General features: G+C 45.2%; 61 protein-coding genes and 2 riboswitches (1 of these 63 running past the window's edge). Of the genes, 33 read left to right on the forward strand and 28 right to left on the reverse strand.

Going from position 1 to position 56,576, the window contains the following annotated elements; translation table 11 throughout:
- From SP90_RS00005 to SP90_RS00035, 7 genes are all read left to right on the forward strand, one after another.
- Positions 1-1,814, forward strand: a 1,814-nt coding sequence (locus SP90_RS00005) for a HEAT repeat domain-containing protein (RefSeq protein WP_066851301.1), incomplete at its 5' end; no start/stop codon positions are given.
- A gap of 13 nt (positions 1,815-1,827) precedes the next feature.
- Positions 1,828-2,706: a CheR family methyltransferase gene (locus tag SP90_RS00010; RefSeq protein ID WP_066851303.1), complete on the forward strand. Its 879-nt coding sequence runs from the start codon at positions 1,828-1,830 to the stop codon at positions 2,704-2,706.
- A gap of 36 nt (positions 2,707-2,742) precedes the next feature.
- Entirely contained in the window at positions 2,743-3,519 is a 777-nt protein-coding gene (locus SP90_RS00015; RefSeq protein WP_066851307.1) for a ParA family protein, read from the forward strand.
- Positions 3,513-4,472, forward strand: coding sequence for a chemotaxis protein CheW (locus tag SP90_RS16740; protein ID WP_066851309.1), 960 nt, complete (start codon positions 3,513-3,515; stop codon positions 4,470-4,472). Before SP90_RS00015 ends, SP90_RS16740 begins: the two co-directional genes overlap by 7 nt.
- A gap of 12 nt (positions 4,473-4,484) precedes the next feature.
- On the forward strand, positions 4,485-4,856 hold the full coding sequence (locus tag SP90_RS00025) for a response regulator (protein WP_066851311.1): 372 nt from the start codon (positions 4,485-4,487) through the stop codon (positions 4,854-4,856).
- A gap of 205 nt (positions 4,857-5,061) precedes the next feature.
- Complete coding sequence (locus SP90_RS00030; protein WP_066851313.1) at positions 5,062-8,106, forward strand: chemotaxis protein CheA; 3,045 nt, start codon at positions 5,062-5,064, stop codon at positions 8,104-8,106.
- Positions 8,107-8,208: 102 nt separating this feature from the next.
- A complete protein-coding gene (locus tag SP90_RS00035) occupies positions 8,209-8,832 on the forward strand; it encodes a YigZ family protein (protein ID WP_066851314.1) in 624 nt (207 codons plus the stop codon).
- Positions 8,833-9,031: 199 nt separating this feature from the next.
- Here the strand turns inward: SP90_RS00035 and pgl are convergent, their stop codons facing one another.
- Together pgl and SP90_RS00045 are read right to left on the reverse strand one after the other, a co-directional pair.
- Positions 9,032-9,763, reverse strand: a complete 732-nt coding sequence (gene pgl / locus SP90_RS00040; RefSeq protein WP_066851315.1) for a 6-phosphogluconolactonase — start codon at positions 9,761-9,763, stop codon at positions 9,032-9,034.
- A 106-nt stretch (positions 9,764-9,869) separates the two neighbouring features.
- Entirely contained in the window at positions 9,870-10,367 is a 498-nt protein-coding gene (locus SP90_RS00045) for a hypothetical protein (protein WP_066851316.1), read from the reverse strand.
- A gap of 221 nt (positions 10,368-10,588) precedes the next feature.
- Between SP90_RS00045 and SP90_RS00050 the strand changes: the two genes are divergently transcribed.
- The 3 genes from SP90_RS00050 (at position 10,589) to yjgA (ending at position 11,909) form a co-directional block, all read left to right on the forward strand.
- Positions 10,589-10,915 (forward strand): hypothetical protein, encoded by a 327-nt coding sequence (locus tag SP90_RS00050; protein ID WP_066851318.1) that lies wholly within the window; start codon positions 10,589-10,591, stop codon positions 10,913-10,915.
- Between the two features lie 77 nt (positions 10,916-10,992).
- On the forward strand, positions 10,993-11,298 hold the full coding sequence (locus SP90_RS00055; RefSeq protein WP_066851327.1) for a hypothetical protein: 306 nt from the start codon (positions 10,993-10,995) through the stop codon (positions 11,296-11,298).
- Positions 11,299-11,378: 80 nt separating this feature from the next.
- Positions 11,379-11,909, forward strand: a complete 531-nt coding sequence (gene yjgA, locus SP90_RS00060) for a ribosome biogenesis factor YjgA (RefSeq protein ID WP_066851329.1) — start codon at positions 11,379-11,381, stop codon at positions 11,907-11,909.
- Between the two features lie 130 nt (positions 11,910-12,039).
- On the opposite strand, the gene SP90_RS00065 is transcribed toward yjgA, so the two are convergent.
- The 4 genes from SP90_RS00065 to SP90_RS00080 form a co-directional block, all read right to left on the reverse strand.
- Positions 12,040-13,149, reverse strand: coding sequence for a response regulator (locus SP90_RS00065; protein ID WP_066851330.1), 1,110 nt, complete (start codon positions 13,147-13,149; stop codon positions 12,040-12,042).
- Between the two features lie 74 nt (positions 13,150-13,223).
- Positions 13,224-13,682 carry a hypothetical protein gene (locus SP90_RS00070; RefSeq protein ID WP_066851331.1) on the reverse strand — a complete coding sequence of 153 codons (459 nt, stop codon included), beginning with the start codon at positions 13,680-13,682 and terminating at the stop codon, positions 13,224-13,226.
- 244 nt (positions 13,683-13,926) lie between these two features.
- Positions 13,927-15,429, reverse strand: a complete 1,503-nt coding sequence (locus SP90_RS00075; RefSeq protein ID WP_066851332.1) for an amidohydrolase family protein — start codon at positions 15,427-15,429, stop codon at positions 13,927-13,929.
- A gap of 35 nt (positions 15,430-15,464) precedes the next feature.
- The gene (locus tag SP90_RS00080) at positions 15,465-16,118 is read right to left on the reverse strand and encodes a histidinol phosphate phosphatase domain-containing protein (protein ID WP_066851333.1); all 654 of its coding nucleotides are present in this window, start codon (positions 16,116-16,118) and stop codon (positions 15,465-15,467) included.
- A 267-nt stretch (positions 16,119-16,385) separates the two neighbouring features.
- Here SP90_RS00080 and rbr point away from each other — a divergent pair, with 267 nt between their 5' ends.
- On the forward strand, positions 16,386-16,970 hold the full coding sequence (gene rbr, locus SP90_RS00085) for a rubrerythrin (protein WP_066851334.1): 585 nt from the start codon (positions 16,386-16,388) through the stop codon (positions 16,968-16,970).
- A gap of 63 nt (positions 16,971-17,033) precedes the next feature.
- Here rbr and SP90_RS00090 read toward each other — a convergent pair whose 3' ends face one another.
- The 6 genes from SP90_RS00090 to SP90_RS00115 all read right to left on the reverse strand — a co-directional run bounded on the left by SP90_RS00090 (position 17,034) and on the right by SP90_RS00115 (position 21,037).
- The gene (locus tag SP90_RS00090; protein WP_066851335.1) at positions 17,034-17,885 is read right to left on the reverse strand and encodes a hypothetical protein; all 852 of its coding nucleotides are present in this window, start codon (positions 17,883-17,885) and stop codon (positions 17,034-17,036) included.
- A 121-nt stretch (positions 17,886-18,006) separates the two neighbouring features.
- Positions 18,007-18,336: an SMR family transporter gene (locus SP90_RS00095; RefSeq protein WP_066851336.1), complete on the reverse strand. Its 330-nt coding sequence runs from the start codon at positions 18,334-18,336 to the stop codon at positions 18,007-18,009.
- Positions 18,329-18,667, reverse strand: coding sequence for a DMT family transporter (locus SP90_RS00100; RefSeq protein ID WP_066851337.1), 339 nt, complete (start codon positions 18,665-18,667; stop codon positions 18,329-18,331). Before SP90_RS00100 ends, SP90_RS00095 begins: the two co-directional genes overlap by 8 nt.
- 157 nt (positions 18,668-18,824) lie before the next feature.
- The gene (locus SP90_RS00105; protein ID WP_066851338.1) at positions 18,825-19,406 is read right to left on the reverse strand and encodes a bifunctional nuclease family protein; all 582 of its coding nucleotides are present in this window, start codon (positions 19,404-19,406) and stop codon (positions 18,825-18,827) included.
- Entirely contained in the window at positions 19,400-20,752 is a 1,353-nt protein-coding gene (gene miaB / locus SP90_RS00110; protein ID WP_066851339.1) for a tRNA (N6-isopentenyl adenosine(37)-C2)-methylthiotransferase MiaB, read from the reverse strand. Before miaB ends, SP90_RS00105 begins: the two co-directional genes overlap by 7 nt.
- A gap of 42 nt (positions 20,753-20,794) precedes the next feature.
- Positions 20,795-21,037 (reverse strand): hypothetical protein, encoded by a 243-nt coding sequence (locus tag SP90_RS00115; RefSeq protein ID WP_066851340.1) that lies wholly within the window; start codon positions 21,035-21,037, stop codon positions 20,795-20,797.
- 233 nt (positions 21,038-21,270) lie between these two features.
- Here SP90_RS00115 and SP90_RS00120 point away from each other — a divergent pair, with 233 nt between their 5' ends.
- Complete coding sequence (locus SP90_RS00120; RefSeq protein WP_066851341.1) at positions 21,271-21,474, forward strand: heavy-metal-associated domain-containing protein; 204 nt, start codon at positions 21,271-21,273, stop codon at positions 21,472-21,474.
- 280 nt (positions 21,475-21,754) lie between these two features.
- Here the strand turns inward: SP90_RS00120 and SP90_RS00125 are convergent, their stop codons facing one another.
- Together SP90_RS00125 and cutA are read right to left on the reverse strand one after the other, a co-directional pair.
- Positions 21,755-22,681 carry a carbohydrate kinase family protein gene (locus SP90_RS00125; protein ID WP_066851342.1) on the reverse strand — a complete coding sequence of 309 codons (927 nt, stop codon included), beginning with the start codon at positions 22,679-22,681 and terminating at the stop codon, positions 21,755-21,757.
- Between the two features lie 13 nt (positions 22,682-22,694).
- Positions 22,695-23,006 carry a divalent-cation tolerance protein CutA gene (cutA, locus tag SP90_RS00130; protein ID WP_066851343.1) on the reverse strand — a complete coding sequence of 104 codons (312 nt, stop codon included), beginning with the start codon at positions 23,004-23,006 and terminating at the stop codon, positions 22,695-22,697.
- A gap of 373 nt (positions 23,007-23,379) precedes the next feature.
- On the opposite strand from cutA, the gene nth reads away from it, so the two are divergent.
- The 3 genes from nth (at position 23,380) to SP90_RS00145 (ending at position 25,730) form a co-directional block, all read left to right on the forward strand.
- The gene (nth, locus tag SP90_RS00135) at positions 23,380-24,018 is read left to right on the forward strand and encodes an endonuclease III (protein WP_066851344.1); all 639 of its coding nucleotides are present in this window, start codon (positions 23,380-23,382) and stop codon (positions 24,016-24,018) included.
- Between the two features lie 468 nt (positions 24,019-24,486).
- Positions 24,487-24,984, forward strand: a complete 498-nt coding sequence (locus SP90_RS00140) for a hypothetical protein (protein WP_066851345.1) — start codon at positions 24,487-24,489, stop codon at positions 24,982-24,984.
- A gap of 212 nt (positions 24,985-25,196) precedes the next feature.
- Positions 25,197-25,730 carry a hypothetical protein gene (locus tag SP90_RS00145; RefSeq protein ID WP_066851346.1) on the forward strand — a complete coding sequence of 178 codons (534 nt, stop codon included), beginning with the start codon at positions 25,197-25,199 and terminating at the stop codon, positions 25,728-25,730.
- Positions 25,731-25,881: 151 nt separating this feature from the next.
- Here the strand turns inward: SP90_RS00145 and SP90_RS00150 are convergent, their stop codons facing one another.
- On the reverse strand, positions 25,882-26,646 hold the full coding sequence (locus tag SP90_RS00150; RefSeq protein ID WP_066851349.1) for a DUF4344 domain-containing metallopeptidase: 765 nt from the start codon (positions 26,644-26,646) through the stop codon (positions 25,882-25,884).
- A gap of 233 nt (positions 26,647-26,879) precedes the next feature.
- Between SP90_RS00150 and SP90_RS00155 the strand changes: the two genes are divergently transcribed.
- Both SP90_RS00155 and SP90_RS00160 read left to right on the forward strand, forming a co-directional pair.
- Positions 26,880-27,863 (forward strand): GlxA family transcriptional regulator, encoded by a 984-nt coding sequence (locus tag SP90_RS00155; RefSeq protein WP_066851350.1) that lies wholly within the window; start codon positions 26,880-26,882, stop codon positions 27,861-27,863.
- The gene (locus tag SP90_RS00160) at positions 27,860-28,453 is read left to right on the forward strand and encodes a DJ-1/PfpI family protein (protein WP_066851352.1); all 594 of its coding nucleotides are present in this window, start codon (positions 27,860-27,862) and stop codon (positions 28,451-28,453) included. Before SP90_RS00155 ends, SP90_RS00160 begins: the two co-directional genes overlap by 4 nt.
- A gap of 120 nt (positions 28,454-28,573) precedes the next feature.
- Here SP90_RS00160 and metK read toward each other — a convergent pair whose 3' ends face one another.
- From metK to panC, 3 genes are read right to left on the reverse strand one after another with little or no spacing between them, the layout of a single operon-like run.
- A complete protein-coding gene (gene metK, locus SP90_RS00165) occupies positions 28,574-29,743 on the reverse strand; it encodes a methionine adenosyltransferase (RefSeq protein WP_066851750.1) in 1,170 nt (389 codons plus the stop codon).
- 16 nt (positions 29,744-29,759) lie between these two features.
- On the reverse strand, positions 29,760-30,449 hold the full coding sequence (locus tag SP90_RS00170) for a DUF502 domain-containing protein (RefSeq protein ID WP_066851354.1): 690 nt from the start codon (positions 30,447-30,449) through the stop codon (positions 29,760-29,762).
- Between the two features lie 12 nt (positions 30,450-30,461).
- Positions 30,462-31,310, reverse strand: coding sequence for a pantoate--beta-alanine ligase (gene panC, locus SP90_RS00175; protein ID WP_066851355.1), 849 nt, complete (start codon positions 31,308-31,310; stop codon positions 30,462-30,464).
- 175 nt (positions 31,311-31,485) lie between these two features.
- Here panC and SP90_RS00180 point away from each other — a divergent pair, with 175 nt between their 5' ends.
- Together SP90_RS00180 and SP90_RS00185 are read left to right on the forward strand one after the other, a co-directional pair.
- Positions 31,486-32,085 (forward strand): hypothetical protein, encoded by a 600-nt coding sequence (locus SP90_RS00180; protein ID WP_066851356.1) that lies wholly within the window; start codon positions 31,486-31,488, stop codon positions 32,083-32,085.
- Positions 32,086-32,423: 338 nt separating this feature from the next.
- Positions 32,424-32,687 carry an RNA recognition motif domain-containing protein gene (locus SP90_RS00185; RefSeq protein ID WP_066851358.1) on the forward strand — a complete coding sequence of 88 codons (264 nt, stop codon included), beginning with the start codon at positions 32,424-32,426 and terminating at the stop codon, positions 32,685-32,687.
- Between the two features lie 60 nt (positions 32,688-32,747).
- On the opposite strand, the gene SP90_RS00190 is transcribed toward SP90_RS00185, so the two are convergent.
- Positions 32,748-33,518, reverse strand: coding sequence for a substrate-binding periplasmic protein (locus SP90_RS00190; protein ID WP_066851360.1), 771 nt, complete (start codon positions 33,516-33,518; stop codon positions 32,748-32,750).
- 110 nt (positions 33,519-33,628) lie between these two features.
- Here SP90_RS00190 and SP90_RS00195 point away from each other — a divergent pair, with 110 nt between their 5' ends.
- On the forward strand, positions 33,629-34,240 hold the full coding sequence (locus SP90_RS00195; RefSeq protein WP_066851362.1) for a DUF2238 domain-containing protein: 612 nt from the start codon (positions 33,629-33,631) through the stop codon (positions 34,238-34,240).
- 250 nt (positions 34,241-34,490) lie between these two features.
- Here SP90_RS00195 and SP90_RS00200 read toward each other — a convergent pair whose 3' ends face one another.
- Positions 34,491-35,444: a permease gene (locus tag SP90_RS00200; RefSeq protein WP_066851369.1), complete on the reverse strand. Its 954-nt coding sequence runs from the start codon at positions 35,442-35,444 to the stop codon at positions 34,491-34,493.
- A 289-nt stretch (positions 35,445-35,733) separates the two neighbouring features.
- Complete coding sequence (locus SP90_RS00205) at positions 35,734-36,075, reverse strand: ArsR/SmtB family transcription factor (protein WP_066851370.1); 342 nt, start codon at positions 36,073-36,075, stop codon at positions 35,734-35,736.
- Between the two features lie 193 nt (positions 36,076-36,268).
- On the opposite strand from SP90_RS00205, the gene SP90_RS00210 reads away from it, so the two are divergent.
- Positions 36,269-36,901, forward strand: a complete 633-nt coding sequence (locus SP90_RS00210) for an HD domain-containing protein (protein WP_066851371.1) — start codon at positions 36,269-36,271, stop codon at positions 36,899-36,901.
- 63 nt (positions 36,902-36,964) lie between these two features.
- Here SP90_RS00210 and SP90_RS00215 read toward each other — a convergent pair whose 3' ends face one another.
- From SP90_RS00215 to SP90_RS00225, 3 genes are all read right to left on the reverse strand, one after another.
- Positions 36,965-37,207, reverse strand: coding sequence for a hypothetical protein (locus SP90_RS00215; RefSeq protein ID WP_066851372.1), 243 nt, complete (start codon positions 37,205-37,207; stop codon positions 36,965-36,967).
- Between the two features lie 21 nt (positions 37,208-37,228).
- Positions 37,229-38,971, reverse strand: coding sequence for a YeiH family protein (locus SP90_RS00220; protein ID WP_066851374.1), 1,743 nt, complete (start codon positions 38,969-38,971; stop codon positions 37,229-37,231).
- 450 nt (positions 38,972-39,421) lie between these two features.
- A complete protein-coding gene (locus SP90_RS00225; protein ID WP_066851376.1) occupies positions 39,422-40,249 on the reverse strand; it encodes a LysR family transcriptional regulator in 828 nt (275 codons plus the stop codon).
- A gap of 164 nt (positions 40,250-40,413) precedes the next feature.
- Between SP90_RS00225 and SP90_RS00230 the strand changes: the two genes are divergently transcribed.
- Positions 40,414-41,136 (forward strand): SDR family oxidoreductase, encoded by a 723-nt coding sequence (locus tag SP90_RS00230; protein WP_066851378.1) that lies wholly within the window; start codon positions 40,414-40,416, stop codon positions 41,134-41,136.
- A 249-nt stretch (positions 41,137-41,385) separates the two neighbouring features.
- On the opposite strand, the gene SP90_RS00235 is transcribed toward SP90_RS00230, so the two are convergent.
- Entirely contained in the window at positions 41,386-41,841 is a 456-nt protein-coding gene (locus SP90_RS00235) for a DUF3795 domain-containing protein (RefSeq protein WP_066851379.1), read from the reverse strand.
- 234 nt (positions 41,842-42,075) lie between these two features.
- A complete protein-coding gene (locus SP90_RS00240; protein WP_066851380.1) occupies positions 42,076-43,788 on the reverse strand; it encodes a YcaO-like family protein in 1,713 nt (570 codons plus the stop codon).
- A gap of 190 nt (positions 43,789-43,978) precedes the next feature.
- Here SP90_RS00240 and SP90_RS00245 point away from each other — a divergent pair, with 190 nt between their 5' ends.
- The 4 genes from SP90_RS00245 to SP90_RS00260 all read left to right on the forward strand — a co-directional run bounded on the left by SP90_RS00245 (position 43,979) and on the right by SP90_RS00260 (position 48,268).
- Complete coding sequence (locus tag SP90_RS00245; protein ID WP_066851381.1) at positions 43,979-44,836, forward strand: deoxyribonuclease IV; 858 nt, start codon at positions 43,979-43,981, stop codon at positions 44,834-44,836.
- Positions 44,837-45,370: 534 nt separating this feature from the next.
- On the forward strand, positions 45,371-45,901 hold the full coding sequence (locus SP90_RS00250) for a YgjV family protein (protein ID WP_066851382.1): 531 nt from the start codon (positions 45,371-45,373) through the stop codon (positions 45,899-45,901).
- Between the two features lie 370 nt (positions 45,902-46,271).
- Positions 46,272-46,829: a cytochrome c3 family protein gene (locus tag SP90_RS00255; protein WP_066851383.1), complete on the forward strand. Its 558-nt coding sequence runs from the start codon at positions 46,272-46,274 to the stop codon at positions 46,827-46,829.
- 44 nt (positions 46,830-46,873) lie between these two features.
- Entirely contained in the window at positions 46,874-48,268 is a 1,395-nt protein-coding gene (locus SP90_RS00260) for a multiheme c-type cytochrome (protein WP_066851385.1), read from the forward strand.
- A 73-nt stretch (positions 48,269-48,341) separates the two neighbouring features.
- On the opposite strand, the gene SP90_RS00265 is transcribed toward SP90_RS00260, so the two are convergent.
- Positions 48,342-48,791, reverse strand: a complete 450-nt coding sequence (locus tag SP90_RS00265; RefSeq protein WP_066851387.1) for a hypothetical protein — start codon at positions 48,789-48,791, stop codon at positions 48,342-48,344.
- 103 nt (positions 48,792-48,894) lie between these two features.
- Positions 48,895-49,512 (reverse strand): hypothetical protein, encoded by a 618-nt coding sequence (locus tag SP90_RS00270; RefSeq protein WP_066851392.1) that lies wholly within the window; start codon positions 49,510-49,512, stop codon positions 48,895-48,897.
- 220 nt (positions 49,513-49,732) lie between these two features.
- Positions 49,733-49,835: riboswitch (TPP riboswitch) on the forward strand.
- An 86-nt stretch (positions 49,836-49,921) separates the two neighbouring features.
- A riboswitch (TPP riboswitch) is annotated at positions 49,922-50,024 on the forward strand.
- A 64-nt stretch (positions 50,025-50,088) separates the two neighbouring features.
- Between SP90_RS00270 and thiS the strand changes: the two genes are divergently transcribed.
- The 7 genes from thiS to SP90_RS00305 form a co-directional block, all read left to right on the forward strand.
- Complete coding sequence (gene thiS, locus SP90_RS00275; protein WP_066851394.1) at positions 50,089-50,289, forward strand: sulfur carrier protein ThiS; 201 nt, start codon at positions 50,089-50,091, stop codon at positions 50,287-50,289.
- Positions 50,289-51,077, forward strand: a complete 789-nt coding sequence (locus SP90_RS00280; protein WP_066851396.1) for a thiazole synthase — start codon at positions 50,289-50,291, stop codon at positions 51,075-51,077. Before thiS ends, SP90_RS00280 begins: the two co-directional genes overlap by 1 nt.
- 1 nt (position 51,078) lies before the next feature.
- Complete coding sequence (thiH, locus tag SP90_RS00285; protein WP_066851398.1) at positions 51,079-52,185, forward strand: 2-iminoacetate synthase ThiH; 1,107 nt, start codon at positions 51,079-51,081, stop codon at positions 52,183-52,185.
- Positions 52,186-52,202: 17 nt separating this feature from the next.
- Entirely contained in the window at positions 52,203-52,814 is a 612-nt protein-coding gene (gene thiF, locus SP90_RS00290; RefSeq protein ID WP_066851400.1) for a sulfur carrier protein ThiS adenylyltransferase ThiF, read from the forward strand.
- A gap of 1 nt (position 52,815) precedes the next feature.
- The gene (gene thiE / locus SP90_RS00295) at positions 52,816-53,454 is read left to right on the forward strand and encodes a thiamine phosphate synthase (protein ID WP_066851402.1); all 639 of its coding nucleotides are present in this window, start codon (positions 52,816-52,818) and stop codon (positions 53,452-53,454) included.
- A 215-nt stretch (positions 53,455-53,669) separates the two neighbouring features.
- Positions 53,670-54,668, forward strand: coding sequence for an efflux RND transporter periplasmic adaptor subunit (locus SP90_RS00300; protein ID WP_066851404.1), 999 nt, complete (start codon positions 53,670-53,672; stop codon positions 54,666-54,668).
- 9 nt (positions 54,669-54,677) lie between these two features.
- On the forward strand, positions 54,678-56,576 hold the 5' portion of the coding sequence (locus tag SP90_RS00305; protein WP_066851406.1) for an efflux RND transporter permease subunit. The gene runs 1,254 nt beyond the window's last position; 1,899 of the gene's 3,153 nt are visible here — the first part of the coding sequence; the start codon lies at positions 54,678-54,680; the stop codon falls past the right edge of the window.

The raw sequence follows: 56,576 nt of genomic DNA on the forward strand, positions 1-56,576 counted from the left end.
AGCTGATTCGGCATATACAGGAAGGCAATCTGGGAGTGCAGGAAGCTGCTGACCGCGCACTGCGGGCAATCCGCGGTGAAAAATCTGTTCAGGCTGTAATTCCGTTACTTGCTTCAGAAGAAGCTCCGATACGTAACGCTGCCATGGATATTCTGCGTGAGATCGCAGAGGATGATCTTGAAAGCGTTATGAGTCAGCTGAAAAGCTCCGATCCGGATTTGCGAATATTTATTTCTGACATTTTAGGTTCTACTAATAGCTTATTTTCAGTAGCACCGTTATGTGAAGCTTTATTGAAAGATCAGGAAGTTAACGTTCGGTATCAGGCTGCTGTCAGCCTTGGTGAACTTGGGTTTTCTGACGCTGCGGATAGCCTTATTCAAGCTTTGGATGATGAAGAGTGGGTTCAATTTTCAGTTATTGAAGCATTGACCAAAATCGGAGCAGCACAGACAGCCGGTGCACTGGTAAAAGCACTGGGTAAAGCGACTCCGCTTGTTGCCTCTATGATTGTCGAGGCGCTTGGTGAGATGGGGGATTTGAAAATTGTTCCTCTACTTATTGAGCAAATGAAGTCTGCCCCTGCTCCACTGCAGAATAAAATTTGTAAAGCGGTTGTGCAGCTTTTGGGAGATAAAGCTCTTGAGTTGTTGCCTTCCGACAAGCGTTCACAATTCTGTAGTGCCTTGCTGGCAGCACTTGATGATGAAGATGAACAGATTCAGCTTGCTGCGTTGCGTGGGCTTTCTACTGCCAAAGGTGCAGAAGCTACACAGAAGGTGATGAGTACCGTGGCAACATTTAATGTTGATCGGGATACCGACAAACTGATTGCAGCAGTTGAGTGTCTTGCCAATATTGGGTGTAACTCTGCATTACTTGAAGTTTTTCAGGATGATAACGAGCTTGCGTTGCGTGTTGCGGCGGAGGCGGTTTCACGCATGTCAGAAGGCGAGATGCGTAAAGCTCTTCCGACAATACGGGCTGTATTCAGCGATAAGGGAGTTTTTGTCCAGCGCGATCTTATCACAGTGCTGGTTAAGTCAGCCAATGTTTCAGATGAACTGTTTTTCCAGAATGTATTGAGGGAACATTCTGATGAGATGATTCTGAAAAAAGCATTGTACTTTCTTGGGGAAAATTCTTTGCATCCAGAGAGCGCAGAGATTGTATTTGAAATGCTTTCGCATGACTCTCTTGAGGTAAAGGATGCAGCGCTTGAAGCAGCCATTGCGATGGATAATGAAATGCTCTGGATTCGTTTTGTTTCCAGAGTGGAAAGTGATGACCCGACAGAACGCATGATGGCTGTGTATGCCTTGGGTAAATCTAGAAATGATGTGCATGTTGAGCTACTTAAAGAAGCACTTTCCGATCCGGTAGTCGATGTCCGCCTTGTTGCCTTGGAAGGGCTGATTGCTTTAAGCCCTGAGTCTGCAACGCTTATCGAGCAGGTAAAAATGTTGCTCCATGATGCAAACCGTGATGTTCGCCTCTCTGTAGTTGATATGATCGGGAAAACACAGTCAGTCACCTATTTACACCATTTAATTGAAGCGCTGGATGATGAAGATGACTGGGTGGCAGTGCGTGCTATAGAGCATCTTGGTGCACTGGATAATGATGATGTCGTAGAGCCGCTTCTGAATGTTTTTGCAGAACGCAGTGCCTTGATTCAGCATAAGGTAATAAAAATGCTGGGCAGAATGGGAACAGAGCGTTGCTTCGGTGCTTTGTTAACAATGATGAGCCACGAAGATCCGGAAATTTGCGAAGCAGCAGAACAAGCGGCAAATCTGATAAGAAGCAGATAGTTAGGGGGGCCATGTGTCATCACTTTTTTCGAGAACAACCAGTTTTCAACGCGAGCTTCATGCCAGTGATGAAGAGTTCCGCCAGATTAGAGACTACATTTATGAACTGTGTGGAATTCATATCGCTGATAACAGGAAGTATCTAGTTGAGAACAGACTTGCTGCAAGACTGAAAGATTTGAATCTAAAGACATTCGGCGAGTATTATTACTATTTGCGATACGATAAAAACCGTCGCGAAGAATTGAACCGGCTGTTTGAGGTTATCACAACGAATGAGACAAGTTTTTATAGAAACCCGCCACAGCTTAAGGTTTTTCAAGAAGTAGTCCTCAAGGATATGTTGGCAGAGCTCAAGGCAAAAGGAAGCCGCAGGCTGCGTATCTGGTCTGCCGGCTGTTCTTCGGGTGAAGAACCATATACTTTGGGCATAATTTTGCATGAATTGCTCAGGGCAGAAATTGCCTCATGGGATATAAAAATTACAGCAAGCGATATCTCTACCGCAGTGCTGGATGCTGCCAAAAGTGGTGTGTATTCCGACTACGCGTTGCGCACAACGCCGCCTGAGATAATACGTAAGTATTTCAAGCAGGATGGCAAGGAGTATCACCTTGCAGAAAATGTGAAGAAGCTTGTCCGGTTTGATCAGTTGAACTTAAACGACAAGCTGCAGATGAAGCGTGTTGAGCGCTCGCAGATCATTTTCTGTAGGAACGTAATTATTTATTTTGATGATGAGATGAAGACTCGGGTTATGAGTTCGTTTTATGACAATCTGCTTCCGGGTGGCGCGTTGCTGATCGGACATTCTGAGTCGTTACACAATATATCCAGGGCATTCAGGCCCGAACATCACAAGGGTGCAATCGTCTATCGCAAAGATTCCTAATCTGATGCAGTAGGGCACCCGTAAGAGGAGTATGGTTTGAACGCCAAAGTTCTGGCTATTGCCAACCAAAAAGGCGGAGTGGGTAAAACCACCACAACTGTAACTCTTGGTGCAGCACTGGCACGCAGGAACAAGAAAGTTTTGGTGATTGATCTTGACCCGCATGCGTGTGCCTCGGTTCATATGCGTTTCTTTCCAGATCTGGTGAAGCGGTCCACATATGATTTATTTACTGCACCCAAAAAAGTCTGGCCCGTACTGTGGGAGCAGTTGATTGTCAGGAATGAAGGTCAGGAATTTGACACAGTCCCTGCTTCAATCAGACTTTCAGAATTGGAAGTTGACCTGAAGGAGAAGCAGGGAAAAGGAAATCTGCTCAAATCTGCCTTGGAAGAAGTACGCGATAAGTACGATTACATTCTGCTGGATTGTCCGCCACAGCTCGGAATGCTGCAGGTGAATGCTATTGTTGCTTGTGACTTGTTGATTATTCCGATTCAGACAGACTTTTTAGCACTGCATGGATTGAAACTACTTTTTGATACGTTACGCACTCTGAACAAGGTGCTGCCGAAGCCGGTCACGTACCGTGCCTTAGCGACAATGTACGATAAGCGGGCGGGGGCGTGCCGCAGAGTATTGGACTTGCTCGGCAGGAAGATGGGAGACTTGATGTTCTCCTCGGTTATCGGGCTGGATACCCGCTTTAAGGATGCCAGTGCACTTGGGAAGAGCGTATACGAGATAGATGCGTCTTGCCGCGGTGCGCGCGGGTACGAGCTTTTGGCAAAAGAGGTAGAAGCCTTATGGTAAAAACTCCTGAAGAGTATTTTGAAGATCATCTTTTTGATGTGGTGCAGACTGAGCCGACAAATACGTTTACGGCGGCAGAAGCTGCGTTCATGTCAAAGTATCTTGGAGTCAATGAGGCAGAGGCGCTTGAGCGTTTAGGGCTGCATAAAGCTGTTGAGCCTGAATGCGTTTTGAGCGCAGTGGGAGCTGAGTACGAAACGGTTGCTGACGCCAGACCGGTTCCTACTGTGACAGTTTCTGCCCCTGCTGGCGCAGTGACGAACGCAACAGCAAATGCTTCTGAGGAGCGTGCAGTGCTTGCTGAGGTTTCGCGCAGTACCGAACCTGAGGTTGCTGTTGCTGAACCAGTGCACGATGCTTCTTCTGTTACTGAGGTGGTTGAATCAGTAGAAGAAGAGAATGCTGTCGTTTATGAAACGGAACCGTCTGTATTGGCTCCTGATGTAGAGGAAGATAATTGGAACGGCACAACTCTTGATCGGGAACCTGACTTACTCGAGCAGCTTCGCCATGAAAGTGAATTACAAATGGTAAGTTTCTTTCTTGGTAAGCAGGAGTTTACAGTTCCCATCAATGCTGTGCAGGAAGTAATACGGTACATTGCACCGACAAAACTTCCTGTTGCACCTCCGTTTGTTACCGGGGTTATTAACCTGCGGGGTATTGTGACACCGATTATTCAGTTGCGTGGATTACTCGGTATAGCAAGTCTGGATGAGCAGGAACGCACAGATCGGTTTATTGTAGTCTGTAAACGGCACGGACTTCAGTTCGGGCTGGTTATTGATACGGTTCATACGATGTATCGTGTACCGCAAGAATCCATTGACTGGGCTGTAGAGTCACATCTCGGAGTAGCTATCCAATATATTTTTGGTTTGATGAAGTCAGAAGACATGCTGATCGGTATTATCTCTGTGGATAATATCGTTGAAGCTATTCTAGAAGGATAGAGAGCGCTGAAAATGGGAAAACACATTTTAGTGGTTGACGATTCGAAGACAGTTCGAAACCTTGTTGCTTTTATTATGAAAAATGAAGGGTTCAAGGTGACGACTGCAGAGGACGGCCTTGACGGTCTGGAAAAATTGTATTCCTGCGGTGCGGTGGATCTTATTATCACCGATATTAATATGCCGCACATGGATGGATTCACATTCATTGAAAATGTACGCAAACAAGATGCGTATCGTGACCTGCCTATTGTGGTGCTGTCTACTGAAGGACAGGAGCAGGATATCAAACTCGGTATGAGCCTGGGGGCTAATCTTTACATGGTAAAGCCTGCGCAACCTGAAAAAATGGTGCGCAATGTCCGGATGTTACTCGGCCAATAAGCTGTTTTGCATAAAAGCTGCTGCCGGTTGCTCCGGTAGTGGCTTTTATGCGTGACAAAAATGCTTTCTGCCTGTCATCCTTTTGTTTTTTCCTTGTGTTTTCTAATTATCTGCAAATTTATACCGATACTATAATATAGAGCAGGCACTTGTTTGTTGTGCCTGCAGAACGCGTTTTTCACTATATTCATTTTGGGGACAAAGTATGAGCCAGGATTTTTTAGATCCGGAAATTTTTGCTGATTTTATTATCGAAGCAAAAGAACATCTGGAGACTATCGAGCCAAACCTACTGGAACTTGAAAAAGATCCGGAAGATATCTCGTTGCTGAATGAAATCTTCAGGCCAATGCACTCGTTAAAGGGAGCATCTGGTTTTCTTGGTCTCAATAAAATGAATACGCTTGCGCACCGTGCAGAAAATATTATGGACGAGTTGCGTAAGGGGACAATGGAAACAACGCCTGCAATTATGGATGTGATTCTTGATGCTACCGACGCCCTGCGAAAGATTATTGATAATCTTGAGAACGAAGGGGAAGAAGGAAATGTAGCAACCGAGCCTCTTATTCAAACTCTTGATGCGCTTCTTGCCGGTGAAGATCCTGCTACAGGAAATTCTGTTCCTGCTGAACCTGCCATGTCCGAAGCTCCAGCTGCCTCTGCTGAGCCTGTGGAACACCCTGCTACTCCTGCCGTTGAAGATGTGCCTCTTGAAGCTGTTCAGGAAGAGCAGTTGATTGAAGTCGTGGAGACTCCGGTTGCATCTAATGGACGTTCTGCAGTTGAATTGCCGGAAGGTGAACTCTATCCGTTGACCTCTTTTGGTGAAGGACACCTGCGTGACTTCATTGAAGAAGCCAATGAGAACACAGAAGATTTAGGTAACGGGCTTCTTGAACTGGAACAGAATCCAGATGACAATGATAGCCTTGTTAATGATTTATTCCGTTTTTTCCATAACTTGAAGGGAAATAGCGGGATTATCGGCTTTCATGAATTGAACAGTTTGACTCATGAAGCAGAAACGCTGCTGAACCGTACCAGAAAAGGTGAATTACCTGTATCTCAAGGTTTGATTGATCTCTTGCTTCGCTGCGTGGATGTTATTGACGTATTAGTTAATAAAATCGATGCAGTCTCTGGAATGGTTCCACAACTTGATCTTTCAGAAATTTTAGTTGTTCTGCGTCATGCAGTAGAACATGGTGAATTTCCGGAAGTTGTTAAAGAGGCTGAAGAGCCGATAATAGAAATTATTGTTGATGAGGTAGAGGAAGAGGAAACAGATCCTGTACCTGAGTATGATAAAGAAGATATGGACATCTTTATCTCTACTCTTACTCAACAACGTGCTGCCGTTACCCTTGCGGTAAAAGAGTTGGAAAAAGACTCTTCTCAAGAAGAATTTATTAATAGCCTGTACAGAAGTCTTATTACTACACAGAATTCTTGCAGCTATATGCAGTATGACAAGCCGCGCGTTCAGGCAGAGCGAACAGCAGGGCTTGTTGATTCCGGTCGCAGCGCAGATATGGACTTTGCGTTGATGCTCGATTTGCTGCTTCAGGAAATTGAAATCCTGAACGACATGGTTGATGCAGAACTTGCTGTATTCAAACTGTGCATTGACTCGACAGCGACACTGAAAGGTGTAGGAGAGCCGGAGCCGGAGCCGGAAGAGGAAAACGATGACTTTGAGTTACCGGAAGATCTGGACATCGATATACAGCTTCCAGAATCCGGTAGCCCTGATGCACCTGTTTCCTTTGTTGCTAATGCACTTATTGAAGAGTCTGCTGAAGAAGTACCTGTACAAAAAGCTGTTAAGCCAGAGGTTGCAGAAACGAAAGCAGCCAAACCGGAACCACAGCCAGAGCCAGCTTCACAACCTGTTCCTTCACAATCAACAGAATTTGACTCAGATCCTGATATCATTTTAGCGGAAAAGCCTGAGGCTGTATCTGCTCCAGTAGTTGAAGCAGTTCAAACTCCTGCGGCTCCTACAGCAAAAACTAAAGATAAGGCTCCTGCGAAACAGCAAAAGCCAAAGTCTTCCAGTACAATTCGTGTAGACCATGAAAAGCTTGACCACTTGATGAACCTCATTGGTGAGCTCATCATTAACAGAAACCGTTACACAATGCTGGCGCGTAATCTTGAAGACGGACAGAATGTTGATATTCAGGAAGTCGCACAGTCTCTTACAGAAACTACGTATGCTATGGCGCGCATTTCTGATGATCTTCAAGACACCATCATGAAAGTGCGCATGGTTCCAGTATCCTCAGTATTTTCTCGTTTCCCTCGTCTTGTTCGTGACCTTTCAAGAAAAAGCGGCAAGCAGGTGGAACTCATCATGGAAGGTGAAGAGACTGAACTTGATAAGAGCGTTGTGGAAGTTATCGGTGATCCGCTTGTTCACCTTATCCGTAATGCAATGGATCATGGTGTCGAATCTGAAGAGGATCGCCTTAAAGCTGGAAAGCAGGGTAAAGGCACCGTTCACCTTCGTGCATACTACAGAGGTAACTCTGTAGCGATTGAAATCGAAGATGACGGTAAGGGCATTGACCCTGAAAAAATGCGCGAAGTTGCAGTCAGAAAAGGCATCATCAGCTATGATGAAGCCAAAATTCTTGATGACCGTGAAGCTATGGAGCTTATTTTTGCGCCGGGCTTCTCTTCAGCTGAGACCATTACAGATATTTCAGGTCGTGGTGTGGGTATGGACGTTGTCCGTACAAACATTAAAAACCTTAAAGGCAGCGTTGCCATTCATTCCGAACTCGGAAAAGGCACCCGCTTTACTCTGACTCTGCCGCTGACACTCGCAATCATTGATGCGCTTATGGTGAATGTGGCAGGCGAAGAATTTGCTATTCCGCTTGATGCTGTATCTGAAACAACCAAGATTGAAGCTTCCCGCCTCACGGATGTTAACGGGCGTAAAGCAGTTACACTCCGAGGTGAGGTGCTTGGGCTTGTCTACATGTCAGATCTGCTTGATCTTCCACGCACTGAAGAAGCAGACGTACTTTCTGTGGTTGTTATCCACGATAACGATAGAAGACTTGGCATCGTTGTGGATAAGCTGCATGAGCGTCAGGAAATTGTTATTAAGCCGCTTGGTGAATACCTCGGAGACCTTAAAGGTATCTCCGGTGCAACCATCATGGGTGATGGATCTGTAATTCTTATTCTTGATCCGCATGAGATTTACCTCATGGCTACCTCAAAGGCATTGTAGCAAAATCAATAAAGAATACTGAGAGCCTCTTTCTGAGGCTCTCTTTTTTTGTTGTAGTAAAAAGAATTGCAAGCAGCTCTAGAGAGGAGTATTTGCATACCCATGCTAGACAGGTACCTTATTCCAGATACAGCACAGTACCGTGTTGAAGAGATTATTAAGAAAAGCCAGTTCATCGTTACGCTGGCTCACACTCCTTCGGTGGATGAAGCAAAAGCTTTTATTGCAGCCGTGAAGGCAGAATTTCCAGATGCAACGCACAATTGCTGGGCATATCAGGCAGGCCCTCCCGGTACGACCGCAATGGTCGGTATGAGTGATGATGGAGAGCCTCATGGTACGGCTGGAAAGCCCATGTTGAATATGCTGCTTCATGCGGATGTTGGCGAAATTTCTGCGGTGGTGACTCGCTACTTTGGAGGAACCAAACTGGGAACCGGCGGATTGGTGCGTGCGTATTCAGGCATGGTTAAGCTAGGTCTGGAGACCTTACCGACTCGGGAGAAAATCACCCCAGTCCGAATCGAAGTCGTTATTGATTACAGTGCCGTGACGTTGTTTAAGCGAATGTTGCCTGACTACGAAATCAAGGTGCTTGAAGAGAACTTTGGCGCAGATGCAGCATTTGTTGTGGAAATGCCCAAAGAGCACGCAGAAGCGTTTTCTGCTGCAGTGGTGGAGTTGACCAATGGTAATGCCTTATTGGACGACATCACTGATAGATAAGTACTGCGATAGATTCAGGGGCACGAAAAGGTGAACGGTTAGTAATGTTCCCAAGGCAGTTATCTTTTTCTGTTAATAGTCAGTTGAAATTATGTTTATAAAAAAGTCAGGTACGCATGGTCACTACCATGCATCCCTGACTTTTTTTGTGGAGTAATAGAAAATAACTATCTAATTCGATTGTTTTTACTACGAGTTGCTAGCCAGCAAAGGCGCCCTGATCAACAATCCAGTAAAGCTTGCCATTAGCTGGCTGTACCCGCTGTGCTGGCAGATTGCGTTCTCCGAGGAGGTCAAGAGCCTTGGCAAGAACAGAGTGCTTTTCTTTTCCTTGAATGAGGAAGACACATGCCCGTGCGTTGTTCAGTACAGGAAGAGTCAACGTAATACGCCAGCTTTCCATCTCGCGGATGTATTGGTCTGTAACCAGTCGGTTGGTTATTTCAATACCGTCATATCCTGGGAACAAGGACGCAGTGTGTCCGTCCGGCCCCATTCCTAACAGAATAAAGTCAAATCGCGGAAGTTGCCCTGCGCCTAGTTTAAAATGTCGACGAAGAAGGCTTTCATACTCATCCGCAGCGTCCTGTGAGTTTACTTCTCCCTTCATTCTATAGAAATGTGTTGCAGCAACTTTATGCAACAACTCTTCCTTTGCAAGCCGGTAGTTTGATTGCTCATCATCCGGTCCTACACATCGTTCGTCCACCCAGTAAAAATTAACTTTTTCCCATGGAATTTCACTGCCAAAGTTGGCAGCAAGAGTCTCGAAGAAAAGCTTTGGTGTGTGTCCGCCAGAAAGGGCTACGTTGTATTCGCCACGTTTTTCAATTGCATCACGGCAGCGTTCAATAAACAGCTGGGCAGCATGGTGGGCAAGTTGTTTGGGGGAATCAGTAACAGAAAGAGATAGGTCGATTGTCTTGGTCATAGTGCCTCCGTATTGCTCAATAACGGTGCAGCTAAGATGGGCTCTGCAACCGTCATAGATGTTGTAAACAGCATGGTTGCATACTTTGTTTACGATTAAAACGGTTTTATTCCGTCAACGTATCCTTACGGGGAAGAAATGTAGTGCGTAGAAAGACAGGATTGAAAAAATGCATCGGATTTTCAACGATTGCATCTGGAATAATGTGGTACCAGCGGTATCCCATTTTTTTAAAGTAGGTGGCTGCTAAATGTTTGCAGCCTGTTTCTTTGGCGGCGAGTAGAGCGGCATCCCGTTGGCATCTGGATGTGGAGACAAGCTTGAGGATACGAGGGTTGAATCCTCTGCGCGAAAAGATAGCTTTGATTCTTTTAAACTCTCTGAAGCGGGAAAAGGCGTCAGCCTGACATAAAATAACACCCCATCCAAAAAGCGCTGAAAGAATAAAAAGAACAATTGCATAGAAAGGAATGCCGTCATTTAAGAGAAAATGGGCTTCCAGATAAAGTGTTGTAGCTACAAACAACAATGTTAATGCTGTTGCATGTGGAAACGGTGCAACTTTAATGTAGCGGATGATAGTTGTGTATAATGGGGTTCGCACTATTGTAGTACCTGTGTCATGCTTACGAGTAATTTACTGGTCTCAAAAATTGAACAGGATGTATTGCAAAATAAAACATGCACTGCATAAACAATAACTAAAGACTAAGAGAGTTTTAAAGAGCAAAGAACATTGTATACCATGCGTTACCATATACAGAATTCTTTGTGTTGCATTATAGTAAAATGAAGTTCCTGTTATTGTAGAGAAAGGAGCAGCACATGAAACAAGCTAATGCCAAGTTAGATATTATTGAAAAAATTAAAATTGAATACAACGCAACCGGCGCAATACATATTGATTCTGAGGATATTAAACTGAACAAAGACGGCAAAGATGCATTATTTAAGAGTGCTGAAACATTGGCAGAAAAATTAGGACTGCATCGTCACAGCCTGCAAAAACATTTGTACAATAATATATACTACATTGAGCCGGAAGGGCCATTGGTAGTCGCCATCTCTCTTCCGGAGCAGCAAATAGAAATGTATGCGCAGATGCCCCAGTCTATGTGGTCGTTTAAATTGAATGACCGGTTTGTAAACTGAAAAAAACAGCCTAAAGCATCATTATACTGTAGTCCGGTATAATATGTATTCATGGGCTGTTCAAGCGCGGAGATAGTATGCAATTAACCATGAGACAATACTATTTAGCAAAAAAACTGCAAACAGAGCGGTTTGGAGAAATCGCCGTTCCTGTTGATCCAGAGCAGATTCTTTTGCACCACGAGGCAACAACCGTTGTGAGGTCTGCAGCCGATCAGGTCGCAAGCGAGTCCGCAGTGACACGTGAAGAGATTATTTCCCGTTTGTTTGATAATGTGTTCAGGCTTGAGCCTTCAGACACTCTCATGTTGCTTATAGAACTTCCCCGGCATGATATTGAGTTTTATGTTGAACTTCCAAGTGCGTTGTGGAACTTCAGGTAGCCACTCCGGCAGGTTGCACTCGTCTGGGCTTTACGAACGGGACTGCCTGCGGTAGAAGCAAGACCTCTTGGAGGTCTAAGATGGTTACAGAGAATACACATGAATTGGAAACAGAACTGGTTGAAGAAGGCGAAGAGTACCTGAGCCGTTCAGAAAAAAAGCGCCGCAGCACAGCTATCCAGAAGATTGGAGAAGAGTTGGCGTCGTTCCCGATCAGTGCGATTCGTTCATTTAATCTTCCGCCTGATTTGTTGCAGGAGTACGAAGAATTACACTCCATTACCAAGCATGAAGCGAAGCGTCGTAAGATGCAGTATATCGGTAAGATGCTGCGTGATGTAGACATAGAGCCGATTAGAGCGCGCATTGAAGAAGTGAAGGAAGGAAAGGCTGCACAGAGTGCTGACTTCCATCACTTGGAGCGCTTGCGTGATCGTTTGCTTCAGGGTGATAAAGAGGCCATGAATTTTATTGTGGAGAGTTACCCTGATGTAGATATCCAGAAATTGCGTCAGCTTGTACGAAATGCCAAGAAAGAAATTGAAAAGCAAAAACCGCTTAAGTCATCAAAATTGCTTTTCCGTTTTCTACGTGAGCTGGAGCAAAGCTAGTCGTAGTGGATTGAACACAGTATTATGTGCATAAAAATGCCCCGAAGAAATTTTCTTCGGGGCATTTGGTTAGTCTATCCATCACACTGATATGTATCTGCCGCTTTTTGGCCTGCAACTCAAAAAAGTATTAGTGAGCTGCCTGATAGGCCCGATAGCTGTATTTGGCTACAGAAACAATTTCAGATAAAGCTGGATAGCTATCTAACCAGTTTACCTTCTTTTGCTTCGGGACTGGCCGCCGGGCCGGTTCACCCACTATTCTTTTATACAGCAGCTTGGCCTTTTCTTCATGGCCCTGCTCGTAAATTTTCTTACATATGCCTTTGGCAGCCTTTTGCGGGGCTCTGGTGAACATGCAATCTCTGGAAATTTTCTGGTGCAGGTTCACGCCGGGGCTAAGCTTTTCACCATGAAGATAGGCAGACGCAGCATTGGAAAAATCTCCTTCCTGCAGAAGCGTTTTTCCAGCATCATACAGAGGGTTTTCCTTATCATGGGCACCATATAATGGCTTCAATGCAGTGGCAGCCGCTTCATATTCATGCTGTGCCATGAAGATGTCGCCAGCAGCGTTGAGTTCTTGATGGTACTGGTCTTTATCTCGTTTGCCTTTCCATGCTTTTGCTCGCCCGACATAGGCAGGGCCGTGTTTGGGATTTATCTCGATTGCCTGACTAAACGTTTCAATAGCGCTGTCCCAATGGTGGTTTTTTAGCAATTTGGTTCCGCGCTCGCAAAGCGTTTCCGCAGTATCCTCTTCAGGTTCAAGCAGTGCTTTGGCTTCGTTCGGGTTCCCTTGTGGTTTTGATGCCGCAGGGATTGCAGCCCCGTATGTGTTACGAACCGCATGGATAACCTGCTGTACAAGACCGTCCATTGTGTAAGGACGGGCAAGGAACGAAGAATATCCCAGTGTTAACGTGCGCATGACAAAGTCTTTTGTGGGCGACGTAGAAACTGCGAGAACTGGTATGGATATTTGTGCCCTGATGCTCCTGAGTTTATCAATAAGATATTGAGCATCGCCATCTTTCATTTGAGCACCGAAGATTATCAAATCAAATGAGTCGATCTCACCTGTTTGTGCCTTGGACAGGGACTTGAACGTGCCCGAGACAGAATCTACGATCAGTGCACTACGTATTCCAATGCGAAACAGCATTTTTCTGTCCAATGCTGCTTCTGCACTGTTTCCGTTAATGATGAGTGCATGTTCAGGTTTTTTGGGTGTGCTCATATAGCGCCTCTATAGTGTACATTAACAAGGTAGGTTACGGGGGCTGTGTACTAACGGGAAACTGCTGAAAAGATTTAGTCGGATACTGCCTGCTTATCAGAGACGTCACCACAATGCTTGTCAGAAGAATTAATCAGGGCATGCAGGGGAATTACTTTACCCATTTTCTTCTCTTTTGGCTGAACCTGCGGAGCAGGTTGTACGGCATACTGCTTACCGCAACGCCAACATATTTTTTTCGTATTACCATGCGGTAATCGGACAAGCATTCCTTCATCTTTACAGCATTCAGCACAAAACGGACCATGACGAACACTGCCGGTCTTTAACCAATAATAGTTTCCGTCAAAAATCAGGTTTTGGGAGAAGTTGAGAATATCATCATACTCCTTCACCTGAAGCTTTAAAGCGGAAACTTGATCGCAAAGAGATACATACTTCGTCTGAAGTTCTTTCAGAAGAAGTGTCGCTTCACGGTTTTTTCCTTTCAAAAAAAGTTCGCTGACTTCTTTGAATTTAGAGTAGTCGAGCATTAACTGCCTCATATGCGTGTTGTAAGTTGTCTTACTACAGCTATCGGTTTTCAAAGAAAAATCTTTAAAAAACGAAAACAGTTATGCGTTATACTCTTATTAGATTTTCTTTCCCTTTACAGCGTGCTGAGTGGGTAGTCAACGAAGGTGCGTTAAGTATAAAGAAAAAAATACCTTACATGTTTTCTATAAGCAAAAAACAGGCCGCGCTGTTCAGCACGGCCTGTTTTACTTGCAGAGTCTGTTAGTTGGCGGCAATTTTACGTTCAAATTCAGCAAATTCTGTTTCCAGTTTCCACTGTTTGTTTGCTTTTGGACTTTCATTGAGGAGTTTTTGGCAAACGCCTGTAGTCTTTGTTGTTAATGAATCGTTGCAGTCATCTCCTACTACATACGGAGATGTTGTTTTCCATAAACTTTTTCCGGGGAGCAGACTGTATTCGAGAGTATTACGCACAAGGTTTTTTAATTCAGTATAAGAAAGAGGATAGTCACGGGCAGCGCGGACGTATTCATTCGTGATGTCAGTGCGCGTTAAGCCGGCATCAACAGAAACAATAACAATCGGAACATGGTACTTGAGTAATACTGGAAACGGGTTGTTATCTTTAGCAATAAAACGGGCTTGTTCTTCTGCTGTAAAACCTATTTCAACAGGAATTTTGTTGTTTGAGAGTATTTTCAGCAAGGCAAACGGATTGTTTTCATACATCAATGCAGAGCCATGGCTGATGCGCGAAGCTTTGCCTTTTGAGAGTGCAGTGCGAATTCTGTTTTTAAATTTAGTCGGCTCAATCATACCGAAGTTAAGGTAGCCCGCTGTAATAACCGTTTTAACATCTGAAAACTCATTCTTGCTTTTTAAGAAATTGAGCATTTCCATCTGAAGCTGATAGTCACGCAGTGCCACAGGGTGTTTCTCATCTCCGGAAAGTGCAACACCAACAAAGCGTGGGTCGGCAGAAGCAGTTTTAAAAGCAAAAATCAACTGCGCAAAGACAACAGAAGGGGGTTGTGTTCTGTCAACATTAGCGATCATGCGCACCATCACGGATTTAGCATTGTTGCTTTCAAGGTGTGCTTCAGTACTGCTCATGAAGTCGCTGAGAAGCTTTTCGCCTTCTTCGGTCGCGCTCATTTTCGGTAGTGCTGCAAGGGTAGGGAACATGTCCTTTGCTGTACCTTGCCATTTTATTCTTGAGGCAGGCTTTGTAAGCTCTTTAGGGAACCACGGCAGCAGAATTTCAAGATAGTCAAGATGCTGGTATTCTGCATTGTTGACTATTGTGCTGAGAAGAAAGCCGAATTGATCTGCAGTGAGCGTGTCTATAGAAAAAAGATGGCTTGCATTGTCGATTGTCGTCGAGGAAAGAGCATCCAGCGCTTTTTGATAATTTTCTTCGGTCTCAAAAAATTTCTTTGTTGATGTTGTACCTGGAGGGCAGGTGTTATTGATAGGCGGTACAGGAAAGTAGCTGGGCAGCGTGATGCAGTAATTTTCTTTTTCAGCAAGGGCAAGGTACGCTTCAGGATATACCGAACCCTGTAATTGTACCCGTAAATCGCCGCCCTTGGGCATTTCTGAGATGAACCCGCGCAAGGTAAGCTGGTGCGAGCGAATTGAATCGTAAAATGCTTGAGTTTTCTTTTCATTTGCTGAGGTAGAAGTTTCAGCAAATGCCGGTACTATTGTCAGGACAAGAAGAAAGGTTATTGCAGAGACGATAATTTTTTGCGCAGAATGCATAGAAACTCCTGAAATTCAAAAAGTGCTGGCAGTGATTATAACATCATCATTTTAGAAACGATCGTGCGTGCGTTGTTTTCTGTCTGTTGGTATTGTTCTTTTGACATCCCCGCACCAAGAGCTATGGCGCGTCTTCTGTCTTTATTGATAAAGTCATACCCGCGGTATCCACCGTTATTGAGTAGCAAAGGTGCACCGGTGAGTGTAGCGGCCTTAACAACATGGCCGTTTGTCAGGGCGTGCTCAGGACGGGCAGTAATTTCCAGATAGACGTTTTTCTCTGCTGCCAGCTGGGCTTCCTGCTCGGTGATAAGGCCAGGGTGAGCAAGATAGTCAGCTCCGCCTTCAATTGCTGCCAGATTAGTGCCTTCATCAACAATGTCAGCAATGGTTTGTCCATGGACACAGACCAATTGAGCGCCGATGCTTCGAGCTTCAGTAATGGCATCCGGTATAAGCTGTGGTGGAATGTGGGTAAGTTCCACTCCTGCGTACAGATCAACGCCGGAGTATAAAGAATACGTGCGTATCATGGGGAGAAGGCTTTCCAGAACTTGCTGCATGTTGGTTGCGTCAACATGGTCAGTAAACGCGATGGCTCTGTATCCTGCAGCCTTGGCGAAGCGCATAGCTGCTGCAGGAGTTTGCTCTCCCGTACCCAGAGAGGAGTGAACGTGAAGGTCTATCATTGTAATATGATCCTGATTTGTAAGAAGCGATTTGCTTTATTGGAAGCAAAAGTTAACTAATCAACTATACTGGGTGGTTTGCTGCTTTGTCCATATGGAGTACTGACTAAAAACAATTTCACTATAGAATGCTGTTTTTAGTCTACTGTTACCTACTTAGTTCTCAAGTATTTATAATTCCGAATAAATTTTCTTGCGCTTACATATCGTGTGGTATAGGAGTAAAAAATATACCGATAATAATTACTAATAAGAGAGGCAGATCGTATGGGAAAGCTTAAAGGAACTAAAACAGAAAAGAATATTCTGACCGCTTTTGCTGGTGAATCTCAGGCACGTAACCGCTACGACTTTTTTGCTGGTGTTGCTAAAAAGGAAGGGTATGTTCAGATATCAAAAATATTTGAAGAAACTGCTTTGCAGGAACGGGCACACGCAAAACGTCTCTTTAAGTTTTTAGAAGGGAGTGAGGTAGAAATTACTGCTGCCTACCCTGCAGGAATTATTGCAGATACCGTAACTAACTTAAAAGAATCTGCTGCCGGTGAGCATTATGAGTATACAGAAATGTATCCTGAGTTTGCAGAAATTGCCGGACAGGAAGGCTTTCCTGTTGTGGCTGCAGCAATGCATTCCATTGCTATTGCCGAAAAGCATCATGAACAACGCTACCTTACCTTAATGAACTCCATTGAAAATGGAGATGTTTTTAAGAAAGCAAAGCCTGTTGTATGGCGTTGTATCAACTGTGGATATATTCACGAAGGACTGACAGCACCGGACGTCTGTCCTGCGTGTAACCATAAGCAGGAATACTTTGAAGTACGTCTTGAAAAGTGGTTCATGCCATAAAACTTTTCAGATTCCAGAAGTAAATAAAAAATCCGTTCAGCATTGCATGCTGAACGGATTTTTTTATTGTTTAGAGCCACCTGAAGCGAGACGCCCTTTAATTGCCAACATAAGCTCGTCTTTTAAGTCAGGTCGTTGTCTGACTGCGAGGTAGGCATCAAGGAAAATTACAGCTTCATTATAGGTAGTATTGTAGTGTCTGGAAAACAGGCTGTGAAGCACCGCGTGTAGCGTACGTTTCATGTTGATGAAGCGCCACGGGTAAAAGTTATCAAAGTCATAAAAGTGGAGATCATAACTGTCTCCCTTTGGTCGGACAGTAATGTTTTTGTCCGTATCTTCTGTGTAAATTCCGAGATTATGAAATTCTGCCATTTTCTGACCGAACAGAGTGAAAAATGCATCACGGTCTTCTTGTGTGAAGTTGTGGAGCTGCTCACGGAATTCGTAGAAATAAATGTCTGTATCTTTAAGCTTTTGCGTAAAGAGAACAGTTTCAGTCCCCGGGTGCAGTCTATTGCCTGAAAGTAACGCAATAGGTTCTGTTGTCGGGAAATTATTCTGCATCAAAAAGCACATTGTGCTGAAGTTACGTCTTGCTTCAGAAAAGAAGAAGGTGTGTAACAACTTGTGCTTGTAATCATTACGAGTGTAGATTTTAGGAAAAATCTCCACTCCGTCGATGGTGAATGAAATATTGTTAAGCGCTTCACGCTTTTTATTTTGTGACTGGAATACTTCAGGCAGCGCAGTTGCGCGCACTTCTTTCCATTTCTCTCTGAGCTTTGTCATAAAGGCGTCAGAGACCTGTGGTGCCGCACGCCAGACACGGGTACCGTCCGGTGTTGCTTTACCATGAAAAAGCGCAACCACATGACGCAATGTCGTGGCCGCGTGGGAGTCTGGTCTACTCATGTGTGTTTACCTATTGTGTCTGTAATCAAAAAGTCAGTGGGGTCATACCACAAACGAAAACGAAAGGGTATACATGCTTTTTTGTACAAAAAGGTAAAGGTAATTACGGGGTAAGAACTAGCTATACATGAGGAGTTGTAAGGTTGATCAGGATTATGCCTATGATCATAAGGATAATCGGTGGGATAATACGGGGGCTCAAATGTACATGGAAAAGTACGCGGTCAACAATGAAGCTGCCGATAATACCTCCTACTCCCCATAGCGCGTAAGCAACAGATAAATGGAAGTAGGACAGAGCGGGTTTAAGTGCCAAAAAAGCGCAGATTACAAGAAAGATTGAGAGGAATCCCCATTTTTTTACAGAGAATCCCCTGGACTTTTTAATTGCCCAGTTTGCTGCAATATCAAGGCTGATGGAGCTAAGAAGCCAGAGGAGAGCGCTAGTCATCAGAATGCCTCATAACCTGATGCAACCAGAGGAGACCGGATATGATGCAAACAATGCCTGCAAGCTTAATGGGGGGCATAGGCTCATTGAACAGTATATAGCTTGTTACGGCAACCAGCGCTAATCCGACACCTTCCCAGCATGCGTAGGCGATGCCTAATGGGATGCGCACAACTGCTTTTGAAAGAAGATAGTAGGAGAGTGCAATGAAAATGCTTGTTGCAACAGCTCCTGCTCTGCCGGAATGTATATCATCAAAAGCCTTGAGGGAGGTTGTTCCGGCAATTTCACTCAGGATGGCTGCAAGTAAAAATAGCCAGTATCGGAGCATAGTGCCTCCAGTGCGGAGCTTGGCTTTCTGAGCTGTTTGAGAGTCTGGTACCTAATCTTTTTGTAAGCGTAAAAACATACAGCTGGCTTAGATAGGTGTTTGTAATACATGGGCTAACATATAAAAAAAGCGCCCTACTGAGTAGAGCGCTTTTGACTTACATTTTATATTTAGTGTCCGGCTGTAGTTTTTGGAGCAGTTCTGCAAGAGATTCTTCGTCTCGCTCGGGCTTTGCAGCCTGTGCCATTCGTTTTGAATCTTCTTGAGTCTGCTGACTGCTCTGGGCAGAGCGCATCATTTGTGCTGCACCGTCCACAGCCGGGTCAGTTTCAGGCATAGCTTGTTTGGTTGGTGTTTCTGCTTCCAGCACTGACGGTGCTACCTGAATAGGTATTCCGGCGCGAAGAGCTAGCGCAACAGCATCAGACGGTCTACAGTCAATCCGGCTACGTTTGCCACCCATATCCACATCAAGCTCGGCAAAGTAGGTGCCGTTTTCTACCCGTACAATGTCTACACCCAGTAATTGTGCCCCTAATTCTTCAAGGCTGCTGAGCATAAGATCGTGTGTCAGAGGGCGTGGAACTTCCACTTGATTTAAAAAGATGGAAATTGCCATTGCTTCCATTGCACCGATCCAGATATTCAGCATTTTTTCACCTGCTGCATCTTTAAGCATCAGTATGGGAGCTCGGGTTTTTTTATCAAGGGAAAGTCCGGCGACTTCCATTCTTACCATGTGTCTCCTGCCTTTTCAGCAATGAGAGAATGTCTGGTGGCTTTGGTAACAGTTACCGGAAGAATTTTTCCGGTAACATCCTCACCTTCCGGCAGTGTAACGATCACCAACTGACCATATACATCCCGACCTTGCCAAGACACGCCCTCGGTTCCGGGACGCCTGCTGACTCCTTCGAAAAGAATGTCCAGTTTTTTACCTACCATAGATTGGAGGATGCGTTCAGTATTATCAGTCTGCCATGCTTGATAGCGTGCAAGACGATCTTGCATTACTTTTTTCTCAATTTTATCAGGCAGCATTTCTGCACGGGTGCCGGGGCGATCAGAGTAGTTGAAGGAGAAGCTCTGTGCGTAGTCTGCAATTTTAGCAACACGCATGGTTTCAAGGAAATCTTCTTCTGTTTCGCCAGGGAAACCGATGATCATATCAGTTGTGAGTTGAATATCAGGGCGTGCTGCTTTGAGCTTTTCAACGGTGGAAAGGTATTTCTCTACATCGTACTTACGCCCCATTTTTTTCAAAATGGTGTCGGAGCCGGACTGCAGGGGCAGGTGCAGGCGAGGGCACAGCACATCCAGTTTGCCGAACGCTTCAATTACTTCGTCAGCAATATCCTTTGGATGTGAGGTTACAAAGCGCAGCCGTTTTAATCCGTCCAGTTCTGCAATCTTATAGAGGAGTTGAGTAAATGACGTGCCGTCCCCGTGGCTGTCCTGTCCGAATGAGTTAACATTTTGTCCGAGCAGGGTGATTTCGCGTGTCCCACGGGAGAGCAGGTCTTTACATTCATCGATGATTGCCTGTGTCGGGCGGGATTTTTGGCGTCCGCGTGTGTATGGCACGATGCAGTAGGCACAGAAGTTGTCGCAGCCAGTCATGATGTTGACGAAGCTGGATACTGGAGCCTCGGAATCTTCCCAGTTTCCGTCTCTGTCTGGGTACTCTTCGGAAAAGTCCAGAAGGCTCATGCGCAGCGTTGGATCGTCTACAAGACGGTCGAGAGCCTGCGGAGCAGAGGACAGGCCATCTGTACCGAAAACAAGACGAACCTGTTTGAAACGTTTAAAGAAACCGCGACCTACCTGCTGTGCAACACATCCGCCCACAGCAACAATAATATCTTCGCGGCCTTTGGTCATGACATTGATACGCCCGAGGAGGCTGTATACTTTTTGCTCCGGTTTTTCTCTGACAGAACATGTGTTTACAATAAAGACTGATGCGTCTTCAGGATTTTCACATTCTGTAAACCCTCTGGAAGCAAGAGTGCGTTTGAGCCAGTCAGAGTCACTGACGTTCATCTGACAGCCGAATGTCATGACATGAAATTTACGTTCAATCATAAGATATCTCATTATCGTCTGCCGTGCAGACGTGCAGTGTATTTATTGTGGAGAGTTTTCGTCTTTGTCGGTGCGGAACCGTTCCGGTACTGGTTCACCCGGCGCACGCATACCACCGATGGCAAAAAGCGCCATTGGGATGATAAGGCACAGAATTCCCCAGAAGAAAGGGTTGCGACCTTTTTTGTATGCAAAGGTTGCCCCTATGATTCCGGCTACAGACCAAATAAGAAACATGTAGATATATCCGGTATTGGAAAAATCAAGTGCCAGCATATCGTTCATGAAAATTCTCCGTAAATTGTATCGTTGCCGCGTAAATGCGGTGAGTATCAATACGGTATAACAGTAGCGGGTGCAAGTGAAGCAAAGCGTATTTCCTATTGGCAGGGTAGGATATACACTATATACTGAATCTACATAGGTATCCGGTGCCATTATGCGTTGGGCTGACTAATAGCATGTATGATTATCGGGATTTTTTTGTTTTCATAATCCACAGGTTGGAGGGGAATACTATGGCAACGTTAAAAGTATCCGGAATGAAAAGCCCTGATTGCGCTGCAACAATATCAGAGGTTGTCAAAACTGCTGACGGCGTTGAAGTTGTGAATGTAAATTACGCAACAGGCGAAGTGACATATGGGCCAACGGAATGCGTTGATCCGGCAATGATCGAAGAAATGATTAAAGAAGCCGGATATGAGCCAGAGGGTAATTAGTTTCGCTTTTCTTTTTGTCTCCGACGGGCAGGGGAAATAATTCCCCCTGCACCCCCTGTCAGGCGATAAAATTAGTTTTTTGATCAATCAGCTTCGGCTTATTAGAGGCTGTTTGAAACAACCTATTTGGTTTCCAATAAAAAAGGTGGAGTCAGTAACTCCACCTTTTTTTATTTTAATCAAGCCGAATAGTTCGTTTTGCTTGCAGGTTGTCGCTAAACGGGGTCAAGGCGGAGCCTGCCCGTCGGAGACAACAACCTGCGCCAGATGGCAGGCTGAATTAAGCGGTAAACGCCTCTGCGAATCGTGCTTCAAACTCTTCTTGTGTAAATGTGTGCTCGCGGGTTCCGTATTGTTCTACGCAGAAGCTTGCGCAAACAGCACCAAGTTTTGCGGCCTCTTCAACAGATTTGCCATCAATGATGCCTTTGAGAAGGCCTGCACGGAACGCATCGCCACATCCGGTTGGGTCTGCCACGGTGGTTGGTTTAGCAATGCCAACTTCGATTGGTTTGCCGTTATCGATACGGGAACCGTTCTCTGCAAGGGTGGTAATGATGAAGTCACACTTTTCAAGAAGCTGCTCTTTAGAGAGACCGGTAGCATTTTTAATCAGTTCAAGTTCGTAGTCATTGGATACGAGCATGTGCGCACCTTCAATGCACTCAAGCATTTCTTCACCGGAGAAGATGGTGATCTGCTGACCTGGATCGAAGATGTAGCGGATGCCGTTATCGCGGAAATATTTCGGCAGGTTCATCATGTCGTCTTTGTTGCCCGGTGAAATGATGGCGATATCATTTTCTTTAGAAAGCGTCGGGAACTCGTAGTTACAAGGATGAATCATGGCGCCGGGGTGGAAGCCGGTGATTTGGTTATCACTCTGGTCTGTGGTGATGTGCGCGCTGGCTGTGAAGAGATCGTCCACAACTCTGATACCGTCGAGAGGCAGGTTTTGCTCTTCCATAACTTTTTTGTAGCGATTGAAGTCTTTTCCTACTGTTGAGAGTACAGTCGGCTTTTCACCGAGGAGGGCAAGAGAGTGGGCAATGTTTCCAGCGGTACCGCCAAGTTTTTCTTCCAGACGTTCAATAAAAAAACATACGTTGAGCATGTGGATTTTGTCAGGAAGAATGTGGTCAGCAAATTTGCCGTCAAAATTCATAATGCGGTCATAAGCGATAGAGCCGAATACATAAATTGCCATTGAACTGGTGCTCCTAGCGGGTTTCGTTTTCAATCCAGGACAAAAATTCAGGATTTCCGCCTGTAATAGGGAGAGAAAGTATACAAGGCACATCATAGCTGTGCAGATTTTTAGCAGCTTGTGTGAGTGCGGTAACTTTTGCTTCAGATGTTTTTGCAATCAGAACAACTTCATGAGCTGATTGCACCTCATTTTCCCACCTGAAGATAGATTCTATTGCGGGAAAAATATTGATACATGCGGCAAGTTTTTGGGAAACAAGTTCTTTGCCTATGGCACGTGCTTCCTCTTGCGTTGGAACAGTCATATACACGAGAAAAGACATGACATCTCCATTTTGTTGAAGTGCTGTTTGCAGTGGCGGAACAGTACAAAAAGTTACGACTGAGAGCAATTGTTCAGCCGTATATACTCTAAAAAAACTGGCATTGGTTATGGGACTGAACATGGCTTGCCAAAGATGCGTTCAATTGCAACACTGCCGAAACTGTTTTGACTTTTTTTACCTGTGAGCAACCTGAGATGGACTGATAAAGCTACTGATTGCTTACGTTCACTTTTCTATGACTATTAAGAATAGTTGGGTGCCGTTGGTGCTGTATGGAAAAATGTTCCATTCGCAGGTCTGCCATTGTGCTCTTTATTAATTGTATTTCAAGATAGTTACTGAATAAATGATAGGCTCAGCTGGAGATTTTATGCGTAAAAAAGAACGTGCGTTGGAAATGTTGGCGCGCTTACATAAACGATATCCGACAAAAACTACTCACTTGAACTTTACCACAGTTTGGGAACTGTTTGTTGCCACAGTGTTGTCTGCTCAGTGCACTGATGAAAGAGTAAACATGGTCACACCTGTGCTTTTTGGTAAGTGGCCTACACCGTATGAACTGGCAGAAGCCGATGTGCAGGATGTGGAAGAGGTGGTTCGTTCTACTGGTTTTTATCGTAACAAAGCAAAGAATATTGTAGCGGCGGCAAAACGTGTCGTGGAAGTATACAACGGAGAAATTCCCAAAACTTCTGCAGAGGTGACGACCCTTGCTGGTGCTGCCCGTAAAACCGCGAATGTGGTGTTGTGGAATGGCTATGGCATTAACGAGGGGATAGCTATTGATACGCATGTGAAGCGTATTGTTTTTCGTTTAGGATTAACCAAATCAACAAATCCGTCTGTGGTGGAAAAAGATTTATTACCACTCTTTCCAAAAGAAGAGTGGGGATTTGTTAATCATATGCTGGTTTCCTTTGGACGTGATGTCTGTATTGCCCGTAGTCCACAGTGTCACGTGTGCGAAATGGAAGAGTTCTGTCCGAAAAAGGGGTTGAAAAAGTAAGAAGCCAAGCTTCGTGTTGAATTCGGAATGTTTTGTTCCAGATTCATGAAGATTGAGCACGGAGTAAGTTGGATTGGCTAGCGGTGTGCCTTAGTCGACACAACGAATTAGTTGTAATTTTTATTTGATCCTTGTTATAGATGTATTGATATTGCAGGTGAAAAAGGCTTGAACTCATATTGTGCGGGTTCAAGCTTTTCTATTGTTCTAGTAATGAGTAATAACCATCAGTTTATTTTTTATGAATAAATTAACCATTTGTTTACTTTGACTATGTTAGGTTTGTAACGAGATGATTGAATTACAGGTATACTTGAGTGAATTAGCTTTAGTGTCACCTATTTTTTATTTGTACTTGTTTCGTGTTATTTTTTATTTTTATTTGCTAAGTTTTTTATTGAACGTGGCGATATGGTTACAGGGAACTGAAGGTGATTACTAATCATTTGATATAGGAAAGGTGTAAGTATGGTAGCCATTTCTTCATTGATGAACAAAACAATGGATGTGACACAACTTCAAAAAGCCACAAAGGCTATGCAGAAAAAAGTTGAGAAGCAAGTGTCAGTGTCAAACCTGTTTACAAATAAGCAAACAGATCATTCAGACTATATCCGTGCGGCGAATAAAGGTGCAAATGCTGCCAGACAGACTTATGAAAGTAAAAGTAGTTCGATGATCTCCTTACTTCAGGCACAGATGAACAATGAATCAAATGATGGGCCACTTGATTTTTCATATTCAAGACGTGCTCGAATTGGCGCTCGTGCATCGCAACTTTTACGTACTGATATGAACAGCACCATTCATCGGAATAATGATGAAGCAGCAGCACAGGAAAGCACAGCTGTTCGTTCAAGAGCAACTGGTGCTAGTGAACTCCCTCGCCCTGTGCCAGTTGCGAGAGTTTCGGTAAATCCAAGGGTCGCACGAAGTGCACCTGTGAAAATTTCTATTAGAGTATAATCTTCGCCATACTAAATGGCATAGAATTATAAAGAGCTTGCACCACTGATTGATGGTTCAAGCTCTTTCTTTTTCTCATGAGAAAAAGAGAATCCGTTTGGCGTGAGGTGTTATAACTTGTTGTTTGTAGTTAATGTTTTGTTCAGGATTCCGAAATGCTTATAGACTAGTCTACGATATGTGTTTTTGTTTTACCAAGGAAGGTGCAACACATGGTAGCCATTACAGAAGTGATGAACAAAACAATGGAGATGGCACAGCTTCAAAAAGCCGCAAAGGCCATGCGGGAGAAAGCTGCATCAGTGGTTTCAATGAGTAATTTGTTTGTGAATCAGCAGACAGATCATTCAGACTATATCCGTGCATCAATTCAGTCATCAAAAGCTGTACATGAAGCGATGGATAACAAAATGAATACGATGACATCGTTACTTCAGGCGCAGATAGCGTATGAAAGTAACAATCAGGCAGAAAACAAGGCATCGTATCATGGACCACTTGATTTATCTTATTCCAGACGCGCCCGCATAGGTGCCCGAGCTGGAGTGCTTTTACAGAACGAGCAAAGTAGTGCTGTTCAGCGTAGCAGCGATGCCGTAACAGAGCGGGATAATGCGACCGAGCGATCAAGAGTGACGTCTCTCGCTGATGACAGTGGCGTGTCACGCCCTGTCCAACTTGCGCGAGTGCTTTCCGTACAACGAAGTGTAAGGAGCGCACCTGCCAAAATTTCTATCAGGGTCTAGTTTCTGCCCTCTGTAGAAATGACAAAGCCTGAGCATACTGATGTGTGTTCAGGCTTTTTTTGCTTTCATTATATGGAGAAGATATTTCTGATGATGCCTCGTAAGCCTCCCTTAAAAGACACAAGTAAAAGTAGAGTGTTCGAGGTCATCATCAGTCTGGAAGTTGGATTCGAAAAGTGCGTTCCCACTGTCTGTGATGTTTCTTAAATCGGGACGGGCAAATCAGGCTGCTGTGAAGAGGCAATTCTTTTAACAAAGCAGCGTGTTGTGCAGGGCTGCTTCCGTATATAAGGCAGTTGATTTCCTGTGCGCGTTGAAAGTCATCATTCCCCGGTAAAAAAGCATCTGGATCTTTTGCAAGTAGTTGAAAGGCCTTTGCAGCGCTGGAAGCAATGTTAGCTCCGTCATCGTAAACGCTTATGAGCAGGATTGTGGAGAGTGTATCTACCTCGTATTCTTCAACGTTGTCTGTTATGCCAGTGGATTTTGTATGCACAACGGCATGGCCAAGCTCATGATAAATTGCATGATGGAGTGTGTTTAGTGCAGATATTTCCGGGGGAACTGTAGAGCGTTGGGTAGCGAACAGCTTTTTAGTATCGCTGAAAAAACTGTATGGAATTTGAATTTCAAGGCTGCCATTTTTTAGTACAGCAAAGTGTGGGCCGATCTGCGTGCCGAAGCGTAATGTGACATCTTTATCCAGCAAACGCCATTCTTCCACTATCTGGGCAACTTCTGCCGCAACTTCTGACTGAAAAATTACTCGAGCAGCAGCCACCTCTTCCGGTTCAGGAAGTTCATAAATAACACGTAGCCTGCCGCTGGCAGTTGCGGTCTCAGGAAACAAAAAAGTTCCAACCGTGAGAAGCAGCAGGAGTGTTGCAACGGGGCGAAGCATGTAGAAGTGATGCATACGAATACCAGTACAATTGTGTGACTTATGTTGCAGACCTTTTGTTACTGCATGCAGCCTAATAAAAAAATGTATTGTTGTACAATGTTACATATGGACTTTGACATGATGCGGTATTCAATATGATGGCAGAAAACGCTCAAGAAATGTCATTGCGGCTATTGCCGAAGCTAACTAAAAAACAAAAGAAGAGCTCAGTCGAGTTGCATAAGAACGCTAAAAGGAATTTTGCTATGCGAAAAAAAGTAGAAGTTGTTGTTTTCGAGGGGGCGCTGCCATTAGATATCAGTGGGGCGGCTGCGGTTTTTTCAACAGCTACAAAACTATTTGAAAAAGCAGGGCAAAATAACGGATACGAGATGCACTTTACTGCCAAGCGAACAGGTTCCGTGATTCTTGAGGGGAATTTTTCTGTGTGTATCGATGCCTGCATCGGAGAGATCGGGGATGTGGATATGATTTTGATACCCGGGGGGCTGGGAATCGAGGAAGTCATTACCGATATTGAGTTCATGGAAAAGGTGCAGCGGGCTGTAGAAGGCACTCCACAGGTTGTTTCGGTGTGTGCAGGGTCAGGAATTCTTGCGGCAACAGGAATTCTTGATGGACGGACTGCAGCGACACACTGGCTGATGGCTTCAAGGTTTTCTGCTCAATACCCGAAGGTGAATTTTGATGCCAGCATGCTATATCAAAAAGACGGGCACGTTTATACAAGTGCCGGAGTGTCAACTGGAATCGATCTGGCTCTCTCGATTGTCGAAGAAGACTACGGGCGCAAGCTTGCAATGAGGGTCGCAAAGTTGCTGGTGGTGTACTATCGAAGACCGGGATGGCAGACACAATTCAGTCCGTTGCTGGAAATGCAGACAAGCTCGACAGAGCGTTTTGCAGAACTGGAAGAATGGATAGTTGAAAATATTTCTCGAAAACTTCCGGTAGAGTTGCTTGCGGAACAAGCCGGAATGAGCCCTCGAAATTTTGCACGCGTGTTTGTAAAGGAGACCGGAAAAACTCCGGCGAAATATGTAGAAGAAGTTCGGCTAGAGCACGCACGTGCCATGCTGGAAGCCGGAGAGTGCGACATTGATCACGTTGCAACTGTATCCGGTTTCGAACGTGAAGAGCGGATGCGAAAGGCATTTCTGCGAACGTTCGGGGTTTCTCCAAGGCAATATATATCGCACTTTGCAGTGCCCAAAGAGAGAAATACATGAGTATTACCTACGGGATTTATTTGTATGATAATGTCGTAAACTTGGATTATATCGGAGCACATGAAGTCTTTGGTGCTTCTTTGTACTATCTGGGTGAGGGGCAGTTGTTCACCGTTGCAGAAGAAAAAAGGATGATCACCAGTGCAACCGGATTACAGGTGATGCCGGATTATTCATTTGAAGATGCACCGGATATTGATGTTCTGTTGGTTCCTGGAGCAATGGAGCTTGAGGCGGCTGTTGGAAGTTCCGCTGCATTGGAGTGGATTTCCAAGGTGTCTGCACAGGCGCGCTTTACAACAGCAGTGTGCACCGGAGCATTAATTTTGCAAAAGGCTGGCATTCTGCAAGGCAGAAAAGCAACAACGCATTGGCAGCTGATTCCTGAATTAGAGAAAGATACATCCGTTACAGTGTTACCGGAAATGCGGTATGTCAGAGATGGAAATATCGTGACAGCGCAGGGTGTATCTGCGGGGATAGATATGGCGCTTTGGCTTCTTGGTGAACTTCATTCGCCAGACCATTCCCGTACTGTACGGCGTGGATTACAGTATGATCCAGCGCCGCCATACACTGCGGAAGTATAGAGTGTAGACATTCATAGTTGAGGTTTGCCTTCCTTGTGTGAAGCGGCCTTTTTCCAGACGGCATAAAAAAGGGTGGAGCTTATGGCTCCACCCTTTCTCATGTTGTATTGCAATCTGTTGCTATACTTTTGCAGCAGTGCGGAGTGCGTCTACTGCGTCAGTTGCTTCCCAGCGGAATTCAGGAAGCTCACGACCAAAGTGGCCGTAGCATGCAGATTTTTTGTAGATAGGACGCTTGAGATCAAGTGTCTTGGTGATGCCGTAAGGACGCAGGTCGAATACTTCCTTAACAGCTTTGGTGAGGATTTCGTCCGGTACTTCAGAAGTGCCGAAAGAAGTAGCAAGAACGGATACAGGCTCAGCAACGCCGATAACGTATGCAATCTGAACTTCACATGTAGGAGCAAGACCTGCTGCTACAACGTTTTTTGCAATGTAACGACCCATGTACGCCGCGGAACGGTCTACTTTGGAAGGGTCTTTACCGGAGAATGCGCCGCCGCCGTGGTGACCCATGCCGCCGTAAGTATCCTGAATGATTTTACGGCCTGTAAGACCGCAGTCACCCATAGGGCCGCCGATTACAAAACGGCCGGTGGTGTTGATGAAAATACGGGTTGCACTGTCGATGAGCTCTGCAGGAAGAGTTTTGTTAATAACTTCTCCGCGGATGCCTTCAACGATGTCATCCTGAGAAACGCCGTCTTTGTGCTGTGAAGAAATAACAACGGTGTCGATGCGGGTCGGCTTGCCGTCGATGTATTCAAAGGAAACCTCTGTTTTACCGTCAGGGCGCAGGAAGTCGAGGTCGTTATTTTTACGGGCAGCAGTGAGGCGCTCGGAAAGTTTGTGAGACCAGTAGATTGGAGCAGGCATAAGAGTAGGAGTTTCGTTACATGCGTAACCGAACATCATACCCTGATCACCGGCACCCTGTTCTTCAGGGGAGGTCTGATCAACGCCCTGTGCGATGTCCGGAGACTGTTTATCGATAGAGGAGATAACTGCGCAGGTATCAGCATCAAAGCCCATGTCGGAATGGGTGTAGCCGATTTCGCGGATGGTATCACGAACAACAGTAGGGAAGTCTGCATATCCTGTGGTGCTGATTTCACCGGCGATTACAGCCATACCGGTTGTAACGAGAGTTTCACAAGCAACACGGCACTCAGGATCCTGAGCCATAATTGTATCGAGAATCGCGTCAGAAATTGCGTCAGCAACTTTATCCGGGTGACCTTCAGTAACAGATTCAGAGGTAAAGTGGTATTTACCCTTGTTGTTGATCATCATTATGGAAGCTCCTCTAATTAGATGATGTATCAGTTTTTAAATTTTTTGTATGGTTCAGTTCCGGTGATTCTGGGTTCAGAATTCCGCCGGAAATGAGAATTTTAAAGGCATCTTCTACTGAAAGATCAAGTTTAATGGTGTCTTCCTGCGGAACCATTAAATAAAAACCGGAAGTTGGGTTGGGTGTTGTCGGCACAAACACATTCAACACCTTTTCTCTGGTTTTTCGCTGAATCTCACCAACAGCTATGCCAGTAACAAACGCCAGAGCATAAAGCCCGGGGCGTGGATATTCTATAAGGACTACTTGTTTAAATTCTTTGGCAGGGCTTTTAAACACGCTGATGAACAACTGGTTGGTTGCAGCATAAAAGCGGTTTACGCCCGGTAGCTTTAAAATTGCCTTCTCTATTGCGCGGGCTACAGCTTTGCCTACATAGTTCCGTACCAATATGCCGGTAACGAGTAAAACAATAAAAACAAGCAGGATACCTGTTCCGGTTTCTGGGATTCCCAGCTTTTCTGGGATTCTCAAGGCATCCGGTACCAATCTCCATGCATTGTCCGCCCAGTTGAGCAAGACACGCAGGATAAAGACAGTGACAACAATGGGGGCAAGAAAAAGGAAGCCCGCCACAAGGTTTACACGTAAAAAGTGCTTTAGGCGCTGCCAACGAGTTCTTTTTTCCAGCGTTGCTGTCATGAGGCTCTCCGTTTACAGGTAGAACGGCCAGTTGTCTAACAGTCTTCCTTTGCCGACATACACAGCTGTTGCACAGCGTGCTTTGTCAGTAATGGCTGTCACCGGCTCCATTGAGTCCGGATCAATAAATTCGAGATAATCTTCCTTACCGAGCGGTAAATGTTCTGCCCAGTAAGCGCGGATAATTTTTTTTAGCTCTTCAACATCCCGTTCGCCTTGTTCAAAGGCTGCTGCGCCTGCACGGATTCCTGCGTTAATGTGCTTTGCCTGTGCACGTTCTTCAGGAGTGAGGTATGCGTTACGGGAACTCATGGCAAGACCGTCATCTTCTCGGATAAGCGGGCCGCCAATAATGGTTGTCGGTAAATTAAGATCACGTGTGAGTCGGCGGATAATGGCCAGCTGCTGCCAGTCTTTTTCACCGAACACTGCATACTCAGGCAGGGTGAGTACCAGCAGTTTTGTCACGACAGTGGAAACGCCTCTGAAGTGTGTCGGTCTAGTTTCAGAGCACAACCCTTTAGCGAGGTTTGGAACTTCAACCCATGTCGCGTGATCTTCTGCGTACATGCTTCCCGGTTCAGGAATAAATAAAATATCTGTTCCCAGTTCACGGGCATCCTGTGCGTCGCCTTCGTGGTTCGTCGGATACGCATCAAGATCTTCGTTTGCAGCAAACTGTGTAGGATTTACAAAGAGGCTGACAATGAGTTTGTCTGACTTTTCACGGGCAATGCGCATAAGATTTTTATGCCCTTCGTGAAAATAGCCCATTGTCGGAACTAGGCCGACTTTTATGCCTTCACAGCGCCATTTGAGACAGATTTTTTGCAGTTCAGCAGGTGATGTAATTATTTGCATATCAATTTATCCAGATATATTTGACAACCTAATATACGTATCAGAATAACTTGTCTAGTTAAAAAAGGAATTGTGAGCATCATAATCGGGGGCTAAGTTGAGCTCTTGCTTGCGTACTTAGTTTGTGTCAAACCTCACTATACGTTGAATTTACAGAGGGAGAACGTGGCGGACTATGGAAGCTTTTTTTCAAGGGAAACTTGATAATTTTTGTGCACTGTATGCAGTGCTTAACGCAATGCAGCGTACGCACGGTATAAACCATTGGAGTGCCCGAAAATTGTTTCATGCCGGGCTGGTTGGTCTGTCCCGTGACGAGCAGAGCTGGAAAAATATAGTCTGGAACGATACAGACTATATTTCTGAAGTCCGGTCATTTATCGAAATCATAAATGCAGAAGGCACATCATTACAGTATACACATCCTTTTCCTGACGGAAAGGCAGGTATTGAAGACGTACTAAAGATAGTAGCAGACTGGAGCCAGTGTGATCGGAGTAAAGGGGATACGCTTTGGGAGATGGCAGATGGAAAGGCTGTTGTTTTGCAGTTTAAACGTTTTCTGCCATTCAGGGGAGCACCGCTGATTAGCCATTGGACTGCTGTGAAAGAATTTTCTGGAAATGAACTACGGTTTATTGACTCCAGTCTGGAGAAAACCGCTACATATGCATTACCGCGAAATGGTTTTTGTACATGCGAGGATGAGTTGAAGGAAGGATGTCTTTTTTTGATTGATCCTGCGACGATCTATCTTTTGGAAGCCGGAGACTAGGTGTTAGGTACAGACTTTCTGTAACGTGGTGATGAACAGGACGGGCACAAACGATTAGTTGTGCGGGTGTCTGTATAATTTAAATATTTTATTTTCAAATGGTTGCCACTTATGCTACGAGTGTAACTCTCGGCATGACGCAAATTTTGTGTTGCTGTCCGGACGTTCATAAAGATGTTTCAGCGTAGATGCGAAAAATGCGGTTACGCTATGCATAGGTGGGAATGCGTTTGATGCGTGTCTCTGCCACTGTGTTGGAGAAGTTGTGGCTCTGTGTTGGAGCTACTCTTGTGTAGATGCGCATGCGCATTGTTTTTTTATTCTTTTGGAGATTTTTCGTGGCTAAGAACATTTATGTTGGCAACCTTGCCTGGTCTGTTGGTGATGATGATTTACGTGATCTTTTTCAAGAATTCGGTGAAGTTCTTTCAGCTCGTGTTATTGAAGACCGTGAGACCGGCCGTTCCCGTGGTTTCGGTTTTGTAGAGATGGAAGACAACGGCGCTCTTGAAGCTATTGATGCTCTTAATGGTAGCGTACATGGCGGACGTAACCTGAAAGTGAACGAAGCACGCCCGCGCGAACGTCGCCCGCGTTACTAATTGATCATACATACCCAAAAGCCTGCATAGAGCAGGCTTTTTTTGTGTCCAAATTTCTTGCTACGTTTTGCTTTTTTTGAATGCAAAGTGTTTGTTATAGATACGTTTACCCTCTTTGGAGTTAATTAACTCTGAGAGGGTTTGCTGGAATGCATAAACAAAGTTTTGCGATACTGCATTATTAAAGATAAAACCGTTTTGAAGTTCAGAGAGCTTTTTAAGCACGACCAAATCGGATGGATCACCCCCGACCAGTTTGTAATTATACTTAATGCTGGCAATATCTCCGGCGATAAGGTGGGTGCGTCCTTTAGCAAATTTTTTGACTATGCAGGGAAGGGTTGTGCCGTATTCAAAACTTTTCTGCGAGAATCCATACCTGCGTAAAATTCGAACAGTGCTGGAAGATTTGCCAATGCTTATCCTGCTATTGTGTATCTTTTTTTTATCTGCAAATTCTTTTGTGTATTTTTTATGTGTAAGAATTCCTACTTGAAAGGAAGCAGAGGATGGAGCATATCGATGTTTTGCACGTCTGTTCATTGTTAAGGCAATGGGAAACAGACAGGTAGGAACTCGGGAATTGAAGTGTTTAATGGAGCGAGGAAACGGCTGAATACGGATGTTGTAGCTTGGGACGTTCATTTTTTTGCAGACAGCTTTTAGCAGATCAATATTGTAGCCTTCCAGCTTGCCGTTTTTTGTATACGCAAGCGGAGGAAACTGTTCTGTAACAAATTGCACAGTTTCGCATTGCGCTGGCAATGGTGTTAACCAGAGAGCTGCAAAGCAAGCTGTAATTATGAGTAACGTTGTAATTCGAAACTGCATACTGCATCCTGGAAATTTCTATACTAAACAGTGTATAGAGATGTTAATGGTCATAATTTTGTACTATAGTCTCTCAAAACTTTTGGCAATACATTATCTTGGAGGAACTCATGGGTCGAATTTGTACTGCACAGAATTTTCCATATATTCTTGCGGCAGTATTTGCTGTATTCTTTGGTTTAATGGGGATTAACCCTGTTTCAAGGGAAGTATGGATAGCAGAAGTTATTCCTGTTGCAGCAATATTTATTTTACTTTGTATTACATTTCCATTCTTCAGGTTTTCGAATGTCTCATACGGCTTAATGGCTGTTTGGTTATTTTGGCATACAATCGGGGGGCATTACACCTTTGCAGGTGTGCCGTTTGAATGGGTTACAGATTTATTTGGTTTTGAACGCAACCATTTTGATAGAATAGGGCATTACTCAGTAGGTTTTTATGCATACCCAATTGCAGAACTATTCGTTCGCAGAAAATTGGCTGGACCGATTGTGACAACGCTCTTTGCTCTTTTTGCGATCATGTCCGTTGCTGCTGCGTACGAAATTATCGAATGGCAGTATGCTGTAGTAGAAGGTGGGCAGGCTGGTATTGAGTTTCTTGGTAGTCAGGGTGATATCTGGGATGCTCAGAAGGATATGTTTGCAGATACCTTAGGGGCTATCACAACGCTTATTCTGTTCTGGGTGTTTGGAAAACGGTGGGGCAGCCACGGTTAAACGTTTCTTTGAAGAGATTGAACTCATCAATATACGAAACACGTCTTCCCCTGACTGATCTACCAGTTCTGACAGGATACGAACGATAAAAGCCAAGTTCACTGCATACGACATTTGTTTGCATGAGCTTGGCTTTTTTTGTAGCGAGCGAGGCATTAAAGAAACCGGCATGCCACTCATACCGGTTTCTTCGTGGTGTAATAACGTACACCTTTGCAAAGCCACACAACTTTGCAGTGCATTTGGAAAACTATATAACAATGTTGAACAGGAAGCCTACAATGAGGATGCCTGTGGCAACAATCGCAACATAAATTGAGATAAGTTTTACACTGAGCACTTTTCTCAGGATAACCATTTCCGGCAGGCTGAGCGCTACAACAGACATCATAAATGCCAGTGCAGTACCGAGCGCGGCACCTTTACCGAGTAAGGCTGAAACAATAGGGATGATACCCGCAGCACTGGCGTACATAGGTACTCCGATCACGACCGCGGCTGGCACACTCCACCATGCTTCTTTACCCATAATAGAAGCCATTGCCCCTTCAGGTACATAACCGTGAATACCAGCGCCCACAGCGATACCTATAACAATGTACAGCCATGTTTTACCCAGAATATCCACTACAGAATCCCATGCAAAATCTAATCGGTGTGCAAAGGTTGGGTAGACTGGTGACTGGTTGGAGCCATCATCGCGAATCTGGCGTACCCACGGTTCAAGCATGTGGTCGAGTTTCATTTTTCCAAGTACCCAACCGGCAATCACAGCAATGGTTACACCGGTAACAAGGTACAATGCCGCAACCTTAAAGCCAAACAGGCCGTAAAGCAGTACCAACGCAATTTCGTTTACCATTGGCGCTGCAATCAAAAATGAGAAGGTAACGCCAAGTGGAATACCTGCTGCTACAAAGCCCAGAAAGAGCGGTACAGCAGAGCATGAGCAGAACGGTGTAATAATACCCACGCATGCTGCAATGACATTGCCAAGGGATTCTTTACCATTAAGATATCTGCGGCTGCGTTCCGGTGTGATCCATGTACGCAGGATGCCTACGGCAAAGACGACAAGACTCAGCAAAAGTAAGATCTTTGGTGTGTCATACAGGAAGAAGCGGATCGCTTCTGACAGGTGGCTTCCTGCTTCTACTCCCGGAATCATAGCCGTCAATGCTTCTGCAATTGCAGGTAATTGCATGTAAAGCAGTACCCACGCAATGAGGGAGATAGTTCCTACGATTGCGTAAAAGGTAAGAGAAAAGCGGGGCTTTTCACCCTGTACAGGTGCTGAGCCGCATGCACACGGAGATTCAAAAGGGTTCTGAGGTGCCTGATTGTTTGCTTCAGGAGCTCCAAAGGCTTGGGCAGCGAACTCGCCGCCTTTATTTGGAGCTCAGCCATGTATGGAACAAGAACTTTTGTTCTCATCATTATTTTGATTAGGAGTCTGGGGGGTAAGATCAAGCGGTTTCATAACAGCAGCCTCTTTAGAAAATGTTTTTTGCCTTTTTGAGGGCATGAAGTTTCGAACGTAACTCTAAAAAAGTTTTGTCAGTTTCCACAGCCTGTTTGAGCAGGGATATGAACTCGGCAATATATTTTTCAGTGCTGTCAGTGGCGAGACGGTAGTGCGTCCAGCCGCCTGCTTTGCGGGCAAAGGTTAACCCCGCATCAGTACACTGTTTCAGATGGCGGGAAATGGTGGGTTGTGCGAATTCCGTCACTTCCACAATATTACAAACACAAAGCTCACCTTCGAGTAAGAGCCCAAGAATACGTACCCGTGTCGGGTCTGAAAATGCTTTCGTCAGTTTAATAAAGTCGTGCATGTGTTCTCCTGAATACGTATTTAGCAATATGGCTAAATGTAGATACTGTCAAGAATGAGATAGTGAGAAATGTGTAACTGTACAGTCGAAGGCAAACGGAGTATGTCTTGCGGCACGTGTTGTAACTATATGATGCGTAGTAGAAAATGTAACTGACAAAGTATGATGCTTTGACCGGTAAGGGAGATTGATGATGACAGCCTGTGATCCTCAGGTAAATTTGCAGGGGCGCGAAAAGCTTACAAGACTCGCCGACTTTTTGTTTGAAGCAGGTATGTTGCGAAAAACTCCTCGCAGTGGGTATCAGTTTTTGGGTTCTGGAAGCGAAAACGTAGCGGAGCATTCCTTCAGAACAGCTATTGTGGGGTTTGTTCTTGCTAATGAAGCAGGTGCAGATCCTGTACACACTGCTATGATGTGTTTGTTTCATGACTTTCATGAGGCTCGCATTGGTGACTTCAACTACGTAAACCGTATTTATAACACCTGCGACCCTAAGGCTGCTTTTACCCATGCGCTGGAAGGAACTGGCCTTGAGCAACTGGTGTTACCGTACTGGGATGAACTGGAAGAAGCAGAATCTCTCGAATCCAAACTTGCTCAGGATGCAGACCAGATAGACCTTATTTTGAATTTGAAAGAAGAGTTTGATCTGGGCAACAAGTACGCCGGTAAATGGATGCAGGGTGCAATGCCACGTTTGCGCACAGATGTGGGGCGCGAACTTGCACAGCGTATTACAGAGACTGACCATACTGACTGGTGGTATAAAGGGCCGGACAGAAGCTGGTGGGCACGCAAGAACGGTAAAAAGAAAGCAGAATAGCTGCTATTCAACATATGCATTAAAAGGAGCGATACATGGTATCGCTCCTTTTGTTTTATGTGGTTATTTCCCTTTCGGGAGGTACGTGACTGTTGACCGTGCACCGAGTTCCGCATCGGCAGTTATCTCAACATCACTCCAGTAAATGGCACCGGAGTTTATATCATTTTGCTGGATAAACGTTGCCAGTGTTTTTGCGGACTCAACATGTTCAATGAGCATGGGCGAGAGCACAAACATAAATAGCCAGATGATAAAAACTCCAGATACGAAAGAGAGAATGCGTTTCAGATTGAGCTGGTACATATGTGGTCCTTGAAACGTTAACTAGATCTTGGCTGTAATCTCAGGGAATACAAGATAGAACATGATATATGCCATTGTCAGCGTAAGTATAAGGTTGAATGATTGACCGCATACATACAGAATAAGCGGTTTTCCGCCTTTGAAGTAATGCCCGAGTTCACGGAAGTTGGTAGCAAGGCCGATGGAAACAAAGGCAAGGCAGAAGAACCAGCCACGGAATGCTTTGGAGAAGCCACGGATAACCCCGTGGTCAATCATTGCGTATCCAACATCCGGTCCCATAGATGCGTAGATCCATGAGAACAGGATGGAAGCAGCAAGGAAGCCCAGTACAAATTTAGGGAAGCGGTACCAGATTTCCCATGCGTTCACTGAACGTCCCGGGGTGCAGTCAACACGGGTGCACCAGTAAATAGCAACACCGAATGCAGTTACACCGATAAGAACGTTCTGGATCATCTTAATGGTTGCAGCAACATAGAGAGCTTTCTGGGAAAGAAATGCACCGGCAGCGGCAACCGCACCCGTCGCATCAATGGTTCCGCCCATCCATGCACCACCCAGAATGTATGGCATTTCCACAGCCTTAATAAAGGCAGGCATGAGGATCATCATAATGGATGTGAATACAAGAGAGAGGCCTACAGAAAGGGTGAGTTCTTCTTTTTTCGCACGGCATGCTGCTGCGGTGGCAATCGCTGCGGAAACACCACACACGGACATATCTGCCGAGATGACAATGTTTAATGTCTTGGACGGCATTTTGACCACTTTTTGTCCAAAGATAAAAGTGGTTATCAGAACAACAGGGGTAACTACCCATGCGACAAAAATGCCGGGAATACCGATTGCGACGATTTTACTGAAGAGCACTTCTGCCCCGAGTAAAACGAGACCGGTTTTGATGAAGTATTCAGTTTGCACAGCATGCATAACCCATTTAGGAGTGCCGACTGTGTTTGATATGAGCAGGCCGAAAAGGATAGCCCATGCTGCGTACCCTATGCCGAGTCCTTTCATGGTGCTTTGCTGGGCTGCGACATACGCAAGGGTTGCAACAATGAAGACAAAAATGAAACCGATGAAGAACTTAACAGGACTGTGTCCCATTGCAGCGCGTCCAATGGCAAAGAAGATGCCAAGGGCAACGCAGAGGATTGCAAGCCAGGTGAGCTGGTCGTATGGCTTAACTTTTGTTTTCTTTTTCGCTTTTCCGGCGGCAAATTTCTTGTTGCGCCAGTTACTGATGGCGTCTGAAGCTTGCTGGTTTAATTGTGCATCGCTAAAGTTCGCATCGGCTGCTGCTTGTTGAGCAGTAGTAGCAGAGGCAAGAGCTGCCTGCGCTGCTGCTTCGGCTTTTTCGTATTTTGCAACTGCCTTTGCTTTTTTTGCGTCAGCGCGCTCGCTTCCCATAAAGAAGGCTTCGCCGGGATTTGTCGACCAGCCGTGGGGCTTATTTTGAAATTTTTTAATTGCTTTTGCAATTGGGGTTGAGGTTGCCTTAAGGCCCTTGGCATCTGATGCCTTGTAGTACTCAATTGTTTTAAAGGGGGCTCTGTTTGCCTCCATTTGCATGATTGCGTTTGATTCAGCAATGGTTTCACGTAAATTTTTTGGTTCATTAGGCAGATAGATAATGAGTCCAATGGCCAAAATCGCAAAGCCGAGCCAAATTGCCCAATAATCCTCAAGTTTGATTAAGTCAGACCAACTGGCGTGCCCCTTATCAACAACAACTTCTTGTTGAGTGTCCTGCTGTGCCATCACCATTCCTCCTTAGTAGAAGTAACAACGTCACGTACGCCACAATAACTGTCGGCTGCAATTAAACAGGCACAAAGTCTGAGTTCTGTAATTTAATCAGATCATTAGATGCATGTCTATTGCAAGTCCGAAGACCTCAGCAAACAAGAATGCAGATGATCGGCAGGGAGGCAGGAAGTATAATCAGGCAGCAAGCAGTGGGAGAAAATGCAAAAAATCAGATTCAGGTGAAGTTGAGTTCGCGATATAGTCACGCTCATTCTGCTAACGTAGTGCATAGTATAAGAGCTAAAGTGTATAAAATGTCAACAACTACCTGTAACTAAAAGAAGATGTGTTTAGTGAACATTCGATTGTAAGGCTGGTAAGTGACGATTTTCAGGGGGATTTGGGCTGAACAAAAAAACGGAGCGACTATATGACGCTCCGTTTATATTTTTTTGAATCGGTTCATTTCATAAATAGGTTGATGACTTCTGAAACAACACCTGCTCCGGTTTTATCTGCAGAATACGTGATGCCCACACGTTTAAACATACGTGGTGCCCGAAGCGGAACCGTTACAAGGTCATGTGCTGTTTCCAGTACTCCGTCCGGCAAAAAGGAAATTCCATATCCAGCCTGTACCAGATGCATTACCTGACTTTTGTGTTCACCACTGGCGACAATATTCATACGTAAGTCAGAGCAGGCCATCAGACCGATGGTTTGTTGGTGCGCTTCGCAAGGAGGACATTCAATAAAGTCATATTGATGAAGCTCTTCAGGCAGAATAAATTCACGACCTGCCAGTTCATGGTCTGGACGCATGCAGAGTACATAGTTTTCTTCCCATAATGGAACCCATGTTTCTCCCTGATTACGAAGGACATCCACCGTAATGCGGATATCACACTCAGATTGAAAATCCACAAGGCGCGGTACTAGTCCTGGAATTTCCTTGCGCATTTTTTCCAGTACATCAGCGAGACGTTTCGGGCTTAAATCCGGAAAGACGCCTATGGTTAAATGCTGTTCTTCACCATTACCCTTAAAAAGGTCTTCAATTGTGTGTGCTTGCTCCAGCAGACGTTTTGCTCTTGGGTATAAATGATGTGCTTCGTCTGTGATCTCAACTCCTTGCTTGCTGCGTTTGAAAAGTGAAACATCAAGCATTTCTTCCAGTTGTTTGATTGCACTGGAGATAGATGGCTGAGAAACATGGCAGCGTTGAGCTGCACGAGTAATATTGTGCTCTTCAAAGACAGCAATGAAGTAGCGCAGTAATCGTAAATCCATAAGCACTCCTGCTTGCGGGTAATAGTAAGGATTTCTGTCTGAGAGTTTATAGGTATTGCCTATTATAAATAAAAGAACTCTATATTATACAAAGTTAGAAAAGGGTGTATTCTTAAGCAAAACAAAAAACAACGGGCATGCCCGTATTATTTGGAGAAAAGAATATGTCTAAACCACTCGTAGTTATTACTGGTGCCAGTTCCGGCTTTGGCGAAGTAACCGCCCGTATGTTAAGTGAAAAAGGGTATCCTCTTCTTTTGGTGGCGCGTCGTCTTGACCGTATGAAGGCGCTGAATCTGCCTAACACCATTTGCGCTCAAGTTGATGTAACAGATCGCGAAGCATTGGTAAAAGCTATAACTGACGCAGAAGCAACATACGGCCCTGTAGACTGTATTATCAATAATGCTGGCGTGATGTTGCTTGGTCTGACACATGAGCAGGATCCGGCGGAATGGAAAAAAATGGTTGATGTGAATATGCTTGGTGTATTGAACGGCATCTATGCGGTGCTTCCGAGCATGCGAGAGCGTAAAACAGGTACCATCATCAATATCAGTTCCGTAGCCGGTCGTAAGACATTCCCGAATCACGCTATCTACTGCGGTACAAAATTCGCGGTGCATGCTATGAGCGAAAATATTCGCGAAGAGGTTGCGTCCGATAACGTACGCGTAATTGTTATTGCTCCGGGTGCAGCTGAAACAGAACTGCTCAGTCACACTACTTCAGATGTGATTAAAGAAGGCTACACACAGTGGAAAAAACAGATTGGCGGCGTAATGAGCGCTAAGGATGTAGCAAACTCAATTGTGTTTGCCTATGAACAGCCGCAGTCTGTCTGCATTCGTGAAATCGTTCTTGCTCCTACTTCTCAGGAGCCATAGGCTGGTACGGCGGGTAGCATAAGGATGCCTTTGGCCACATGATAGTACTTTGCTGTACGTGCATTTTGTGGTTACGCTTACTGGATAGCGTCTAACAATAAAAGGCTGTCCTGCAAATGCAGGACAGCCTTTTATTGTTAACGTAAATAGTCGGTTGAAGACGAGACAACGATTTTGTGGGTAAACTTGTTTCACATATTACTATGTAACTGTTGCCAGAAGCTCTGGATTTGGTTGTTGCCAGAGGGGTTATTTTTGCCAGATATAAAAGTTAGCTCTTTTATCTGCCCAGTTTTCTATTCCATGTGTTTTGATTTTCAGAATATTATTCTTGGGCATTTGTCCACAACGTGGTTCGAGAAAATCAAATTTATCGCATTGTTCAACATCATTACATTCCCAACAACCTTCGAACTCTTTTTCCTGACAACACATCATAATTTTACAAGCGGTTCCGGAACAGCCACCTCCCGGACGACACGGATTTTCACACTGGGTAGAAGCGAGCTTGTGCAGCACGGTGGAGAACTTGTCCCAGTGTGTGAATTCTGCACCGAACGGGCTCTCGATCGAAGCATATTTATCGAACTCGATTTTTTTAAGATGCGTTAAAAGCTCTTGAGATAATGTACTGTATTGGTTGTGCAAATGAATACAGTCGGGACAGTATATCCCGCAGTACGCCGTTTTATCCTTCGCGTTCATTGCGTATCCTTCCTTTAAGCCTGCCTTGCCGATGAAGGTTAAACAACCTCTGGCTATTTAGAGAGCGTTGCGACTTACTCCCAGCGGTACGTGTTGAAATAAGCTCAATCACAAAATCGTTGTGCCTAGTCCTTTTTTGAAGCTAACGTTGTTAAGTTAAACACAAAAAAGAGGATGGCAATAACGTTTCAAAAAAACAACTTTTTCAAAAAGGCAATGAACAGCAGGAGGACGTTATTCCTCCATCTGCAGGTAATTCGTAAATAACCTCTGGCTTACACGGGTAAATGAATCGAAATCTGCGGTAAGTTCCATATTCGGAATGAGCGCTTTGACAACAGGGAACTGTAAATCTTTACGTGCCAGCTCAACGTAAACAGGGCGTCTGTTATTGGCGATAAGCATTTTTTCCAGCAGCTGGACGTTACGGATAGGGTCTTCCATGGAAACATTTGACAGCTCTTCATGCTTACGAGTTGCTATTCCACGTAACGCTGGTGCAGACGGAGGGCTCTGCGGGTAGGGGTATGGAGTTTCCGTTAATGCAGATACGATGGCTCGTCTGCCGTCCAACCCGGCTCCGGTACCTCGGAACACTTCGCCGCGCCTGCCCATGACAAAGGCATAATAGCAGGGGATACCGAACTCAGTGGTGATGTCCTGAAACATGACGTGTACTCCGCGGGCAGCATAGTCATTCAGAAGCATGGAGAGTTTCGGGTCTTCTGTGGTTAGGGTGAAGCATTCGTGCTTATTGAATGGCTTGGTAGCTTCTGCGTCTCGTTCAAAAATTTCCATGAGCGCTGCCACCTTGGCTTCTTCAAGGATGTTGCCGGAAGCAAGTCCTGTGGAGCCCGGGGATGAGAATAAAGCTACTTCATCAAGGTTGCAGAACATGTACACCATCTGCACAGGTACAAGGATTGGCTCATAGCCTTCGTTGTCGAGTGCAGGGGTATGTCCTTCCATCCAGTAGAGCTTTTCATCTTCATACGGGATTTCGAGTGAAAGCAGGTTGGGATCAAACGCAGTGATTCCCTGTGCAACAAGCTCAGAATACCGTGCGTGGGTAAGTGGATGGTCTTTGAGTGTGTTCAGGACATGGTTGTCACCAAAAGAGACGAATGAAGAAGAACGCTCCACAACTTCCATTGTCAGTCCTGCTCTGGCATCTGCCAGTGCAAGCCCGCGTCCGTAAGATGTGGCGAGGCCTTGGAGCGTATAATCCAGAGAGCCGTTTTGCACGTTGAGGTCAATATTCCAGCGGCGCAGCAATGCAATTGGGGATAGTGATGCGATATGGCGCATTTCTACATCGGCAAATAACGGAGTCTTATCGAGTCTGCTCAGGGCAAGATCAGTTGTTTCCTGTGCAGGTGGTCGTGACCACGGATTACTGTACGGTGTCTGCAACAAGTCTTCGCGGATGGCTGCGGCGGTGACAAATTCTTCCGTGCGTGGTTCGTAGAGCATTGGAAGATCGAAGTCTTCCGCAACATCAGGAAGTGGAAGCATTTTATGGTCGTGAATGTTCTCTTTGAACTTGGTTATCCACGCGAGATGGTCGTATTTATCTTCCTGTTTGAACCAGCGAATGTAGATAAGGGGAGTATATTCTTGCAACTGTTCCGATGCGTCATTCGGGAACAGGGCAAGCATTTTGGAAAATTTTCCGTAAAGCAGGCAGGTTTCGTATAGCAGTGCTGCAAGCACAGGCTTTATGATAGTGTAGTCCTGCACAGCCGTTTTAAGCAGTGTCTTGAATTGCTTTTGATCGAAATTTTGAACACGGGTAAGCAGGTGTTTGTGCATGAAGTCGTCAAGCGGATGGTCTTCGAGATAGGAAAGAGCTTCTTCGAAGGTAAGATCTGCTGGCGGTTCACAGGAAACATATCCAACGGTACCTACTGTGTCGGAAAGATTGAATGTATATTTCATAGATGACATTATACTATACTCCCATATGCTATGAATGAAGCGTTATAGCGTATGTTTTTACAGTGGACAATGGATGCCGTGAACAATAAATGAATACTGACTTGCGTGGGGCTTCTCTATATAAAAAAGAATGACAGGCACCCATTTAATTTTCTTTTCAAAATTTTTTATGCTGGTGAATAACAAAGGGGAAATGTTGATGCCATATTTCGGTGCACATATGTCCATTGCTGGTGGATTGGAAAAAGCAGTTGAGCGCATTATGAGTGTGGACGGAACTGCACTGCAAATTTTTTCGAAGAATCAGCGACAGTGGAAGTCAAAGCCATTGGAGCAAAAGCAAATAGATGCTTTTCTTGCTGCATGTTCGGAGTGGGGAGATTACCCGATTGCTGCGCATGATTCGTACTTGATTAATATAGGTTCCCACAAAGAAGACGGTGTGGAAAAATCCGTGGCTGCGCTTGCGTATGAGCTTGAAAGAGCAGAGCAGTTGAATATCCCGTACGTTGTCATGCATCCGGGAGCGCATCTGGGAAGTGGGGTAGAAGAAGCACTTGAGCGGGTAGCGAAAAATTTGGATAGAGCTGTTCGTGAGTCCCGTACAGAACGGGTTATGGTGCTGCTTGAAAATACCGCCGGTCAGGGGACAACCCTGGGCAGGTCATTTACTGAGCTTGCTGCAATTATTCAGCAGTCAGAGGTTGCAGACAGGCTTGGTGTCTGTGTTGATACCTGTCATGCATATGCTGCAGGGTACGATCTTGCTACTGAAGAAGGGTATGCTGCCACTTTTGATAAGTTTGAGCGGGTGTTAGGAATAGAACGGCTTAAATTCATGCATGTGAATGATTCCAAGGGGGCACTCGGCAGCCACTTGGACAGGCACGACCATATCGGCGCGGGAATGCTGGGTGAGGAAACATTTGCCCGGCTGGTGAATGATGCGCGCTTTATAAGTTTGCCTATGGTGCTGGAGACGCCAAAAGGTGAAGACTTGAAAGAAGACAAGCTGAATTTGGAATTATTGCATAAATTGGCAGATAGCTCAGTATAGCGTGTCAGCAAATAAATTGTATTCTGCACTGGCTGGTGGTACGTAAATGCTTACAGTGTACATAGAAAATGTCGACATTCTATATTTTCAATGAAATAATAAATTTTTGCTTGTGTTGGCGATATTCTCATTCTAGTAATCAGGAGCTGACATTGTTTCGTGATGCAGACGCAGTAAGAATATCGATTTGTAGGGATGCAAGCAGTAAGACATTTTTCGGGCTAATACTCGTAGGTCGCTGTTACAATCATACTTCTTACATAGAGGTGTAGATGGTTGGGTTCTACTCCTCTTTGCAGGCATACGGAATAGTGTCAGCTTTTTTTTATGTATAGATGACTGCACAGTGTACAGCATTCTCTTTAGAGCAGAATGAATATGCCTGTTTCTCAGCTGTAATTCAGAGTTTGCATGAAAAATAAAGTTATGCTTTATGCTCATGAACAGTGTTTAAGTATGGCGTGATTAAGCTGTGTAATATTCTTTTTACAGAGTTTTATAGAAAAAACACTAAATGTTTGATGATGGTTTGCAATGTCAGTATTTATCATTTCGCAGTTACTAGTCGGTGTTGCTCTAATTTTCGATATCCTTTCTTTTCAATTCAAGAATAGAAAATATATTCTGCACTCAATTGCTGCTGCATGTTTTTTTGTGGCAGTACACTTTCTTCTTCTTGAACAATGGACAGCTACCGTACTGATGGGGATCTCCGGTGTACGATACGCCGTCAGCGGGTATACAACAGACCGACGTTGGATGTACTTTTTTTGTATAGTTGCTGTGCTGGGTACTTGGTGGACATTTGCGGGCCTCATTAGCGTTCTTAGTTTTGGTGCTACGTTTGTTTTGACTATTGCGGCATTTTCTAAAACTGATAAGCGTCTGCGTGAATTGACATTTATTGGTGCAGGGTTGTGGATATTCCATAACATTGTTGTCTGGTCACCATCTGCAATTGCGTTGGAGTCATTTTTCTTTATGAGCAATGTGGTTGGGTACTACCGGTACTATATCCGTCCCGCCAGACAGGTAGAACAGGAACTTGTGTTTGAACAAGAATAAAAAAATAGTACGCTGTTGTAGACTGAATCTTCAAATTGGATTGAGATAAGTAATTCCGGTATAACCACAGAGAAAAAAGTAGTCACAAGCAACGCTATATTTTCATATGGTGTTTAATGTGACCACGTAGAAAATTGATTTGATTGCAAGCAAGCTCCGCTGATACCAGCGGAGCTTTTTTTATGTCCGCTGATTGCGTGCTGTAAAAAACTCATAGTGCGCATTGCTCGAAGTTCAGGGCAGTTGTCAGTGTCTATACGTATTTTCACGGAAAGTATGTGCAAAATATCATTCGTATACTGTCTTAACGTGGTAGTATTTATCAATTGTCTAGAGTTCACCCTTTTAAATATTGGCAAAGGGGAGGTTTATGCCTCATCGCAACGATAGGAGAAAGCGAAAAAAGCTATTGTTAATAGGGGGTGTAGCCGGTTTTGTATTGACCATCGTTCTTGTGTTGGCTTCTGGCCACATGATTGCTTTGACGAATACAGATCAGTTTTGTGTGACGTGCCACGTAATGAAGCCGTTCAGGCAGGCATGGCTTGCCTCACCTCACGGGGGGAATAACCCTCAAGGGGTGGTTGCTCAGTGCGTAGACTGTCATCTGCCACATGGCACTCTTGTAGAGTATGTCGTAGCCAAAGCCTATACCGGTACACATGATGTCATCATGAATATGATCATAGACCCCTATACCCATGATTGGGGAGCAAATCGGGCTGACCGTGAAAATTATACGTATGATAATTCATGTCGGAAGTGTCATACCAGATTGCAGGCGCCGAAAATGGGCATCAAGGCAATTCTGGCGCACCGCGAGTATCTGAGAAAAGAGAATAAGCTCAGATGCGTAAAGTGCCATGAAAATGTGGGACATAAAGACATGATGTACTACGTGAACAAGTACTTCAACAGGGATTCATAGCGAATAGTACGAATGGAAACCTGAACGTGTGTGGAGGAAAAGGAATGAACATACGGAGGACGTTGGTAATTCTACTCACAATGGTGATCTGTTGCATGTTTGGTGCGGGTATTGCCGCAGCTGAGGAGAAGATGCAGCAGAAAGCACCAAAGGCCATGTCACAAGGCGATGCAACGATTGGAGGTCTCCATAAGCAGATTCTTGTACAGCGTGGTTTTTCTGAAGAGGCCAAGAAATGTATTGAGTGTCACTCTAAAAAAACTCCTGGGATCGTAGATAGCTGGAGAAATGGCCGCATGGCACATGCACAGGTCTCCTGTTATGACTGTCATGTTGTTGAAAAAACATCCCCGATGGCCAGTCAGTGTGAAGGGGTGCGCGGAACAAATATTTACATGAGCCCTATGGTTTCTTCAAAAACTTGTTCCCGTTGTCACCCTGTTGAAGTGGCACAGTTCCTTGAAAGCTCACATGCTAAGCCTGCATCTGAGCCTGTAATGAACAACCCGACCTTTGCCAAATTGATGTACTACTATGAAGGGCTCGAGTTTGCAGGTGTTGACCGTAATAGCAAGGCGGCTATGGCACCTCGTGCTTCCGGTTGTCAGATGTGTCATGGTACCATCATTGAGCTTGGCGCAGATAATAAACCTATCAACATGACATGGCCAGGTGGTCCTGGACAGAGATATCCTGATGGTTCAGTAGGTAACTGTTCAGTATGTCATACACGTCATATGTTCTCAATTGCTGAAGCACGTAAACCTGAGTCATGTGGTACATGTCACCTCGGTCCAGACCATCCGAACATTGAGATTTATGACCAGTCCAAACACGGACAGGTATATGCAGCGCACGGCGAAAGCTGGAACTTTACCGCAGCTCCGGATACTTGGGAGCCGGGTGATTACGATGCACCTACATGTGCGGTTTGTCACTTGAGCGGTATTGGTGAACTGTCTACTACACACAACCCTGAAACTCGCCTGAAGTGGAAGCTGTACAGTAAGCGTTCAGAAATCCGCGAAGGCACTCGCGGAGCTGGTGAAGAAGGCAGAAAACGCATGCGTATGGTTTGCAAGAATTGTCACTCCACGCTCCATACCAATGCGACAATGGATACCCTTGAAGCTTCTGTTGAGCTTTACAATATCTACTGGGATAAAGCAGTGGCTATGAAGAAAGAGCTCGCTGATAAGAAGCTCCTTGGTGATGATCCTTGGAAAGACGGCTTCCAGCGTATGATGTACTACCTGTGGCACCACGAAGGTCGTCGTGCTCGTCAGGGGGCAGCTATGAACGGTCCTGACTATGCACACTGGCATGGATTCTTCCAGATGTTCCAGATGTTCATGGACATGCAGGCCATTCGTGACTGGCGTATTAAGAATAATAAGATTGAAGAATTGAGCAACGTAGCTTGCCCTGGTCCAGATTAATAGACCGGTTCTTCTTACATAAAAAAAGCCCGCTGGAAACAGCGGGCTTCTTTTATGTATACATACAAGAGAATTATTCGGATGGAACACCTTTGAAAGATGGGAGCAGTGCCTTTTTAGCAAGCTTTGCATCTACAGTAAGCATTGGTCCCTGTTCTGTTTCATGAACTTTGTAGTCGGTAATGACTCGTAGATCATTCGGGAACATAACTTCTTTTTGTCTGACCATTTCTTCAACAATGTCGACCAGAGTGGTCTTTGTGTCCTCGGTAAGATCAAATTGCTCAAGAGAGCGGTGGAGGCCGTCTTCCCATCGGTCGCGAGGGAGAAAAGAGGCATTCCATGCAAATACACCAAGGCCGATTGCGTTGTCGTCCCCGCTCAGGCTTTCAGATTCAGCTAGCAACGGCTTACAGAACTTCATTACGGTATCGGAAAAGTCATCAGTAGTAGAAGCTTTGCGGCGTTTAATAGCAGCAATGCGTTTTTTGATCTTCTGTTGTTCTTTTTTTGATTTAGCCATGCGGGGCTCCTTTTTCATAAGATGTCTGCCGCGTCATAGTGTTTTTAAGGAAGAAGAGCAACATGGGAGCAGAACACCTGCTAGGTTTAGTTACCTCATAGCGCTAAGGCTTTTTACGGTACTGCATAAACGCGGCAAGTCCGAGGAGACCCAAAATATATCCTATTCCACCAAAAATATCTTTTGCGCTTGTTTCGGGCTGCATAATTTCAGCATGCAGTTTAGAAAGCTGCGCAGCTAATGGAGCAGTTTCTTCTCTAACAGCATTACGCACAATGGTGTCCAGCTCAGCTTTTGTGAGCGTTATGCTAGAAGAAGGGGAACTGGAGGGAGCCACTGGTGTTGCCTTATCTATTTTTGGTGTTTGAGCAGTGTGTGGAACTGACGAAAAATCTTCTGCCTCAATGGTCCATGAGCCTGCGTGCCCTTGTCCGGCATCAAGTGAGATAACAATCGGGCTTTTGGATTGAATGAGTGCATCGGTGAGTGTGAACGACCATGTACCGTTGTTATCCGTTTTTCCGGTTGCGATAACATCACCTGTCTTTTTGTCAGTGGCCGTGACAGTGCTTCCTTGTGCTTTTTTTCCGCTAGAAAAATAAGATTCTGTGTGAACGTTTGTGCCATCAAGCCAGGCAAAAACATTTACTCTATGGGCGAAGGCAGACGTGGAAAGGAAGCACGCGATTAAGAGTGCTGGGATGAAAATGGATAAACGCATGGAGGCTCCTGCGATAGTCGTTGATGGACTATAAAATAGTGTCTGAGTTAGGATATCGACTAGGTGTGACGATATCTAAAAAAGTAACACTCGACAAGAAAACTCATGATGACGAAAAATAGGGAGATAATAATAAGCCAATGCAATGTGTTATGGTAGACAGAAAAATGCTGGTTGCATAAACAGCTTTACAGAAATGGCAAATCTGACTATAGAAATTTCAAACAGCTAGGGGAGCCTTCGGGCTGAGAGTGAGCGTAGGAGTTCTGACCCTTGAACCTGATGTGGTTTGTACCGCCGGAGGAAAGCTAGCACTCAAGTGCAGTAAGTGGGCTTATCCGAAGGGGTAAGCTTTTTTTATGCCTGTAGCATAAAACGCACGTCGTTTTATGAGATACAGGGTGTGTCTACATACAGCTGGGGGAGCCTTCGGGCTGAGAGTGAACTTATCGTTCAGACCCTTTGAACCTGACGCGGTTTATACCGCCGGAGGAAGGCTGAGTACTTAACTCGTATTCTAAGCTTACCCTCGGGTGAGCTTTTTTTATGCGATTAAAGCAGCAAAGGAACCCTACAATGCAGCTAACTGTAAATGGTCAGATGCAACAATGCAATGACGACACAACCCTGCTTGATTACCTGCAGGGCAACGGCGTGGATGTAAAAGCGGTTGTCGTGGAACTGAATCGTACCGTTGTGAAGGCTGATGATTTTGGAACTACCGTACTTAATGACGGGGATGTATTGGAAATCCTGCAATTCGTAGGAGGGGGCTAATGGAAGCGAACAACAACGACGCATTGGTTATCGGCGGAGTCAGCCTGACCAGCAGACTTTTTACCGGAACCGGCAAATATGGCTCAGATACAATCATTCCTGATGTATGTGCATCGTCCGGATCTCAGGTTATCACAGTTGCGTTACGACGAGTTGATGTCAACGCTGCTACGGGTAATGTTATGCAGCACATTCCCAAGCACATGCAGCTGTTGCCGAATACTTCCGGTGCGCGTAACGCTGACGAAGCAGTGCGAATTGCTCGTTTGGCGCGCGCGGCCGGATGTGGTGACTGGATTAAAATTGAAGTTATCTCCGATAATAAATACTTATTGCCGGATGGGTACGAAACAGCAAAAGCAACAGAGATTCTTGCAAGCGAAGGTTTTGTTGTACTGCCGTATGTGAATGCGGATTTGTACATTGCGCGTGATCTCGTGAATGCCGGAGCTGCTGCGGTTATGCCTCTTGGTGCGCCCATTGGCAGTAACCGCGGGCTGAAGACCAAAGAAATGGTTCGTATTCTGATCGATGAAATTTCTTTGCCGATTATCGTAGATGCGGGAATCGGTGCGCCTTCACAGGCATGTGAAGCTATGGAGATGGGCGCAGCTGCTTGTCTTGTAAACACTGCCATTGCAGCAGCAGGTGACCCTGTTGCTATGGGGCGTGCATTTGGTGATGCTGTCCGTGCAGGGCGCGCAGCATACCTTGCCCGCACAGCGGCAGTATCTAGTGGCACCGCAGATGCATCTTCACCACTGACCGGCTTTTTAGGCGGTATGTAGTATGGGATTCTCCGAAACGCTTTCGCAGTATGATTCGCTGGACATGGCAGCGTATCTTGATGCTGTGAAGCCGGCAGACGTCGAGCGTGTGTTGGCACAGCATTCATTGACACCTCAGGATTACCTGACCCTGTTGTCTCCAGCAGCGGAGGGAATGCTTGAGGCTATGGCGCAAAAGGCAAACGATATTTCCTTGCGCCATTTCGGTAAGACCATCCAGTTGTTTACTCCACTGTATCTTGCAAATTACTGTACGAACCAGTGCGTATACTGTGGCTTTAATACTGCGAATAAAATTCAACGCACACAGCTTTCAGCTGCGGAGTTGAAAGTAGAAGCAGAAGCTATTGCAGCCACAGGTCTCAAACATATTCTTATTCTTACCGGCGATGCTCCGGCAAAATCAACTGTCGAGTATATCGGTAGCTGTGCAACCCTCCTGAGTGAGTATTTTTCATCTATCAGCATAGAAGTATACGCTATGACGCAGGATGAATACGCGTACCTCATTGATCGCGGTGTGGACGGTCTGACTATCTATCAGGAGACATACAATAAAGACTTGTATGAAGAGCTGCATCCGAAAGGGCCTAAACGTGACTACGCGTTCAGACTGGATGCACCGGAGCGTGGCTGTGAAGCTGGCATGCGCACTGTAAATGTGGGCGCATTGCTTGGTCTTGAGTCCGTATGGCAGCGTGATGCATTCTACACAGGTCTGCATGCTGAATATTTACAGCGTAAGTACCCGGGCACAAGCATTGCTATTTCCCTGCCGCGCATGCGTCCACATGTCGGGGCGTATGAACCTGCATCCATCGTGACTGACAGAAATTTAGTCCAGCTTATGCTCGCTCAGCGTATTTTCTTACGAAGTGTAGGAATTACGGTTTCCACAAGGGAACCGGCAGCATTACGCGATAACTTGATGCCGCTGGGTGTGACAAAAATGTCTGCTGGTGTGACCACGGCTGTGGGCGGGCACACTTCTGATGATAGCAGCACGGAACAGTTTGAAATTTCTGATCCGCGCAGTGTTGAAGAAATGTGTAGGGCAATTGAAGCAAAAGGGTTCCAGCCTGTATTTAAGGACTGGGAACCGTTTTAACTCCTCAGGATTCTGCTATGACAGGTAGCTCGACGTTACTGAAAGGATTATCCCGCTATCTTACGCAGGAGCAACTTGCGCAGCTGGCGTCTGTTACCATAGGCATAGCCGGTTGCGGCGGGCTTGGTTCCAACTGTGCTTTTATGCTGGCTCGAAGCGGTGTGCGTAATTTTGTTCTTGTTGATTACGATACAGTGGATTTTTCCAACTTGAACCGTCAGTTCTTTTTTGCTGATCAGGCTGGTTGTTCGAAGGTTGAAGCCTGCAGAACAAACCTGCTACGCATAGACAGCACCTTGAATGTTACGGTACACGATGCTCAGGTAACATCTGAAACAGCTTCGCTCCTGTTTGCTGATTGTGACATCATAATAGAAGCATTGGACAGTGTGGACGGGAAAAAGATGATGGCGGAAAAGTTTCTGGCTGATCCCCGTCTATTTGTTTCTGCTTCCGGCATGGCAGGATGGGGTGAGCCGTATATGCAAAAGCGGCAGATTCGTGATGATGTTGTGCTTGTGGGCGATTTTACAACAGATATTGCAGATAGTCCGCCAATGGCACCCAAAGTACTCATGGCAGCCGCGATGCAGGCTGATGTAGTCCTAACGCATATTCTGGGGAAATAGTATGAATTTTCAAAAAGTGTTAGATACCGATATCTACGCGTTGACCGATGAAGGGCTTTCCAACGGACGCTCCAATATTGAAGTTGTGGATGCAATGCTTAAGGCTGGCATCAAGGTGCTTCAGTACCGTGAAAAGGACAAAAAGTCCGGTGCAATGCTTGAGGAATGCCTGCAAATACGAGCCATGACAAAACAGGCTGGTTGTAAATTTATTGTGAATGACCATGTGGACATCGCCATGCTGTGCGATGCTGATGGTGTTCATGTGGGGCAGGAAGATATTCCTGTGCAGCAGGTGCGTCAGCTTGTAGGCATGGATAAAATTATCGGCCTTTCCACACACTCTCCTGAAGAGTGCAAGCAGGCGATAGCAGCAGGTGCAGACTACATCGGAGTCGGGCCTATTTTTGCGACAAAAACCAAAAAAGATGTGTGCGCGCCTGTGGGCTACGAGTATCTGGAGTATGTTACTGGTCAGCACTCAATCCCGCACGTGGCTATTGGTGGTATCAAACTGCATAACATTCAGGATGTGGCAAAGCATGGTGCCCGCTGTTGTGCGATTGTTTCTGAAATTGTTGGTGCTGACGATATCACTGCGACCGTGCTTGCATTGCGAAAAGCAATGGCTGAAAAATAGTCACCTGTATTTATTTGTATTGCAAAGGGTGTCCTCTATACCGGAGGGCACCCTTTTTTTATGGGTAATAACGCACCGATAGGATGAAGATAATCGACGTGTAAATTGAAATAAGTAAAAATAACAAGAAATTACTTATAGAGTGTTGTTCTGGGCTGCCATTCTCGGGTACGACATGAGTACTCATAGCACATGCCTAAGTTCAAGGAGCATATATGTGGCGCAAGGTATTCTTTTTTCTCTGGATTATTCTTCTAGCTTACGTGGAGGTAGCGTACAGCCAGAAAACGTTTGTCGCAAAGCCCGCCAAGCGCTTTGTACGTATGACAGGGTTCACAAGACCACGAAAAGTCATAACGATTTCCAGTGAAGAGAATGCCCGCTGTATTAATGTGCATGCAGATGTGGGTGACGCCATTAAAGAAGACGGTGTGTTTGCAGAACTTGATCCTACGTTTATTAATCTGGATATTCGACGCAACCTTGATAAACAGCAGGCTATTGATAGTGATGTACGGTATTACATGAAAGAAGCTAATCGATATCGAACGCTAATCGAAAAAAAGCATGCTGCTCAGACTACATTGGATGCGCTTGAACGTGACCTTGAATCAGGACGGGAAAATACAGAAGCATTGAAAGTGGAAGAGATGATCTTGCGCGAGCATAAAAAACGCCATTCCATTGTTGCTCCCAAGGGCTGGAAAGTTATTGAGCGGTATATTGAGCCGGGGGAACTGGTGCAGAGCGGCGATGTGCTGGCAAAAATGGGTGACTTTACTGTGCTGCTTATTCCATTGGCTTTGACTCCTTCTGAGCTTATCACCTTGCGTAAAATGAAGAATATTGAAGTTGAGTTGCCGGAGCTTGGTGAAAAGGTAACAGCGCGTATAGAGCATATCTCTCCAGATTATGATCCGGGTATGCGCAAAATTCAGGTTGACCTTGCCATCGATAAATTTCCTATTGAAAAACGTGGAGGGATACGCGCAGATTTGTATCTTCCGATGGCAGAAGAAAAGGGAGCTGTAGTGGTACCGGACAGCGCATTGGTACAAGGCTATGAAGAAGCATTTCTTGTACGGGAGAATGGCGAAGAGGTTCCTGTAATTATTATGGGAAAAGGTGAGAAAAAAGGAACAAGGCGTGTACGGTCACCAGATATAACTGCGGGTGAGCGTTTTTTAATGAAACCAAAGCAGACTGGTTTTTAGGGAAACAGTATGCGCAGTATTATTGCTTTTACTCTTCATCATAAGGTCTTAGTCAATCTGGCTTTTCTGGTGCTCATGATACTTGGTGTTGTCAGCATCCTGACTATCCCCGTGGACAGAATGCCATATGTCCGAATGGGAAAAGTACATATAAGCGCATACCTTCCGGGAGCCTCTCCTTCCGATGTTGAATCGCTTGTTACCAGAGAGATTGAAGATGCACTGGATAGTCTGGAGCAGGTTGAATACATCCGCTCCCGATCATACAGGGAACGCAGCTCTATTCTTGTAAAGTTTGTGGATGATTCAGACTACCAGAAACTGTACGATGAGCTTCGTTTCAAAGTGTTGTCGATTCAAAATGACTTACCTGATGATATGGATCCGCCGGACTTTACAGAGATAGCTATTGATGAATGGCTGCCTGCGTTGAATGTAATTCTTGTGGGTGACCGATCGAACAGGGCACTGAGTCTTATCGCAGAAGAATTAAAAAATGAATTCGCCCGAATTCCCGGTGTGAAAGATGTGCGGCTGAATGGTGAATACACTCGTGAGTATCATGTGAACCTGTCACCAGCTAAAATGCATCGCTACATGATAACGCTGGAACAGGTGCGCAAAGCGTTACTCGATGCAAATGTTTCCATACCTGCTGGCGACTTTGATACTGCTGAATCTGAATATGTAGTGGTGGTGGACGAACGATTCAGGACTCAGGAGGATATTGAAAACGTAATCCTGAGGCGTGACGATGAAGGGTCGTTTGTGCGTGTGGGTGACGTAATGACAACGGCCGAATACGGATATCGTGACCCGCATGTCATTACCTCTGTAAATGGTAAGGATTGTATTACCATTGCCGTAATGAAGCAGAGCACGGGCAACGCCATTGCTATTTGTGATACCGTGGAAGCGATAGTCGCAAAACATACGGACCGGTTAGCAGCCAACAAAGTAACACCAGTTATTACACAAGATCAGCGTATTTATATTAATGAATCCATGAATGTAATGGGCTCTAACTTGCTTGTGGGAATTACGCTGGTTCTGGTCATTATCTGGATTGTTATGGGGTTGCGTAATGCGGTGGTAACCACTGTGGGGATTCCGTTTTCATTCCTTGTGACAATGATCTTTATGAAGCTTTCAGGAAATTCCCTTAACGAAATTACGCTGTTTGCTTTTGTCCTTGTGGCAGGCATCATTGTTGATGACGCTATCGTTGTCATAGAAAATATTTATCGACATATTCAACTCGGCGAACCGTTAAAAGACGCTGTTGTTGATGGTGCCGCAGAAGTTGCGGTGCCTGTTATTTCTGCCACCTCTACCACCGTGGCGGCTTTTCTCCCCATGCTTATCATGTCTGGTTCAACTGGTGAGTTCTTTGCCCAAATTCCGATTGCAGTCAGTTTCGCTATTGCAGCATCGTTGATTGAATGCCTGCTTATTCTTCCGTTACACTTTTATGATTGGCCAGGGGCGAAGCGTTTTGCACACGGCTATACTCCGCCTCAAGAGCAGGAGTTCATGATACGGCTAAAAAACGGCGCTACTGCTGTCCTGCGCATATTTATGAGACACAGGGCAAAAAGTCTTGCGGGAGTGTTCATTGCCTTTCTTGGGGCATTATTTATCCTCGGAGTCTCAGTTTCCGGTACGTTGCCGTTGCTCCGTATTAAGTTTTTTCCAGATAACTACAATATTTTTTATGTGAATGTTGAGGCTCCGGCAGGTACATCGTTGGGCGAGGTTTCACGCCGATTGAAAGAGCTGACGGTAGTGATTGATGGCAAGGGAAAAGAAGTTGTGCGTGCTGCAACAGCGTTTGCCGGATTTTATGTAAATGAGGATTATGAGCAGGTTTATGGCTCAAACTATGGAACTATCAATGTTGAGTTACCT

The organism is Halodesulfovibrio spirochaetisodalis (genome assembly GCF_001672295.1).
Taxonomy (GTDB): Bacteria; Desulfobacterota; Desulfovibrionia; order Desulfovibrionales; family Desulfovibrionaceae; genus Halodesulfovibrio; species Halodesulfovibrio spirochaetisodalis.

Bases quoted from the DNA above. Each gene is read 5' to 3' on its own strand.
- SP90_RS16740 (WP_066851309.1), top strand. From the start codon at position 3,513: ATGGTAAAAACTCCTGAAGAGTATTTTGAAGATCATCTTTTTGATGTG.
- SP90_RS00025 (WP_066851311.1), top strand. From the start codon at position 4,485: ATGGGAAAACACATTTTAGTGGTTGACGATTCGAAGACAGTTCGAAAC.
- SP90_RS00030 (WP_066851313.1), top strand. From the start codon at position 5,062: ATGAGCCAGGATTTTTTAGATCCGGAAATTTTTGCTGATTTTATTATC.
- SP90_RS00035 (WP_066851314.1), top strand. From the start codon at position 8,209: ATGCTAGACAGGTACCTTATTCCAGATACAGCACAGTACCGTGTTGAA.
- pgl (WP_066851315.1), bottom strand. From the start codon at position 9,763: ATGACCAAGACAATCGACCTATCTCTTTCTGTTACTGATTCCCCCAAA.
- SP90_RS00050 (WP_066851318.1), top strand. From the start codon at position 10,589: ATGAAACAAGCTAATGCCAAGTTAGATATTATTGAAAAAATTAAAATT.
- SP90_RS00055 (WP_066851327.1), top strand. From the start codon at position 10,993: ATGCAATTAACCATGAGACAATACTATTTAGCAAAAAAACTGCAAACA.
- yjgA (WP_066851329.1), top strand. From the start codon at position 11,379: ATGGTTACAGAGAATACACATGAATTGGAAACAGAACTGGTTGAAGAA.
- SP90_RS00065 (WP_066851330.1), bottom strand. From the start codon at position 13,149: ATGAGCACACCCAAAAAACCTGAACATGCACTCATCATTAACGGAAAC.
- SP90_RS00070 (WP_066851331.1), bottom strand. From the start codon at position 13,682: ATGCTCGACTACTCTAAATTCAAAGAAGTCAGCGAACTTTTTTTGAAA.
- SP90_RS00075 (WP_066851332.1), bottom strand. From the start codon at position 15,429: ATGCATTCTGCGCAAAAAATTATCGTCTCTGCAATAACCTTTCTTCTT.
- SP90_RS00080 (WP_066851333.1), bottom strand. From the start codon at position 16,118: ATGATAGACCTTCACGTTCACTCCTCTCTGGGTACGGGAGAGCAAACT.
- rbr (WP_066851334.1), top strand. From the start codon at position 16,386: ATGGGAAAGCTTAAAGGAACTAAAACAGAAAAGAATATTCTGACCGCT.
- SP90_RS00090 (WP_066851335.1), bottom strand. From the start codon at position 17,885: ATGAGTAGACCAGACTCCCACGCGGCCACGACATTGCGTCATGTGGTT.
- SP90_RS00095 (WP_066851336.1), bottom strand. From the start codon at position 18,336: ATGACTAGCGCTCTCCTCTGGCTTCTTAGCTCCATCAGCCTTGATATT.
- SP90_RS00100 (WP_066851337.1), bottom strand. From the start codon at position 18,667: ATGCTCCGATACTGGCTATTTTTACTTGCAGCCATCCTGAGTGAAATT.
- SP90_RS00105 (WP_066851338.1), bottom strand. From the start codon at position 19,406: ATGGTAAGAATGGAAGTCGCCGGACTTTCCCTTGATAAAAAAACCCGA.
- miaB (WP_066851339.1), bottom strand. From the start codon at position 20,752: ATGATTGAACGTAAATTTCATGTCATGACATTCGGCTGTCAGATGAAC.
- SP90_RS00115 (WP_066851340.1), bottom strand. From the start codon at position 21,037: ATGAACGATATGCTGGCACTTGATTTTTCCAATACCGGATATATCTAC.
- SP90_RS00120 (WP_066851341.1), top strand. From the start codon at position 21,271: ATGGCAACGTTAAAAGTATCCGGAATGAAAAGCCCTGATTGCGCTGCA.
- SP90_RS00125 (WP_066851342.1), bottom strand. From the start codon at position 22,681: ATGGCAATTTATGTATTCGGCTCTATCGCTTATGACCGCATTATGAAT.
- cutA (WP_066851343.1), bottom strand. From the start codon at position 23,006: ATGTCTTTTCTCGTGTATATGACTGTTCCAACGCAAGAGGAAGCACGT.
- nth (WP_066851344.1), top strand. From the start codon at position 23,380: ATGCGTAAAAAAGAACGTGCGTTGGAAATGTTGGCGCGCTTACATAAA.
- SP90_RS00140 (WP_066851345.1), top strand. From the start codon at position 24,487: ATGGTAGCCATTTCTTCATTGATGAACAAAACAATGGATGTGACACAA.
- SP90_RS00145 (WP_066851346.1), top strand. From the start codon at position 25,197: ATGGTAGCCATTACAGAAGTGATGAACAAAACAATGGAGATGGCACAG.
- SP90_RS00150 (WP_066851349.1), bottom strand. From the start codon at position 26,646: ATGCATCACTTCTACATGCTTCGCCCCGTTGCAACACTCCTGCTGCTT.
- SP90_RS00155 (WP_066851350.1), top strand. From the start codon at position 26,880: ATGCGAAAAAAAGTAGAAGTTGTTGTTTTCGAGGGGGCGCTGCCATTA.
- SP90_RS00160 (WP_066851352.1), top strand. From the start codon at position 27,860: ATGAGTATTACCTACGGGATTTATTTGTATGATAATGTCGTAAACTTG.
- metK (WP_066851750.1), bottom strand. From the start codon at position 29,743: ATGATCAACAACAAGGGTAAATACCACTTTACCTCTGAATCTGTTACT.
- SP90_RS00170 (WP_066851354.1), bottom strand. From the start codon at position 30,449: ATGACAGCAACGCTGGAAAAAAGAACTCGTTGGCAGCGCCTAAAGCAC.
- panC (WP_066851355.1), bottom strand. From the start codon at position 31,310: ATGCAAATAATTACATCACCTGCTGAACTGCAAAAAATCTGTCTCAAA.
- SP90_RS00180 (WP_066851356.1), top strand. From the start codon at position 31,486: ATGGAAGCTTTTTTTCAAGGGAAACTTGATAATTTTTGTGCACTGTAT.
- SP90_RS00190 (WP_066851360.1), bottom strand. From the start codon at position 33,518: ATGCAGTTTCGAATTACAACGTTACTCATAATTACAGCTTGCTTTGCA.
- SP90_RS00195 (WP_066851362.1), top strand. From the start codon at position 33,629: ATGGGTCGAATTTGTACTGCACAGAATTTTCCATATATTCTTGCGGCA.
- SP90_RS00200 (WP_066851369.1), bottom strand. From the start codon at position 35,444: ATGCAATTACCTGCAATTGCAGAAGCATTGACGGCTATGATTCCGGGA.
- SP90_RS00205 (WP_066851370.1), bottom strand. From the start codon at position 36,075: ATGCACGACTTTATTAAACTGACGAAAGCATTTTCAGACCCGACACGG.
- SP90_RS00210 (WP_066851371.1), top strand. From the start codon at position 36,269: ATGACAGCCTGTGATCCTCAGGTAAATTTGCAGGGGCGCGAAAAGCTT.
- SP90_RS00215 (WP_066851372.1), bottom strand. From the start codon at position 37,207: ATGTACCAGCTCAATCTGAAACGCATTCTCTCTTTCGTATCTGGAGTT.
- SP90_RS00220 (WP_066851374.1), bottom strand. From the start codon at position 38,971: ATGGCACAGCAGGACACTCAACAAGAAGTTGTTGTTGATAAGGGGCAC.
- SP90_RS00225 (WP_066851376.1), bottom strand. From the start codon at position 40,249: ATGGATTTACGATTACTGCGCTACTTCATTGCTGTCTTTGAAGAGCAC.
- SP90_RS00230 (WP_066851378.1), top strand. From the start codon at position 40,414: ATGTCTAAACCACTCGTAGTTATTACTGGTGCCAGTTCCGGCTTTGGC.
- SP90_RS00235 (WP_066851379.1), bottom strand. From the start codon at position 41,841: ATGAACGCGAAGGATAAAACGGCGTACTGCGGGATATACTGTCCCGAC.
- SP90_RS00240 (WP_066851380.1), bottom strand. From the start codon at position 43,788: ATGTCATCTATGAAATATACATTCAATCTTTCCGACACAGTAGGTACC.
- SP90_RS00245 (WP_066851381.1), top strand. From the start codon at position 43,979: ATGCCATATTTCGGTGCACATATGTCCATTGCTGGTGGATTGGAAAAA.
- SP90_RS00250 (WP_066851382.1), top strand. From the start codon at position 45,371: ATGTCAGTATTTATCATTTCGCAGTTACTAGTCGGTGTTGCTCTAATT.
- SP90_RS00255 (WP_066851383.1), top strand. From the start codon at position 46,272: ATGCCTCATCGCAACGATAGGAGAAAGCGAAAAAAGCTATTGTTAATA.
- SP90_RS00260 (WP_066851385.1), top strand. From the start codon at position 46,874: ATGAACATACGGAGGACGTTGGTAATTCTACTCACAATGGTGATCTGT.
- SP90_RS00265 (WP_066851387.1), bottom strand. From the start codon at position 48,791: ATGGCTAAATCAAAAAAAGAACAACAGAAGATCAAAAAACGCATTGCT.
- SP90_RS00270 (WP_066851392.1), bottom strand. From the start codon at position 49,512: ATGCGTTTATCCATTTTCATCCCAGCACTCTTAATCGCGTGCTTCCTT.
- thiS (WP_066851394.1), top strand. From the start codon at position 50,089: ATGCAGCTAACTGTAAATGGTCAGATGCAACAATGCAATGACGACACA.
- SP90_RS00280 (WP_066851396.1), top strand. From the start codon at position 50,289: ATGGAAGCGAACAACAACGACGCATTGGTTATCGGCGGAGTCAGCCTG.
- thiH (WP_066851398.1), top strand. From the start codon at position 51,079: ATGGGATTCTCCGAAACGCTTTCGCAGTATGATTCGCTGGACATGGCA.
- thiF (WP_066851400.1), top strand. From the start codon at position 52,203: ATGACAGGTAGCTCGACGTTACTGAAAGGATTATCCCGCTATCTTACG.
- thiE (WP_066851402.1), top strand. From the start codon at position 52,816: ATGAATTTTCAAAAAGTGTTAGATACCGATATCTACGCGTTGACCGAT.
- SP90_RS00300 (WP_066851404.1), top strand. From the start codon at position 53,670: ATGTGGCGCAAGGTATTCTTTTTTCTCTGGATTATTCTTCTAGCTTAC.